The 57,671-nt window shown below is 53.5% G+C and carries 54 protein-coding genes and 4 tRNA genes (1 of these 58 running past the window's edge); 13 read left to right on the forward strand and 45 right to left on the reverse strand.

Annotated features, from left to right (window positions below; genetic code table 11):
- Positions 1 to 91 precede the first annotated feature (91 nt).
- From hemG to pepQ, 4 genes are read right to left on the reverse strand one after another with little or no spacing between them, the layout of a single operon-like run.
- The gene (gene hemG / locus OGX97_RS03230; protein WP_048237121.1) at positions 92 to 637 is read right to left on the reverse strand and encodes a menaquinone-dependent protoporphyrinogen IX dehydrogenase; all 546 of its coding nucleotides are present in this window, start codon (positions 635 to 637) and stop codon (positions 92 to 94) included.
- 11 nt (positions 638 to 648) lie between these two features.
- Entirely contained in the window at positions 649 to 2,100 is a 1,452-nt protein-coding gene (gene trkH, locus OGX97_RS03235; protein ID WP_003017848.1) for a Trk system potassium transporter TrkH, read from the reverse strand.
- 38 nt (positions 2,101 to 2,138) lie between these two features.
- Entirely contained in the window at positions 2,139 to 2,753 is a 615-nt protein-coding gene (locus OGX97_RS03240; RefSeq protein WP_003017851.1) for an IMPACT family protein, read from the reverse strand.
- Complete coding sequence (pepQ, locus tag OGX97_RS03245; RefSeq protein WP_008787103.1) at positions 2,753 to 4,084, reverse strand: Xaa-Pro dipeptidase; 1,332 nt, start codon at positions 4,082 to 4,084, stop codon at positions 2,753 to 2,755. The genes OGX97_RS03240 and pepQ overlap by 1 nt, the downstream gene beginning before the upstream one ends.
- 188 nt (positions 4,085 to 4,272) lie before the next feature.
- Between pepQ and fadB the strand changes: the two genes are divergently transcribed.
- Together fadB and fadA are read left to right on the forward strand one after the other, a co-directional pair.
- Positions 4,273 to 6,462 (forward strand): fatty acid oxidation complex subunit alpha FadB, encoded by a 2,190-nt coding sequence (gene fadB / locus OGX97_RS03250; protein WP_279851051.1) that lies wholly within the window; start codon positions 4,273 to 4,275, stop codon positions 6,460 to 6,462.
- 9 nt (positions 6,463 to 6,471) lie between these two features.
- Positions 6,472 to 7,635 (forward strand): acetyl-CoA C-acyltransferase FadA, encoded by a 1,164-nt coding sequence (gene fadA, locus OGX97_RS03255; RefSeq protein WP_003828895.1) that lies wholly within the window; start codon positions 6,472 to 6,474, stop codon positions 7,633 to 7,635.
- Between the two features lie 283 nt (positions 7,636 to 7,918).
- Here fadA and OGX97_RS03260 read toward each other — a convergent pair whose 3' ends face one another.
- The 4 genes from OGX97_RS03260 to ubiD all read right to left on the reverse strand — a co-directional run bounded on the left by OGX97_RS03260 (position 7,919) and on the right by ubiD (position 12,286).
- A complete protein-coding gene (locus OGX97_RS03260; RefSeq protein WP_020996097.1) occupies positions 7,919 to 8,899 on the reverse strand; it encodes a LacI family DNA-binding transcriptional regulator in 981 nt (326 codons plus the stop codon).
- Positions 8,896 to 9,822: an ROK family protein gene (locus tag OGX97_RS03265; protein ID WP_125363372.1), complete on the reverse strand. Its 927-nt coding sequence runs from the start codon at positions 9,820 to 9,822 to the stop codon at positions 8,896 to 8,898. Before OGX97_RS03265 ends, OGX97_RS03260 begins: the two co-directional genes overlap by 4 nt.
- 228 nt (positions 9,823 to 10,050) lie before the next feature.
- Complete coding sequence (gene fre, locus OGX97_RS03270) at positions 10,051 to 10,752, reverse strand: NAD(P)H-flavin reductase (RefSeq protein WP_003828903.1); 702 nt, start codon at positions 10,750 to 10,752, stop codon at positions 10,051 to 10,053.
- Between the two features lie 40 nt (positions 10,753 to 10,792).
- A complete protein-coding gene (gene ubiD, locus OGX97_RS03275) occupies positions 10,793 to 12,286 on the reverse strand; it encodes a 4-hydroxy-3-polyprenylbenzoate decarboxylase (protein WP_003828905.1) in 1,494 nt (497 codons plus the stop codon).
- 204 nt (positions 12,287 to 12,490) lie between these two features.
- Between ubiD and rfaH the strand changes: the two genes are divergently transcribed.
- Complete coding sequence (rfaH, locus tag OGX97_RS03280) at positions 12,491 to 12,979, forward strand: transcription/translation regulatory transformer protein RfaH (RefSeq protein WP_003017881.1); 489 nt, start codon at positions 12,491 to 12,493, stop codon at positions 12,977 to 12,979.
- Between the two features lie 5 nt (positions 12,980 to 12,984).
- Here rfaH and tatD read toward each other — a convergent pair whose 3' ends face one another.
- The 9 genes from tatD to udp all read right to left on the reverse strand — a co-directional run bounded on the left by tatD (position 12,985) and on the right by udp (position 20,926).
- Positions 12,985 to 13,767: a 3'-5' ssDNA/RNA exonuclease TatD gene (tatD, locus tag OGX97_RS03285; protein ID WP_032945714.1), complete on the reverse strand. Its 783-nt coding sequence runs from the start codon at positions 13,765 to 13,767 to the stop codon at positions 12,985 to 12,987.
- Between the two features lie 41 nt (positions 13,768 to 13,808).
- Positions 13,809 to 14,600 (reverse strand): Sec-independent protein translocase subunit TatC, encoded by a 792-nt coding sequence (gene tatC / locus OGX97_RS03290; RefSeq protein WP_003828911.1) that lies wholly within the window; start codon positions 14,598 to 14,600, stop codon positions 13,809 to 13,811.
- A 2-nt stretch (positions 14,601 to 14,602) separates the two neighbouring features.
- Positions 14,603 to 15,151, reverse strand: coding sequence for a Sec-independent protein translocase protein TatB (gene tatB, locus OGX97_RS03295; protein WP_008787098.1), 549 nt, complete (start codon positions 15,149 to 15,151; stop codon positions 14,603 to 14,605).
- A 3-nt stretch (positions 15,152 to 15,154) separates the two neighbouring features.
- Positions 15,155 to 15,409: a Sec-independent protein translocase subunit TatA gene (gene tatA / locus OGX97_RS03300; protein ID WP_003017888.1), complete on the reverse strand. Its 255-nt coding sequence runs from the start codon at positions 15,407 to 15,409 to the stop codon at positions 15,155 to 15,157.
- Between the two features lie 78 nt (positions 15,410 to 15,487).
- Positions 15,488 to 17,128: a ubiquinone biosynthesis regulatory protein kinase UbiB gene (gene ubiB, locus OGX97_RS03305; RefSeq protein ID WP_235125998.1), complete on the reverse strand. Its 1,641-nt coding sequence runs from the start codon at positions 17,126 to 17,128 to the stop codon at positions 15,488 to 15,490.
- Positions 17,125 to 17,730, reverse strand: coding sequence for a ubiquinone biosynthesis protein UbiJ (ubiJ, locus tag OGX97_RS03310; RefSeq protein WP_003828918.1), 606 nt, complete (start codon positions 17,728 to 17,730; stop codon positions 17,125 to 17,127). The genes ubiB and ubiJ overlap by 4 nt, the downstream gene beginning before the upstream one ends.
- 13 nt (positions 17,731 to 17,743) lie before the next feature.
- Positions 17,744 to 18,499, reverse strand: coding sequence for a bifunctional demethylmenaquinone methyltransferase/2-methoxy-6-polyprenyl-1,4-benzoquinol methylase UbiE (ubiE, locus tag OGX97_RS03315; RefSeq protein ID WP_003017897.1), 756 nt, complete (start codon positions 18,497 to 18,499; stop codon positions 17,744 to 17,746).
- A gap of 94 nt (positions 18,500 to 18,593) precedes the next feature.
- Positions 18,594 to 20,024, reverse strand: coding sequence for a DNA recombination protein RmuC (gene rmuC, locus OGX97_RS03320; protein WP_191215286.1), 1,431 nt, complete (start codon positions 20,022 to 20,024; stop codon positions 18,594 to 18,596).
- A gap of 140 nt (positions 20,025 to 20,164) precedes the next feature.
- Positions 20,165 to 20,926 (reverse strand): uridine phosphorylase, encoded by a 762-nt coding sequence (udp, locus tag OGX97_RS03325; protein ID WP_003828923.1) that lies wholly within the window; start codon positions 20,924 to 20,926, stop codon positions 20,165 to 20,167.
- A gap of 265 nt (positions 20,927 to 21,191) precedes the next feature.
- Between udp and OGX97_RS03330 the strand changes: the two genes are divergently transcribed.
- Positions 21,192 to 21,998 carry a dienelactone hydrolase family protein gene (locus tag OGX97_RS03330; protein WP_003828924.1) on the forward strand — a complete coding sequence of 269 codons (807 nt, stop codon included), beginning with the start codon at positions 21,192 to 21,194 and terminating at the stop codon, positions 21,996 to 21,998.
- Positions 21,999 to 22,094: 96 nt separating this feature from the next.
- Here the strand turns inward: OGX97_RS03330 and metE are convergent, their stop codons facing one another.
- A complete protein-coding gene (gene metE / locus OGX97_RS03335; protein ID WP_057067474.1) occupies positions 22,095 to 24,356 on the reverse strand; it encodes a 5-methyltetrahydropteroyltriglutamate--homocysteine S-methyltransferase in 2,262 nt (753 codons plus the stop codon).
- Between the two features lie 235 nt (positions 24,357 to 24,591).
- Between metE and metR the strand changes: the two genes are divergently transcribed.
- Complete coding sequence (gene metR / locus OGX97_RS03340) at positions 24,592 to 25,545, forward strand: HTH-type transcriptional regulator MetR (protein ID WP_003017908.1); 954 nt, start codon at positions 24,592 to 24,594, stop codon at positions 25,543 to 25,545.
- Here metR and OGX97_RS03345 read toward each other — a convergent pair.
- From OGX97_RS03345 to pldB, 3 genes are all read right to left on the reverse strand, one after another.
- Positions 25,433 to 26,332, reverse strand: coding sequence for a carboxylate/amino acid/amine transporter (locus OGX97_RS03345; protein WP_279851053.1), 900 nt, complete (start codon positions 26,330 to 26,332; stop codon positions 25,433 to 25,435). The two genes, metR and OGX97_RS03345, sit on opposite strands and share 113 nt — an antisense overlap.
- Positions 26,333 to 26,411: 79 nt before the next feature.
- Entirely contained in the window at positions 26,412 to 27,212 is an 801-nt protein-coding gene (gene yigL / locus OGX97_RS03350; protein ID WP_008787091.1) for a sugar/pyridoxal phosphate phosphatase YigL, read from the reverse strand.
- 15 nt (positions 27,213 to 27,227) lie between these two features.
- Positions 27,228 to 28,244: a lysophospholipase L2 gene (gene pldB / locus OGX97_RS03355; protein ID WP_003017911.1), complete on the reverse strand. Its 1,017-nt coding sequence runs from the start codon at positions 28,242 to 28,244 to the stop codon at positions 27,228 to 27,230.
- A 110-nt stretch (positions 28,245 to 28,354) separates the two neighbouring features.
- On the opposite strand from pldB, the gene rhtB reads away from it, so the two are divergent.
- Positions 28,355 to 28,975: a homoserine/homoserine lactone efflux protein gene (gene rhtB / locus OGX97_RS03360; protein ID WP_003828938.1), complete on the forward strand. Its 621-nt coding sequence runs from the start codon at positions 28,355 to 28,357 to the stop codon at positions 28,973 to 28,975.
- A 45-nt stretch (positions 28,976 to 29,020) separates the two neighbouring features.
- On the opposite strand, the gene rhtC is transcribed toward rhtB, so the two are convergent.
- The 3 genes from rhtC to pldA form a co-directional block, all read right to left on the reverse strand.
- Positions 29,021 to 29,641: a threonine export protein RhtC gene (gene rhtC / locus OGX97_RS03365; protein WP_003828942.1), complete on the reverse strand. Its 621-nt coding sequence runs from the start codon at positions 29,639 to 29,641 to the stop codon at positions 29,021 to 29,023.
- 63 nt (positions 29,642 to 29,704) lie between these two features.
- A complete protein-coding gene (recQ, locus tag OGX97_RS03370; protein WP_235126007.1) occupies positions 29,705 to 31,534 on the reverse strand; it encodes an ATP-dependent DNA helicase RecQ in 1,830 nt (609 codons plus the stop codon).
- 88 nt (positions 31,535 to 31,622) lie between these two features.
- Entirely contained in the window at positions 31,623 to 32,492 is an 870-nt protein-coding gene (gene pldA, locus OGX97_RS03375) for a phospholipase A (RefSeq protein WP_003828947.1), read from the reverse strand.
- Positions 32,493 to 32,657: 165 nt separating this feature from the next.
- Here pldA and yigI point away from each other — a divergent pair, with 165 nt between their 5' ends.
- A complete protein-coding gene (yigI, locus tag OGX97_RS03380; protein WP_003017917.1) occupies positions 32,658 to 33,125 on the forward strand; it encodes an acyl-CoA thioesterase YigI in 468 nt (155 codons plus the stop codon).
- A gap of 51 nt (positions 33,126 to 33,176) precedes the next feature.
- Complete coding sequence (gene rarD, locus OGX97_RS03385) at positions 33,177 to 34,070, forward strand: EamA family transporter RarD (protein WP_003828953.1); 894 nt, start codon at positions 33,177 to 33,179, stop codon at positions 34,068 to 34,070.
- Between the two features lie 72 nt (positions 34,071 to 34,142).
- On the opposite strand, the gene corA is transcribed toward rarD, so the two are convergent.
- From corA to lptM, 8 genes are all read right to left on the reverse strand, one after another.
- Entirely contained in the window at positions 34,143 to 35,093 is a 951-nt protein-coding gene (corA, locus tag OGX97_RS03390; RefSeq protein ID WP_003017920.1) for a magnesium/cobalt transporter CorA, read from the reverse strand.
- Between the two features lie 154 nt (positions 35,094 to 35,247).
- Positions 35,248 to 35,304 (reverse strand): YsgD/CorL family protein, encoded by a 57-nt coding sequence (ysgD, locus tag OGX97_RS03395; RefSeq protein WP_212723238.1) that lies wholly within the window; start codon positions 35,302 to 35,304, stop codon positions 35,248 to 35,250.
- A gap of 247 nt (positions 35,305 to 35,551) precedes the next feature.
- Positions 35,552 to 37,714 carry a DNA helicase II gene (uvrD, locus tag OGX97_RS03400; protein ID WP_003828957.1) on the reverse strand — a complete coding sequence of 721 codons (2,163 nt, stop codon included), beginning with the start codon at positions 37,712 to 37,714 and terminating at the stop codon, positions 35,552 to 35,554.
- 88 nt (positions 37,715 to 37,802) lie between these two features.
- Positions 37,803 to 38,519 carry a 5-amino-6-(5-phospho-D-ribitylamino)uracil phosphatase YigB gene (gene yigB / locus OGX97_RS03405; RefSeq protein ID WP_279851057.1) on the reverse strand — a complete coding sequence of 239 codons (717 nt, stop codon included), beginning with the start codon at positions 38,517 to 38,519 and terminating at the stop codon, positions 37,803 to 37,805.
- A complete protein-coding gene (xerC, locus tag OGX97_RS03410; protein ID WP_103015294.1) occupies positions 38,519 to 39,421 on the reverse strand; it encodes a tyrosine recombinase XerC in 903 nt (300 codons plus the stop codon). The genes yigB and xerC overlap by 1 nt, the downstream gene beginning before the upstream one ends.
- Positions 39,418 to 40,125 carry a DUF484 domain-containing protein gene (locus OGX97_RS03415; RefSeq protein ID WP_008787084.1) on the reverse strand — a complete coding sequence of 236 codons (708 nt, stop codon included), beginning with the start codon at positions 40,123 to 40,125 and terminating at the stop codon, positions 39,418 to 39,420. The genes xerC and OGX97_RS03415 overlap by 4 nt, the downstream gene beginning before the upstream one ends.
- Complete coding sequence (gene dapF / locus OGX97_RS03420) at positions 40,122 to 40,946, reverse strand: diaminopimelate epimerase (protein ID WP_003017933.1); 825 nt, start codon at positions 40,944 to 40,946, stop codon at positions 40,122 to 40,124. Before dapF ends, OGX97_RS03415 begins: the two co-directional genes overlap by 4 nt.
- 49 nt (positions 40,947 to 40,995) lie before the next feature.
- Complete coding sequence (gene lptM / locus OGX97_RS03425; protein ID WP_003017937.1) at positions 40,996 to 41,199, reverse strand: LPS translocon maturation chaperone LptM; 204 nt, start codon at positions 41,197 to 41,199, stop codon at positions 40,996 to 40,998.
- A gap of 138 nt (positions 41,200 to 41,337) precedes the next feature.
- On the opposite strand from lptM, the gene cyaY reads away from it, so the two are divergent.
- Entirely contained in the window at positions 41,338 to 41,658 is a 321-nt protein-coding gene (gene cyaY / locus OGX97_RS03430) for an iron donor protein CyaY (RefSeq protein WP_003828967.1), read from the forward strand.
- Between the two features lie 75 nt (positions 41,659 to 41,733).
- On the opposite strand, the gene cyaA is transcribed toward cyaY, so the two are convergent.
- Positions 41,734 to 44,280: a class I adenylate cyclase gene (gene cyaA, locus OGX97_RS03435; protein ID WP_032934207.1), complete on the reverse strand. Its 2,547-nt coding sequence runs from the start codon at positions 44,278 to 44,280 to the stop codon at positions 41,734 to 41,736.
- 394 nt (positions 44,281 to 44,674) lie between these two features.
- Here cyaA and hemC point away from each other — a divergent pair, with 394 nt between their 5' ends.
- Genes hemC through hemY form a run of 4 tightly spaced genes read left to right on the forward strand, consistent with a single transcriptional unit; the run spans position 44,675 to position 48,752 of the window.
- The gene (hemC, locus tag OGX97_RS03440) at positions 44,675 to 45,616 is read left to right on the forward strand and encodes a hydroxymethylbilane synthase (RefSeq protein ID WP_003828972.1); all 942 of its coding nucleotides are present in this window, start codon (positions 44,675 to 44,677) and stop codon (positions 45,614 to 45,616) included.
- Positions 45,613 to 46,353 (forward strand): uroporphyrinogen-III synthase, encoded by a 741-nt coding sequence (gene hemD / locus OGX97_RS03445; RefSeq protein ID WP_235126010.1) that lies wholly within the window; start codon positions 45,613 to 45,615, stop codon positions 46,351 to 46,353. Before hemC ends, hemD begins: the two co-directional genes overlap by 4 nt.
- Positions 46,354 to 46,374: 21 nt before the next feature.
- Positions 46,375 to 47,550 carry a uroporphyrinogen-III C-methyltransferase gene (gene hemX / locus OGX97_RS03450; RefSeq protein WP_235126012.1) on the forward strand — a complete coding sequence of 392 codons (1,176 nt, stop codon included), beginning with the start codon at positions 46,375 to 46,377 and terminating at the stop codon, positions 47,548 to 47,550.
- Positions 47,551 to 47,552: 2 nt separating this feature from the next.
- Positions 47,553 to 48,752 carry a protoheme IX biogenesis protein HemY gene (hemY, locus tag OGX97_RS03455; RefSeq protein ID WP_048215221.1) on the forward strand — a complete coding sequence of 400 codons (1,200 nt, stop codon included), beginning with the start codon at positions 47,553 to 47,555 and terminating at the stop codon, positions 48,750 to 48,752.
- 407 nt (positions 48,753 to 49,159) lie between these two features.
- Here hemY and OGX97_RS03460 read toward each other — a convergent pair.
- The 12 genes from OGX97_RS03460 to rfbA all read right to left on the reverse strand — a co-directional run.
- Positions 49,160 to 49,236, reverse strand: a tRNA-Pro gene (locus OGX97_RS03460).
- A 41-nt stretch (positions 49,237 to 49,277) separates the two neighbouring features.
- Positions 49,278 to 49,363: transfer RNA gene (locus tag OGX97_RS03465), tRNA-Leu, on the reverse strand.
- A gap of 20 nt (positions 49,364 to 49,383) precedes the next feature.
- Positions 49,384 to 49,459, reverse strand: a tRNA-His gene (locus OGX97_RS03470).
- Between the two features lie 56 nt (positions 49,460 to 49,515).
- A tRNA-Arg gene (locus OGX97_RS03475) sits at positions 49,516 to 49,592 on the reverse strand.
- A 102-nt stretch (positions 49,593 to 49,694) separates the two neighbouring features.
- The gene (gene thrP, locus OGX97_RS03480) at positions 49,695 to 51,080 is read right to left on the reverse strand and encodes a bifunctional threonine/serine APC transporter ThrP (RefSeq protein ID WP_003828980.1); all 1,386 of its coding nucleotides are present in this window, start codon (positions 51,078 to 51,080) and stop codon (positions 49,695 to 49,697) included.
- Positions 51,081 to 51,358: 278 nt separating this feature from the next.
- Positions 51,359 to 52,099, reverse strand: a complete 741-nt coding sequence (gene wecG, locus OGX97_RS03485) for a lipopolysaccharide N-acetylmannosaminouronosyltransferase (RefSeq protein ID WP_003017964.1) — start codon at positions 52,097 to 52,099, stop codon at positions 51,359 to 51,361.
- The gene (gene wzyE, locus OGX97_RS03490) at positions 52,099 to 53,454 is read right to left on the reverse strand and encodes an ECA oligosaccharide polymerase (protein WP_128612346.1); all 1,356 of its coding nucleotides are present in this window, start codon (positions 53,452 to 53,454) and stop codon (positions 52,099 to 52,101) included. Before wzyE ends, wecG begins: the two co-directional genes overlap by 1 nt.
- Complete coding sequence (locus OGX97_RS03495; RefSeq protein ID WP_057067468.1) at positions 53,451 to 54,530, reverse strand: TDP-N-acetylfucosamine:lipid II N-acetylfucosaminyltransferase; 1,080 nt, start codon at positions 54,528 to 54,530, stop codon at positions 53,451 to 53,453. Before OGX97_RS03495 ends, wzyE begins: the two co-directional genes overlap by 4 nt.
- On the reverse strand, positions 54,527 to 55,777 hold the full coding sequence (gene wzxE / locus OGX97_RS03500) for a lipid III flippase WzxE (RefSeq protein ID WP_235126014.1): 1,251 nt from the start codon (positions 55,775 to 55,777) through the stop codon (positions 54,527 to 54,529). Before wzxE ends, OGX97_RS03495 begins: the two co-directional genes overlap by 4 nt.
- Before the next feature lies 1 nt (position 55,778).
- Complete coding sequence (rffA, locus tag OGX97_RS03505; protein ID WP_218658813.1) at positions 55,779 to 56,909, reverse strand: dTDP-4-amino-4,6-dideoxygalactose transaminase; 1,131 nt, start codon at positions 56,907 to 56,909, stop codon at positions 55,779 to 55,781.
- 4 nt (positions 56,910 to 56,913) lie between these two features.
- Positions 56,914 to 57,591 (reverse strand): dTDP-4-amino-4,6-dideoxy-D-galactose acyltransferase, encoded by a 678-nt coding sequence (gene rffC / locus OGX97_RS03510; protein WP_235126016.1) that lies wholly within the window; start codon positions 57,589 to 57,591, stop codon positions 56,914 to 56,916.
- Positions 57,569 to 57,671, reverse strand: partial view of a glucose-1-phosphate thymidylyltransferase RfbA gene (rfbA, locus tag OGX97_RS03515; RefSeq protein ID WP_032945685.1) — the end only. It continues 779 nt past the right edge of the window; 103 of the gene's 882 nt are visible here — the last part of the coding sequence; its start codon lies off the right edge, out of view; its stop codon occupies positions 57,569 to 57,571. The genes rffC and rfbA overlap by 23 nt, the downstream gene beginning before the upstream one ends.

A 57,671-nucleotide genomic window follows, 5' to 3' on the forward strand; every position in this document is an offset into this window, starting at 1 on the left:
GTCAGTGGAGGCGCATTATAGGGAGTTATTTCAGGCTGACAAGGGGAAATTTAAAATAATCTTCCGAGTGCGTATTTTTTATTCTTTGCGCTTATTTTAACAACGCTTTGTTGGTTAATTGGGCTATTTCTCGCGCGAATCTCGCAACCTGTTCCCAATCGGTATACACCACTTCTTTATTCGTATCCGTTTCACCGCCCGACATCTTCATTATCAGTTGGATCATAACGCGGTCATACCAGCGATAGCGTGGATACCGCAAAGCACCCGCAATGACTGCGCTGTGGTCTGGTCGCCACGGCGAACTCATCAGGAACTTACGCGCATAGCTGTTGGTTTGCGGCGTACGTTTCTCCGGTTTACGGGCAACCAGGTTTACGGAGTAGAACGCGCTCGGCATCGAATTCAGCCGTGTGGCATGCTTTTTCACAAACTCCTGAAAAGCAGCATGGTAATGACCGTAGCGAATCGAGGCGCCAATTACCACGCTGTCATAATTTTGCCAGTCCGGCTCCGCGGTACGATGCAAATTAACAACATCTGCCCAAACGCCCAGCTCTTTGAGTTCAGAAGCCAGATATTCAGCGATTTCACGCGTTTGTCCGTCCCGGGAAGAAAAAAGAATCAGTGTTTTCACGTGTTACTCCATTATTCACGCCAGAAGGTAGGGGTAAAGAGCACCAGCAGAGTAAAGACCTCCAGACGACCAAACAGCATATTGGCAATCAGGATCCACTTCGCCACAGGGTTCATACTGGCAAAGTTGTCGGCGACAACCCCCAGTCCTGGCCCCAGGTTATTCAACGTTGCCACTACGGAGGCAAACGCGGAGAAGTCATCAACACCGGTCGCAATAATCGCCAGCATACTGATAATAAAGACCAGCGCATAGGCAGAGAAGAATCCCCATACGGCTTCAAGAATTCGCTCCGGCAACGCACGGTTACCCAGTTTGATACTGTAAACCGCATTCGGATGGACCAGTCGTTTCAATTCGCGGTTACCCTGCTTAAACAGCAGCAGGATACGAATCACCTTCAAGCCACCGCCCGTCGACCCGGCACAACCGCCGATAAAAGCAGAACACAGCAACAGCACTGGCAGGAACAGGGGCCAGCGGGCAATACTGTCCGTGGTAAATCCGGCGGTCGTCGCCATCGATACCACCTGGAAAAAGGCCTGGTTGATCGTTGTGAGCGCCGAGCCATAGGTATTGTGTATCCATAGCACCAGCGTACAGACTGCCACCAGCGTCAACTGCACGCCGATAAACATGCGGAATTCCGGATCCCGCCAGTAGACCTTCAGACTACGCCCACTTAATAAAGAGAAGTGCAGACCATAGTTACAACCGGAGATCAGCAAGAAGATAGCAATGATGGTGTTAATCGTGGGACTGTCGAAATACCCCACGCTGGCATCGTGTGTGGAAAAACCACCGATGGCGATTGTGGCAAAACTGTGCCCTATGGCGTCAAACGCGGGCATCCCGGCAAACCATAGCGCCAGCGCGCACGCCACCGTCAGTAATACATAGATTAGCCACAGCGTTTTCGCCGTTTCGGCAATACGCGGGCGCATTTTATTATCTTTCAGCGGCCCCGGCATTTCTGCACGATAGAGCTGCATCCCACCAACGCCAAGAATAGGCAGGATAGCCACCGCCAGCACGATGATCCCCATCCCGCCGAACCATTGCAGCATCTGGCGATAAAAGAGAATCGCGTGTGGCAATGAATCCAGCCCCACCAGCGTCGTCGCACCTGTAGTGGTTAATCCGGAAAAGGATTCAAAAAAAGCGTCGGTTATCGTTAGGTTAGGGCTTTCTGCAAAGATGAACGGTAGCGCACCCACACTGCCCAGAACGGTCCAGAACAAAACGACAATCAGAAATCCTTCGCGCGATTTCAGCTCGCCCTTCTCTTTACGGTTTGGCCACCACAGCATGGAGCCGATCGCCAGAGCAACGAAGAAAGTTTGGGTGAATGCACGCCCTGCCCCATCGCGGTAGATGAGCGCTACCAGTCCGGGGATAATCATTGTCCCCGAGAATAAGATGACCAGTAGTCCAACGATTCGGGTGATGGCGCGAAAATGCATCTCTGCCGCTTCCTTAGTTCTTTAAAATGAGGTGGGGATTATTCTTCAATCGCTAACAATTGCAATGAACCACGACTAAAATCCGCCAGTTTTGCCGAAAACTCATCCACTTTGGCAAAAGGAAGCGCCACCCTGAGCCGAACAAAAGCCTGGTAATCACTGGCAACGACTTTACCGTCAAACTGCCCCAGCAAGGCTTCAATGCCTGCCAGCTGACCGTACTCACACTGCAAAGTATATTCGGTTAATGGCGTCTTGCGCTGTGTCGTTAACTGGCGCAACGCCTGATTCACACCACCACCGTAGGCTTTTACCAACCCTCCAGTACCGAGAAGGATACCGCCGTAGTAGCGCACGACTACAGCGGTAATCTCGCCGACACCGCTCCCCATCAGCTGCGCGAGCATCGGTTTACCTGCCGTACCCGCCGGTTCGCCATCGTCTGAAAACCCTAGCTGCTGCGAGTCATTGGGCGCACCCGCCACCCACGCCACACAATGGTGACGGGCGTCCGGGTGTTCCGCTTTGACTGACTCAACAAACGCCTTTGCCGCTTCTACGCCGTCAGTATGGGCGAGCAGCGTAATGAAGCGGCTTTTTTTGATCTCTTCGACGACGCTAACCGGCGCCGCAGGGATTAACCAACTGTCCATTACGCCAGTTTCAAATCCCGCGTCATGTTTTCGATATTGTTTTCGTGGACCACCACGTTGTCTTCAATACGAATACCGCCGAACGGTTTCAGTGCTTCAATTTTCTGCCAGTTGAAGTGCTTGCTGAACTGTCCTTCACGCCACGGTGCCAACAGAGATTCAATGAAGTAAATGCCCGGTTCGATGGTCAGAACCATGCCTGGTTGCAGTACGCGGGTGCAACGCAGGTAAGGATACTTCGACGGCGCGGCCAGATGAGTACCGCTGTCATCCTGCATAAAGCCTGCGACATCATGTACCTGCAGGCCCAGCGGGTGACCAATACCGTGCGGCATAAACGGCCCGGTAAGATCGTTTTCCACCATCGCTTCTTCACTCATACCGGTGATGATTTGATGCTTACGCAGCAGCTTCGCGATACGCTGATGGAACTGAATGTGATAATCCACGTAGCTGGTGCCTGCTTTCATGGTGGCAATCAGCGCCAGCTCTTCGTCGTTAACGTCTTTCACCAGATGCGCATAGTCGTTGTCGTTTTTCGCCGACCAGGTACGCGTCAGGTCAGCCGCATAGCCGTTGTATTCCGCACCAGCGTCGAGCAGGAAACTGCGGATTTCAGACGGTGCCTGATGATCCAGCTTGGTGTAATGAAGAACCGAAGCATGCTCGTTAAGCGCCACGATGTTGCTGTATGGCACGTCGGTGTCGCGGTGACCGGTGGCAGTCAGGTAAGCGAGGTTGATGTCAAACTCGCTCATTCCGGAACGGAACGCTTCTTCTGCTGCACGGTGTCCATTTACCGCCATTTTCTGCGCTTCGCGCATACAGGCCAGTTCGTATTCCGTTTTATAGGCGCGGTAATAATGCAGGTAGTCGATCACCCCTTTCGGGTTGATGTTGCTGGCCGCGATGTCCAGTTGCAGCGCACGTTCCGGAACCGGGCCGATGTAACCGATATTGCCTCGAGCAGCAGGCAGTTGGCTACCGATACCATCCGCTTTCGGCAGCGCGATGATCTCGATTTCTTCCGTCCAGAAAGAGGTTGGTAGCGGCTCAACGTTGTGCCAGTAATCGACCGGCAGGTAGAACCACAGTTTCGGCTTGTTTACGCCATCCACCAGCAACCAGCAGTTAGGAACCTGTGTTACAGGCACCCAGGCTTTAAATTGTGGATTGACCTTAAACGGATATGGATGATCGTCGAGAAAGACGTTAACAAGTTCGCCAGAGTGAATAAGTAACGCATCCAGTTTGAAGCGATCCAGCGCGTCGCGCGTCCGTTCCTGTAAGGTAACGATATGATTTTTATAGAGTGCGGCCAGCGATTCCATTTTCTACCCTTCTGTTTTTTGACCTCAAGTCTCCGCATCTTAGCACATCGCTTTGTGAGTGCGTGATTTCTGCCGAGCGTGATCGAATCGTCATTTCTTTAATCATTCATTTGCATTTTATTAACATAAAACACACACTTCGATTCATCTGGTATGACCAGATCACCTTGCGGATTCAGGAGACTGACATGCTTTACAAAGGCGACACCCTGTACCTCGACTGGCTGGAAGATGGCATCGCCGAACTGGTGTTCGATGCCCCTGGTTCGGTCAATAAACTCGACACGGCCACCGTTGCCAGCCTGGGCCATGTGCTTGATGTGCTGGAAAAACAACCGAATTTAAAAGGGCTGCTACTGCGTTCTAACAAAGCAGCCTTTATTGTTGGTGCCGATATCACCGAATTCCTTTCACTGTTCCTCGTGCCTGAAGAACAACTGAGCCAGTGGCTGCATTTTGCCAACAGCGTCTTTAATCGCCTCGAAGATCTGCCTGTTCCGACCCTCTCAGCGGTAAACGGCTACGCGCTGGGTGGCGGCTGCGAGTGTGTTCTGGCAACCGATTATCGTCTGGCAACGCCGGACCTGCGCATTGGCCTGCCGGAAACCAAGCTGGGCATTATGCCGGGCTTTGGCGGTTCCGTGCGTATGCCACGTATGCTGGGTGCGGACAGCGCGCTGGAAATTATTGCGGCAGGTAAGGATGTTGGTGCTGAGCAGGCGCTAAAAATCGGCCTGGTCGATGGCGTAGTGAAGCAAGACAAACTGCTTGATGGCGCGATCGCGGTATTACGTCAGGCGATCAACGGCGACCTCGACTGGAAGGCCAAACGCCGGCCGAAGCTGGAGCCGTTGAAACTCAGCAAAATTGAAGCGGCTATGAGCTTTACCATCGCTAAAGGCATGGTGGCACAGACGGCAGGGAAGCATTATCCCGCGCCGATTACCGCGGTAAAAACCATTGAAGCAGCGGCCCGTTTTGGCCGTGAAGAAGCGCTGAATCTGGAAAATAAAAGCTTTGTTCCACTGGCGCACACCAGTGAAGCTCGCGCGCTGGTTGGGATCTTCCTTAACGATCAGTTCGTCAAAGCCAAAGCCAAAAAACTCACCAAAAATATTGAAGCACCGAAGCAAGCTGCGGTGCTGGGCGCGGGCATTATGGGCGGCGGCATCGCTTACCAGTCAGCCTGGAAAGGCGTGCCGGTTGTCATGAAAGATATCAACGACAAATCATTAACGCTGGGCATGACCGAAGCGGCCAAGCTGCTGAACAAACAGCTTGAGCGCGGCAAAATTGACGGTCTGAAAATGGCGGGCGTGATTTCCACTATTCATCCAACCCTCAACTATAGCGGTTTTGAGCGTGTGGACGTGGTGGTTGAAGCTGTCGTGGAAAACCCGAAAGTGAAAAAAGCGGTACTGGCAGAAACCGAAGATCAGGTACGCCCGGACACCGTACTGGCTTCAAATACCTCCACCATCCCAATCAACGAGCTGGCCAGCGCGCTCAAGCGCCCGGAAAACTTCTGTGGGATGCACTTCTTTAACCCAGTACACCGCATGCCACTGGTTGAGATTATTCGCGGCGAGAAAAGCTCGGATGAAACCATCGCCAAAGTTGTCGCCTGGGCAAGCCAGATGGGCAAAACCCCAATTGTGGTCAACGACTGCCCTGGTTTCTTTGTGAACCGCGTGCTGTTCCCGTATTTTGCCGGTTTCAGCCAGCTGCTGCGCGATGGGGCGGATTTCCGCAAAGTCGACAAAGTCATGGAAAAACAGTTTGGCTGGCCGATGGGCCCGGCTTATCTGCTGGACGTGGTGGGAATTGATACCGCACATCACGCGCAGGCAGTGATGTCCGCAGGCTTCCCACAGCGTATGCAGAAAGATTATCGCGACGCGATAGACGCCCTGTTTGATGCGAACCGTTTCGGACAGAAAAACGGTCTTGGATTCTGGCGTTATAAAGAAGACAACAAGGGCAAGCCGAAGAAAGAAGAGGATGCCACCGTTGACGATCTGCTGGCAGAAGTCAGCCAGCCGAAACGCGACTTCAGTGATGAAGAGATTATCGCTCGCATGATGATCCCAATGGTCAACGAAGTGGTGCGTTGTCTGGAAGAAGGCATTATCGCCAGCCCGGCAGAAGCCGACATGGCGCTGGTTTATGGCCTGGGCTTCCCTCCGTTCCATGGTGGCGCGTTCCGCTGGTTGGATACGCTCGGCAGCGCGAAGTATCTCGATATGGCCCAGCAGTATCAGCACCTCGGAGCGCTGTATGAAGTTCCGGCTGGTCTGCGTGATAAGGCGCGCCATAACGAACCGTATTATCCCCAAGTTGAGCCTGCCCGCCCGGTTGGCAGCCTGAAAACGGCTTAAGGAGTCACAATGGAACAGGTTGTAATTGTTGATGCGATCCGTACCCCGATGGGCCGTTCGAAAGGGGGCGCGTTTCGTAACGTGCGGGCAGAAGATCTCTCCGCACACTTAATGCGTAGCCTGCTGGCGCGAAATCCTGCGCTGGAGCCATCCGCGCTTGATGATATTTACTGGGGCTGTGTGCAGCAAACGCTGGAGCAGGGTTTCAACATCGCCCGTAACGCCGCGCTGCTGGCGGAAGTTCCGCACTCCGTTCCAGCCGTCACGGTCAACCGCCTGTGCGGTTCGTCCATGCAGGCGCTGCACGATGCGGCACGCATGATCATGACCGGCGATGCTCAGGCGTGCCTGATTGGCGGCGTGGAGCATATGGGCCATGTGCCAATGAGCCACGGCGTTGATTTCCATCCGGGCATGAGCCGCAACGTGGCAAAAGCCGCGGGAATGATGGGTCTGACTGCGGAAATGCTCTCTCGCATGCACGGCATCAGCCGTGAAATGCAGGATGCTTTCGCCGCACGTTCGCATGCTCGCGCCTGGGCTGCAACACAGTCTGGCGCATTTAAAAACGAAATCATCCCGACCGGCGGCCATGATGCCGACGGCGTGCTGAAGCAGTTTAACTACGATGAGGTTATCCGTCCGGAGACAACCGTTGAAGCGCTCTCCACCCTGCGCCCGGCGTTCGATCCGGTTAGCGGAACGGTCACTGCCGGTACCTCCTCCGCACTCTCCGACGGCGCTGCGGCGATGCTGGTCATGAGCGAAAGTCGCGCCCGTGAGCTGGGTCTGACGCCGCGTGCCCGTATTCGTTCGATGGCTGTTGTTGGTTGCGACCCTTCAATCATGGGTTACGGTCCGGTTCCGGCCTCAAAACTGGCGCTGAAAAAAGCGGGACTCTCCACCAGCGATATCGGTTTGTTTGAGATGAACGAAGCCTTTGCCGCTCAGATCCTGCCGTGCATTAAAGATCTGGGGCTGATGGAGCAGATCGATGAGAAGATCAACCTCAACGGCGGGGCGATCGCTTTGGGCCATCCGTTGGGTTGCTCTGGGGCGCGTATCAGCACCACCCTGCTCAATCTGATGGAACGCAAAGACGTACAGTTTGGCCTGGCGACGATGTGTATCGGGTTAGGCCAGGGCATCGCGACGGTATTTGAGCGAGTTTAATCAAAGCATGCCGGGGGCGCTTCGCTTGCCCGGCCTACGAAATGTTATCTCAAAGCCATTGGTGCCAGAACAAGGCGGCAAGTGAATGACAAATTCGTCAGGAACGAATTTGAACAGCCGAAGGCTGCTTTCAGTGAGGGACACGGATGTCCCTCATTCATCCCGATGAGCTTACGTATAGTAAGTGATTCGGGTGAATGAGCGCAGCCAACACAGTTATGGTGCCAATGGCGAAGAGAGAAAGTTTAGTTGCCGTTCTTCCCGCCTGTCAGGGGCGGGTTTTTTATTTCCCTGAACTACCACGTACCACTAACTGCACCGGCAACAGCAGATTCTCTTCCTGATTTTCTTCCAGCAATAAACGCAGCGCTTCACGCCCCAATTGTTGTTTATCAACCGCAATGGTGGTGAGTGGTGGATGTGACCAGGCCGCAGCATCGATATCATCAAACCCAACCAGCGCAAGATCTTCCGGGATACGTATACCCTGCTGCGCACACACCCGTTGAACAACCAGCGCTGCCGCATCGTTATAGGCAAAAATAGCGTCGGGCGGCTCTGGCAGACTGAGCAATTCATTCACCGCCTCCACCAAAGATTGCTCGGTATCCAGCAGCGGCGGCGCAATGGCTTCATACTCTGGCGGCATCAGCAAACGGGCCTCATACAATGCCTGACGGTAACCCTTCTCGCGCTGACGGATGCTGTAGTGCGCAAGCGTGCTGGCAAGAAAAGCAATACGGCTGCGACCTTGTGCAATCAAATGTTGTGTAGCCAGATAACCGCCCTGGGTGTTGTCCGGATTCACGCAAGGCAGGCCCGGCGCCCAGAGATCCACCAGCACCAACGGCAGCTTCATCTGTTGCAGCAAGCCAAGTAATTCAGGCTCAAAAAATCCGGCACAGATCAGCGCATCAGGCTGGTGCAGCAGCACCTGCTCACTCACTGCATCGCCTGGACCAATGGAGAGAAAGCTCAGCGCAATACCATGGTCACGACAGTTATCTTCTATGCCCAGCAGCAGTTGAGAGTAAAACGGCAATGCCCGGCTGATATTGTGCTGGCGGTGAAGCAAAAACAGGACGCGTTTGATCTTGTCAGTGCGCAGACGGGAAAAATCATAACCCTGCTGCTGCGCCACAGAAATAATACGCAGCCGGGTGTCTTCACGCAGCCCCGGCTGCCCTTTTAGGGCGCGGGAAACTGCACCAACTGAAACACCACAAGCTTCGGCAATATCTCTGATACGTACAGGTTTCGTCATTTCACTCTCATTGATTCTACTATGGCTTGTTGCGCCCCCAGCCAGGCCGCACCGCGTACGCCGCTGCTGTCGCCGTGACGGGCCCGAACGATCGGTGTGCGGCACTGCTTACCAAATACGTACTGCGCCACTCGCGCCTGCAAACCCGAATACAGTAAATCGATATTGGATACCCCACCCCCAAGCACGATAACATCGGGATCGAGCGTATTCACCACGCCCGCCAACGCACGCGCCAGTTGATCGCAATAACGTTCCCATACAAAGCAGGCATCCGCATCACCCGATTCTACCTGTTGCATAATTTGTGGCACACCCACATGCTGCGCGGTGTGATTCAGGTACTGGCGTTCCAGACCGCTGCCGGAAATAAAGCTCTCAATACAGTTCAACTGTCCGCAATAGCATCTCACTCCAGCCCCGTCCTGAGATTCGTGGTAGCGCGGCAATGCATTATGCCCCCACTCTCCTGCGCAGGCGTTAGGTCCAGAGATCAAGCGGTTATCGATGCATAGTCCACCGCCGCAACCGGTACCGAGGATCACGCCAAATACCACGCTATACCCGTGTCCGCTACCGTCCATCGCTTCCGACAAGGTAAAGCAGTTGGCATCATTAGTAACCGGCACTGGCATTCCTGATGCTCGCTCAAGGTCTTGCGCAAAGGCCTGTTGATTGAGCACCAGGATATTCGAATTCTTAATCAAACCTTCGCTATCCACCGCGCCAGGCACCCCAACGCCAACCGATAAAGGCTGATTAACGGCCAGTCTGGCCTTAGCAATCATCTCCGTCACGGCCTGGAAAAAATCACCGTAACTCTGCTTTGGTGTCGCGCATCGCTCGCGGTAAACAATTTCACCCGCGTTATCAATCACCACCGCTTCGATTTTAGTCCCGCCAATATCCAGTCCGAGTCTCATGGTCTTCCTCGTTTGCACCTTGCAATTTGATTGCGTCTAGTTTGCCAATTTTGTTTACTAAACAAAAATAGACCTGTCACAAAAGCTAAGTTTTGTCATTAATAGATAGGAAAAACATGTTTACTAAAAAACGTGGTGAAAAAAAGAAACAACGAGACCGGGCTTGCACCCTGTTAGAAGAAGTAAGGTTGGTGATGAATGCGCCGGAAGGACTCCGGCGCACAGCACTTAAATGAACGCGAAAGCGTCGCCAAACAGGCGATCTTCACGCGCACTGCGTTCATTACAGAACAGATCGCGCGCGATTTTGGCCATTTCGAAACGCCCGGCGATGTAGATATCATGCTCCGCCAGGGTACCGTAATCCTGCAATACTGCCGTTAACACGGTTCCCGTACGACCACGCCAGCCGTCTTCAGGCTGTTCCACCACCGGCTCAACGCGCAGATTCGGGTGGTTCACAGACAGCGCTTCCAGCTCGGAGAGATCGTAGAGATGCTTCTCCTCGCGACCACCCCAGTAAATGGTGATATCGCGATTTGGATTACGCGCCAGCGCGGTAAGCAGAATAGAACGCACGTATGAGAAACCTGTACCACCGGCAATCAGGATCAGCGGGCGCTCGTCTTCATCTCGCAGCCAGGCTTCGCCATGCGGAATGTCGACCTTGATTTCCCGGTCTTTCAGAATACGGTCCATCACAGCCATGGCGTAAAGATTTAGCTCAGAGGCGCCAACATGCAGCTCAATGAATCCTTGCTCGTCCGGCGTTGATGCCATGGAAAACGGACGCTTATCCCTTTCATCCATCACGACCATTAAATACTGGCCAGCACGAAAGGAAAACGCCGCGTCTGGCACTAAACGAACGCGATATACGGTGTCAGTGATAGCTTCTACCGAGGTCACTTTACAGCTTAAGGTTGTCATGCGCTCTCTCTGTCGGATCAATAGGCAAAACGATCGCGCCTCAGGCGCTTTTGCCGTCATTAAAGATGGCCAGTTCATCCCAAATTGCGTCAATGCGCGCAGTCACTTCAGGATCTTTTTTAATCGGACGTCCCCATTCACGTTGGGTTTCGCCCGGCCATTTATTTGTGGCATCCAGCCCCATTTTTGAACCAAGGCCGGAAACCGGCGAGGCAAAGTCCAGGTAATCAATTGGCGTATTCTCTACCAGTACCGTATCCCGGGCCGGGTCCATACGGGTAGTAATTGCCCAAATCACATCATTCCAGTCGCGTGCGTTGACGTCATCATCGCAAACAATAACAAATTTGGTGTACATAAACTGACGCAAAAACGACCAAACACCCATCATGACGCGTTTGGCATGGCCAGCGTACTGTTTTTTCATCGTCACGACGGCCAGGCGATAAGAACAGCCTTCCGGAGGTAGATAAAAATCGACGATTTCCGGGAACTGCTTTTGCAGAATAGGCACGAAGACTTCGTTCAGCGCCACGCCGAGCACCGCGGGTTCATCTGGCGGGCGTCCGGTATAGGTAGAGTGATAAATTGCATCTTCACGCTGGGTAATGTGCGTGACGGTAAAGACCGGGAAGCTATCTACTTCGTTGTAGTAGCCGGTATGATCGCCATACGGCCCTTCCGGAGCCAGCTCGCCCGGTTCAATGTACCCTTCCAGCACGATTTCTGCGCTGGCAGGCACTTCCAGATCGTTGGAAATACATTTAACCACTTCGGTCTTGGTTCCGCGCAACAGCCCGGCAAATGCGTACTCGGATAATGTATCAGGGACCGGCGTCACGGCCCCCAGAATGGTCGCAGGATCTGCTCCTAACGCCACAGAAACCGGGAAGCGTTCGCCCGGATGCGCTGCGCACCACTCCTGGTAATCAAGCGCGCCGCCGCGATGGGACAGCCAGCGCATAATGAGCTTGTTTTTGCCAATCAGCTGCTGACGATAGATGCCCAGATTCTGCCGCTCTTTATGCGGACCACGCGTCACGGTGAGCCCCCAGGTAATCAGCGGCGCGGCATCTTCCGGCCAGCAGGTCATAATCGGAATGCGGTTTAAATCAACGTCATCGCCCGAGTAGATTTTTTGCTGACAAGGTGCACCGCGCAACCGCTTAGTCGGCATGTTCAACACCTGCTTAAACTGCGGCAGCTTATCAAACAGATCGCGGAATCCTTTCGGTGGCTCTGGCTCTTTCAAAAACGCCAACAGTTTACCGACTTCTCGTAGCGCCGAGACATCTTCTTGTCCCATCCCCATCGCAACACGCTTTGGTGTGCCAAACAGGTTACACAGCACCGGCATTGAATAGCCTTTCGGATTCTCAAACAGTAACGCAGGCCCACCGGCACGCAGAGTGCGATCGGCAATTTCAGTAATTTCCAGGTGGGGATCCACCTCAAGCGAAATGCGTTTGAGCTCGCCCTGCTGTTCAAGCAGCGTCAGGAAGTCGCGTAAATCGTGATATTTCATGGCGTCCATTGTGGCCTCTTCGTAAGCGCTTCATTATACGGCGTTCATCATTGTGATGCTGTATTTTTGTTAAATTAGCGTGAACTCTGGCGATACATATAAGCCCCGGGCGTATATACCCATTGGGTTTCAGCCTGCGTTGAGGTGGGTATAATTAACTTAACGCATGGCTTTTGCTATGCTTGCGCTCAGAACAAGCGGATAAGAGTTATTATGCAATCCTGGTATTTACTGTACTGCAAACGTGGGCAACTTCAGAGAGCCCAGGAACACCTGGAAAGACAGGCGGTGAACTGCCTGACGCCTATGATCACCCTGGAAAAAATAGTGCGCGGTAAACGTACCACAGTCAGTGAACCACTATTCCCTAATTACATGTTTGTCGAGTTCGACCCGGAAGTGATCCACACCACCACTATCAATGCCACGCGTGGTGTCAGCCATTTCGTCCGTTTTGGCGCGACGCCTGCGACCGTCCCTTCTCCCGTTATTCACCAGCTTTCTATCTACAAGCCTGAAGGTATTGTGGACCCGCAAACTCCTCAGCCAGGGGACAGCGTGATTATTACTGAAGGGGCATTTGAGGGGCTAAAAGCGATCTTCACCGAACCGGATGGCGAAGCGCGTTCCATGCTACTGCTTAACCTGTTGAATAAAGAAGTTAAGCAGAGCGTGAAAAATACCGGTTTTCGAAAAATTTAAGCCGTTTAGAAGGTCACTTCGAACAACGTTCGGACGTTAGCATCAATGGTTGCTGACAGCCATTGAGGATCTTCTCCGCGCCAGTGGGCAATACGCTCAAGAATATGTGGCAGGTGCGCCGGTTCATTGCGCCGTGACGTCGGTTTAGGCGTTAAGTCGCGAGGAAGTAGGTAAGGCGCATCGGTTTCGATCAGTAGTCTTTCTACCGGAATAAACGGCAGCAGTTCCCGCAGTTCCATCCCACGGCGCTCATCACAGACCCAGCCGGTAATACCAATATAAAGCCCTCGGTCCACACAATCCTGCATCTCCTGCCGCGTTCCGGTAAAACAGTGCAGCACCGCGCCCGGGAGACTATCCAGCCACGGCTCCAGCAACGTCAGAAAACGCTCATGGGCATCCCGACAATGCATGAAAACCGGCATCTGCAGTTCAGCGGCAATGCGCAGTTGTGCCTCAAAAGCACGTTCCTGCTCCTGTGGCGTGGAGAAATTGCGATTGAAATCCAGACCGCACTCGCCAATAGCGACCACCTCAGACTGGTTTGCCAGCGCGATAATCTCGTCTTCCGTTGAGGATTGCCATTGGCTACTGTCATGCGGGTGCACGCCAGCCGTGGACCAGCAATGCGGATAATGTTGCGCCAACTTCAGCGCCTGCTGGCTTTCGTGCAGGTTTGTTCCGGTCAGAAGCATACCGTTTACGCCCGCAGCAAAGGCGCGCGCCACAACATCATCCCTGTCTTTCGCAAATTGTGAACTGGTTAAATTAACGCCAATATCAAACATGCTACCTCCCATATGACAACCGCCCTGACGGGCGGTTGAATTTACTCTTCTGTTTTCTCGGTGGCTTCGGCTTCTTTTGCTTCTTCAGCCTCGTTGTCCTCATCTCGCGTACGTCGCTTACCGACATAGAAACGAGAGAAGAAAACGCCCACTTCAAACAGGCAGTACATCGGTATCGCCAACAACGTTTGCGAGAAGACATCTGGCGGGGTCAGTAACATCCCGACGACGAATGCTCCCACCACAACGTAAGGTCGTTTCTTACGTAAATCTTCAGGTGTCGTAATGCCCATCCAGCATAGCAGCACAATGGCGACAGGGACCTCAAAAGAGACACCGAAAGCCATAAATAGCGCCATTACGAAGCTGAGATAGCTGGCAATGTCCGTCGATACCTGCACGCCTTGCGGAGCCGTGTTAGCCAGAAAACCAAACGCCAACGGGAAGACGACAAAATAGGCGAATGCCATGCCGATGTAGAACAACAACGAGCTGGAGACCAGCAGCGGCACAACCAGGCGACGTTCATGTTTGTACAAAGCAGGCGCAATGAATGCCCATACCTGGTAGAGGATCACTGGCGCTGACAGGATCAGCGACACCATGAAGGTTAACTTTATAGGGGTAAAGAACGGTGAGGCCACATCGGTGGCGATCATCGTTGCACCCTGCGGCATCTGTTTAATCAGCGGTGCCGCAACCATATGGTAAATGTCGTTGGCAAAGTAAACCAACGCCAGAAAGATCACGATAACCGCAATAATGCAGTTCAGGAGTCGCTTACGCAGCTCGATAAGATGCGTAATGAGCGGTTGGGTATCTTCTACAGCCATGTTTACGGTTTATCACTCGACGAGGGGGAGGATTCGACAACAGGTGCGGCAGCTTTCTTTTCTGCATCCATCAACGTGGCGGAAGTGTTTTCCGTCTGCTCTGGCGTTTTAGCACCCGCGGATTCCGGTTTTTGCTCCGGCGAACTGGCCTGGTTTTCAGCGGCGGCAGGGGTGACCCCTTCTCGCTGCGCTTCACCTTCTTTCACCACCGGATTATGGATAGTGTGCGCTTCATCGCTCGCTTTCTCAGGATCGTGCACGCTGTAAGAACGCTTCATCGATTCCGCCGCTTCACGCAGCTCATCCATTGACGCTTTCAGCTCCGGGGTCAGATTTGTCAGGCTCGCTTTCTCTACTTTCTTCAGGCTGTCCTGAAACTCCTGAAGCTTAAGCTCCTGGGTCAGTTCATTCTGAACAGTAGTTGCAAGGGAACGCAAAGCGCGAACCCAGCCAGCAACCGTTTTTACCGCTACAGGTAATCGTTGCGGCCCCAGAACAATGAGGCCGATCACGAACACCAATAACAGTTCGCTAAAACCGATATCAAACACGGATTATACCTGCTCTTTATCTTGGCTTTTGGCGTCTTCCTTTTTCACTTCACCCTGCTTATCGGTGATGGATTTAGCAGTAAAATCAGCGTCCTGGCTGGTCTTATCTTGCTTAGGCTCATCATCACCCATCGCTTTTTTGAAGCCTTTGATCGACGCGCCAAGATCGGAACCGATGGAGCCGAGTTTCTTGGTGCCAAATAGCAGTACAACGATGACGGCAATGATCAACAACTGCCAAATACTGATACCACCCATACATGTTCCTCTGTCATAGATGATGAATTAATAAGGCCGTAGTATACGTTACACGACCTGCCTTGGGCGATGAAAAATTCAGCGCATTTTGCGCCAGCCGATCAACCAGGCTATGACGCCTCCCGCCATTAACCAGCCCGGCATAAGCCCCCACTCAGGGCGGCTTACCAGCAGGAATGTTCCACTTAGCAACAATGTTGCGCCAATGCCCAATAAATAACGGGATTGTCCCTGGCGTACATGATTCGCGTGAAGCTCGCGGGCAATCTTATCAACACTGTGCTGTAAATATTTGCCCTGGCGCAAACTGTCATACACCAGTTCAGGTATTTCTGGCATTTTTTCGACCCAGAACGGTGCTTTTTCTTTAAATGCCCTAACGAGCGCTGGAATACCGACCTGATCTTTAATCCAGGATTCGAGGAATGGCTTAGCCGTTTTCCACAAATCTAACTGCGGGTAGAGTTGTCGTCCGACACCTTCAACGTACAGCAGCGTCTTCTGGAGCAATACCAGTTGAGGCTGAACTTCCATATTGAAGCGGCGCGCAGTGTTGAACAGATTCAACAGCACGTGACCAAAGGAAATCTCCGCCAGCGGCTTTTCAAAAATCGGCTCGCACACGGTACGAATGGCAAATTCAAACTCTTCTACGTTGGTATCCGGCGGAACCCAACCAGAATCTACGTGCAGTTCAGCAACTTTGCGGTAATCGCGGTTAAAGAACGCAATGAAGTTTTCAGCTAGGTAACGCTTATCTTCTTTGTTTAAAGAGCCCACAATCCCACAATCAATACCAATGTATTTCGGGTTTTCAGGGTGCTCATAACTGACAAAAATGTTCCCGGGGTGCATATCCGCATGGAAAAAGCTGTCGCGGAATACCTGAGTAAAGAAGACCTGAACACCACGCTCGGCCAACAGTTTCATATTGGTGCCGTTCTTCTCAAGCGTGGTGACATCTGAAACCGGGATGCCGTAAATACGCTCCATCACCATCATGTTCTGACTGCAGTAGTCGGAATACACTTCCGGGATGTACAGCATCGGACTATCTTCAAAATTACGTCGTAGCTGAATGGCGTTCGCCGATTCGCGCAGCAGATTCAGTTCATCGATCAACGTTTTTTCATATTCACGGACGACTTCTGTTGGTCGCAGGCGACGCCCATCTGGCAGCAGACGAGGAACCCAACGAGCCAGGCGGTAGATCAGTTTTAAATCCGCTTTGATGACCGGAAGTATGTCCGGGCGAATAACTTTGATCACCACCTCTTTGCCATTCGATTTCAACCGCGCAGTGTGGACCTGAGCAACAGACGCAGATGCCAGCGGCGTGATCTCAAAATCATCAAACCATTCCTCGACGGGCAGCCCGCCCATAGCCTCTTCGATTTGTTTTTTCGCTCTAAGCCCATCGAACGGGGCAACCCGATCCTGCAATAGCGCAAGCTGATCGGCGATGTGCGGAGGGAAAAGGTCACGACGGGTAGAGAGCATTTGCCCAAATTTGATCCACACTGGGCCGAGTTCCTGTAAAGCCAGTCTCAGCCTTTCTCCCAGCGGTTTGTCTTTATGTCGGCTGGGCATCCAGAACAACGAGTAACGCCACAACCGAAGCGGCAGCGTGATTCGCATTTTGGGGATGAGTTCATCAAGACCGTAGCTTAAAAAAGTGCGAATGATGAAATAAAGGCGCCGTACTTCACCTGGCGTCATTTGGCCTCCAGTTTTTCCAGCCGTTTGGCCAGAGATTCAACCGCGCGCTCAACGGCTGCCGTTTCTTCAGCAAACCATGCAACCTCTAGTGGACCAGGAGCCATGCGCCACTCTTCAGTGATCGCTTCGGCGACATAGCGCTGCTGGCGCTGAAAGTTATGGCACAGGAACTTCGCTCCACCACGCAAGACTTTGCTGACCCCTTCCGCGACGATATCGCCGGTATAGGGTGCTAACAGTTCTGCAGGATCCAACTCCGCCAGATCGGCCAGCGCAACAAAGTTCTGTACTACCTGGATATCGCCCTGGACTTCCAGCTCACCGCTGCGGATAAGCGTGGTGAGTTGCTGTCGGTCACGCAATTTCGGTAACACACTGGCATATGTGATTACGGTGCAATCGGCTTCGCCTTCCCATGCCCCCAGCACATCGACCTGGCGCTCGCTAAATACCAGGACTAACGGTGTTGAAAATCCTTTGAGATCAACACGTAGCACCTTACCCTGTAAACGCGTTCGGGCTGACTTCAGCGCAGGAGAACGGTACAGAAAGGTGTTGAGCAGATTTTCAACGCCTGCGGTTACTAAGGGTTTTAAAGGCATCCCCACTCTCCTGTCAGAACTTGTAACCACGGTGCAGCGCAACGACACCTGCTGTCAGGTTGTAGTAATCAACGCTTTCGAACCCGGCATCTTGCATCATTGCTTTTAAGGTGTCCTGATCGGGATGCATACGGATGGACTCCGCCAAATAACGGTAGCTGTCCGCATCGCTTGCTACCATTGAACCTATGCGCGGCAGAACATGGAAAGAGTATGCGTCGTAGGCTTTGCTCAACGGTTCGATTATGGGTTTGGAGAATTCCAGCACCAGTAGACGTCCGCCCGGCTTCAATACGCGGTACATGGAGCGTAATGCTTTGTCTTTATCCGTTACGTTGCGCAGACCGAAAGAGATGGTGATGCAGTCAAACGTGTTGTCAGGGAAAGGTAATGCTTCCGCATTCGCCTGAACGTACTCAACGTTACCTACCACGCCAATATTACGCAGCTTTTCGCGACCCATTTTGAGCATTGAGTCATTGATATCCGCCAGCACAACTTTGCCGGTTTCACCAACCATGCGAGAGAATTTCGCCGTCAGATCGCCGGTACCGCCTGCTAAATCGAGAACGGTTTGCCCGCGACGCACGCCACTGCAATCAATGGTGAAGCGCTTCCACAAACGATGAATGCCAAATGACATTAAGTCATTCATAACGTCATATTTAGACGCCACAGAATGAAAAACGTGGGCCACCATGTCAGCTTTCTGCTCTTTAGCGACGGTCTGAAAGCCAAAGTGCGTCGTTTCTTGTGAATTATCCACCATCTCAGTGCCTGCTCATCCAAAAAATGTTCGAGAAGTGTAACAGATTGGGCCAATTTGCCCTACCCTTCTACCGGGTTCAACTACCCCAAATGGACTAGTTTGATTGCTGATTTACCGCTTCATCCTCGGGGTAAGACGCATCTTGTTGCGTCTCAGGGACCGAGCGCAAGCGGTATTCCTCATCCTGTGTAGTAGCTTGTTCAGCCAGCTCAGGATTTATCTCGCGCTTAATTTCCACGCCTAAACTACGAAAAGCTTCTGCCTGCGACAGGACGTTTCCACGACCGGAAGAGAGTTTTTTCATCGCCTGTCGGTAGTTGTCCTGGGCTTTGTCCAGGCTTTGACCTATTGCCGACATATCATCCACAAACAACCGCATCTTGTCATAAAGTTTGCTGGCCCGATCGGCAATTTGTTGCGCATTACGACTCTGATGCTCGTAGCGCCACAGGTTGGCGATCGTGCGCAATGCCACCAACAGCGTGGTAGGGCTCACCAGCATAATGTTATTTCTAAGCGCTTCGGTAATCAGTTCGGGCTGTCTGTCGAGCGCCAGCAAAAAAGCGGGCTCAACGGGGATAAACATCAGCACATAGTCAAGCGTACGCAGCCCAGGAAGCTGCTGATAATCTTTGCGACCCAGCAGTCGAATATGGTTGCGCACCGAGGCGATGTGCTCCTGCAATGCACTTTCGCGGGTGTATTCATCTTCTGCGTTAAAATAGCGCTCATAGGCGACCAGCGTCATTTTCGCATCGATCACCACATCTTTACCCTGCGGTAGCCGAACGATGACATCAGGCTGCATTCGCGAACGGGCGTCGTTTTCGATGCTGACCTGGGTTTCATATTCATAACCTTCACGCAGACCAGAGGCTTCGAGTACCCGCGTGAGTACGACCTCTCCCCAGTTACCCTGCATTTTGTTATCGCCTTTTAATGCCCGCGTCAGGTTTACCGCTTCCTGCGCCATCTGCGCATTCAGTTGCTGGAGATTACGAATTTCGTGTGCCAGGGTATGGCGTTCTTGCGCCTCTTTACCAAAGCTATCCTGAACCTGGCGACGAAAACCGTCCAGTTGTTCACGAAGCGGCGCAAGCAGGCTGTTCAGACTTTGGCGATTTTGCTCATCAACACGGCGGTTGCTGTGCTCAAAAATACGATTCGCCAGATTTTCAAACTGTTCACTCAGACGCTGTTCGCTGTTGATCATCTGGCGGATTTTATCTTCTGCATGCTGTTGCGTTGCTTCCAGCCGGGTAGTGACTTCACGGAGATCGGCTTCCAGAGAGGTGTTGATACTGTGCAGACTGCGTAATTCGTTATTGAGGAGTTCGCACTCATCACGCCAGTGAGCTTCCTGCGAGAGCTGCTGGCGAGCGGCGCTTAGCGCAATATCCAGTTCACGTCGCTCTTCGATGAGGTCGGCGCGGATTTGATCGGCGCGTGCTTTTGTCGCCAGCCACCCTACCAGTAGCCCTGCGGCTAACGCCAACACGGCACTCATCATAATTGAAATATCCACAACGCCCCCTTACAGCAACGACTTACCCGCACAAAATAGAATTGTGCTGTATAAACGTCCAGTTTAAAAGGAATTTCCTGCGAGGCACTACGCAAAATAAAAAGGCCGAACGCGTCGGCCTTTTTGAATAGACGGGAGAATTACAGTAAACGACGCGCGGCTTCCACCACGATTTTCACCGCGTGGCTTTCCGTTTGTTTCATCGTTTCCGCATTAGGGATCTCTTGCTGAGTACGGTTCACGATAACACCCGCGACCATACCGGCACGCAGACCCTGGCTTGCGCACATGGTCAGCAGCGTAGCAGATTCCATTTCGTAGTTCATGACGCCCATAGACTGCCACTCTTCCATTGAGCCTTTGAAACGGCTCACGACGCGACCAGAGAAGGTGTCATAACGCTCCTGGCCCGGGTAGAAGGTGTCAGAAGACGCAGTAACACCCACGTGAGTGGTGGCGCCGATAGATTTCGCCGCTTCCACCAGCGCGGTGGTGCACTCGAAGTCCGCAACGGCCGGGAATTCCATTGGTGCGAAGTGCAGGCTTGCACCGTCCAGACGAACAGATGCAGTGGTAACCAGTACATCACCCACGTTGATATGCGGCTGGATAGCGCCAGTCGTACCGATACGCAGGAAGGTACGAATGCCCAGCTGTGCCAGTTCTTCTACGGCAATAGAGGTGGACGGGCCGCCGATACCGGTAGAGCAAACGATCACGGCTTTACCATCCAGCTCAGCACGCCAGGTGGTGAACTCGCGATGAGATGCCAGCTTAACCGGCTTATCCATCAGCGCGGCGATCTTTTCCACACGCTCCGGGTCGCCAGGGACGATAGCAAGCGTAGCCCCTTGTAAATCGTTCTTAGTGAGGCCGAGATGAAAAACATCAGACTTAGACATAAAAACTCCTCTGTGAATCGGTTTTGTCAGAAGAAGCAAAAACACACTTTACCGAAGGCATAAACATATTTTCGTGACAGTCATCACTATGATGTAAATCAATTGCATTCGATTACCATCAAATAGTGATCTTTATCACATAAATGATGCGATATAAGTAAGCCCTGCACAAAAGATAGCCCGTTTAAGGCAATGTGGTTCGTTGCATGTGTCTATAGTTAACAATGCGCTTTTTTGCTGAATATTTAAGGGTACGGAGAATACCATGACAACACGACAATCTGGCTTTGCACCTGCTGTATCTCCACCGACGTCTACCACGGTTCACACCCCGGATAATGCAATTATCGCCGGTGTAACGTCCATACCTTCACAAGGCGATGATATGCCAGCGTATCACGCACGACCAAAACAGACTGATGGCCTGCTGCCCGTAGTTATTGTCGTGCAGGAGATTTTTGGTATTCATGAGCACATTCGTGACGTTTGCCGTCGTCTGGCTCTGGAAGGGTATCTGGCTATCGCACCAGAACTCTATTTTCGCGAAGGCGATCCCAATGACTTTGCCGATATCCCTACGCTGCTTAGTGGCCTTGTCGCCAAAGTGCCTGACTCTCAGGTACTGGCCGATCTGGACCACGTCGCCAGCTGGGCCTCCCGCAACGGAGGAGATGCGCACCAGTTGATGATCACCGGATTTTGCTGGGGTGGACGCATCACCTGGCTGTATGCCGCACATAATCCGCAGTTAAAAGCGGCCGTGGCGTGGTATGGCAAATTGGTGGGTGACAAAACCCTCAACTCGCCAAAACATCCCGTTGATATCGCAACCGATCTTAACGCCCCCGTTTTGGGGCTTTATGGCGGCCAGGACACCAGCATTCCGCAAGATACCGTTGAAACAATGCGCCAGGCGCTACGCGCCGCCAATGCTAAAGCGGAAATCGTGGTCTATCCCGATGCCGGACATGCGTTCAACGCCGATTATCGCCCGAGCTATCACGAAGAGTCCGCGAAAGACGGTTGGCAGAGAATGCTGGAGTGGTTCGTGCAATACGGTGGGAAGAAATAAACGTTAATTGCCCGGTGGTGGCGACGCCTTACCGGGCCTACAACTATTGCGATTTCCTGTACCCCGGGTAAGCGCAAGCGCTTCCCGGGCAATGAATTACGCCTGACGCAGATTCTGCGCCGCTTTGACCATGTTCGCCAGCGCGGCACGGGTTTCCGGCCAGCCGCGGGTTTTCAGGCCGCAGTCCGGGTTCACCCACAGACGTTCTGCTGGAATGCGCTGCTCGGCTTTCTTCAACAGGGCTTCAATCCACTCCACGCTCGGAACGTTCGGCGAGTGAATATCGTATACACCCGGCCCGATTTCGTTCGGATAGTCGAACTCTTCAAACGATTCCAGCAACTCCATATCAGAGCGCGAGGTTTCGATGGTGATCACGTCCGCATCCAGCGCCGCAATGGAGTCCATGATGTCGTTGAACTCGCAATAACACATGTGGGTGTGGATCTGGGTTTCATCCTTCGCTACCGCCGCGTTAATGCGGAAGGCTTCCACACCCCACTCCAGATACGCCGCCCAGTCGCTGCGACGTAGTGGTAAACCTTCGCGCAGTGCCGGTTCATCAATCTGGATGATGCCGATACCCGCCGCTTCCAGATCCGCCACTTCATCACGCAGCGCCAGCGCGATCTGCTTCGCGATGGTTTCACGCGTCACGTCTTCACGCGGGAATGACCAGCAGAGAATGGTCACCGGACCGGTCAGCATGCCTTTTACCGGTTTGTCGGTCAGCGACTGGGCATATTTCGCCCACTCCACGGTGATCGCTTCCGGGCGGCTGACGTCGCCAATCACCACCGGCGGCTTCACGCAGCGAGAGCCGTAGCTCTGCACCCAACCGTTCTGGGTAAAGACGAAACCGTCCAGATGCTCGCCAAAGTATTCAACCATGTCATTACGCTCGGCTTCACCGTGTACCAGCACGTCGAGACCCAGACGTTCCTGTTCAACAATCGCCTGTTTAATATGTTCCGCAATTCCGGTGCGATAGTTACCAGCATCCAGGTTGCCCTTTTTGAAGTCCAGGCGCAGGCCGCGAATTTCTGTTGTTTGCGGGAAGGAACCGATAGTCGTAGTCGGCCATGCCGGCAGATTAAAGCGGGCACGTTGCGCCTCGGCACGAACCGGGTAAGCGTTAGCGCGCTGGCTGTCCTGGGCGGTGATTGCCGCCAGACGTTTTTCCACTGCGGCGTTGTGTACGCGGGTAGAGTGACGACGAGCCTGAATCGGTGCACTCCACTCGACAATTGCCGCCGTATCACCGCTATTCAATGCATCGCGCAGCAGCGCCAGCTCGCCGCATTTTTGCAGGGCGAAGGCAAACCAGCTCTTCACTTCTGCATCAAGGCGGGTTTCCACACTGAGATCGATTGGGCTATGCAGCAGGGAGCAGGAAGAAGCCACCCACAGGTTACGTTTCCCGACGATATCTTTGATTTGTGCGTATTTTTCGCTGAGATCGGCACGCCATACGTTGCGGCCGTTCACCAGCCCCGCTGACAGCAGCCAGTCGGCTGGCAGACGCGTGTGCAGCTCGGCTGCATCATCTTTGCCGTGCACGAAGTCAACGTGCAGTCCCTGCACCGGCAGGGCGGTAATGGTATCCAGGTTTGGTGTTACGCCTTCGAAGTAAGTGGTCAGTAGCAGCTTCACCTGACCCGTCAGCGCGTCATAAGCAGGTTTGAAGGCGTCCAGCCACGCTTGCGGCAGCTCCAGTACCAGCGCGGGTTCGTCAATCTGCACCCACTCAATACCGCGTTTCGCCAGCTCGCCCAGCACCTGCTGGTAAACCGGCAGAATGTCGTTCAACAGGCTCAGGCGGTCAAACTGTTCGCCTTTCACTTTACCCAACCAAAGGTAGGTTACCGGCCCCAGCAGCACAGGCTTCACCTTGTGACCGAGCGCCAGCGCTTCGTCCACTTCATCCAGCAGTTGGGTCCAGGTCAGTTTGAACTGCTGACCTTTAGTGAACTCTGGCACCATGTAGTGATAGTTGGTGTTAAACCATTTGGTCATTTCTGCCGCCGCCGCGGGTTCACCCGTTGGTGCGCGGCCACGGCCAATGCGGAATAAGGTATCGATATCGACCGAGCCGTCTTTATTTTGATGGCGAGCCGGAACGTTGCCGAGCAGCAGGCTGGTAGTCAGCACGTGATCGTACCAGGCAAAATCACCCACCGGCAGCAGGTCAACGCCCGCCTGCTTCTGCTGATCCCAGTGGCGGGCACGCAGCTCGCGGCCAACGGTCAGCAAATCTTCACGGGAAGAATTTCCCGCCCAGTAGCTTTCTTGCGCTTTCTTCAACTCGCGACGCAGGCCAACGCGAGGGAAACCGAGGGTGTGATTCAATATTGTCATTTTTCTTCCTCTAATTATATGTAAATCCTATGGATTTTGAATTTAGGGAAGGCGGCAAGTTTACTCATCCCCAGGAGCTTACTGAAGTAAGTGACTGGGGTGGGGAAACGAAGCCAACGCACCATAAATTTAAAAGACGAAGGATTTTAGCCGTCCAGATGTTTACACATCCATAATTGGCGGTTACTGTATATTCCTCAAGCGCAATTTGTTCATGCCGAAGTGAAGGACTTTCATGATCGAGATTAAACACCTGAAAACGCTCCAGGCGTTGCGGAATAGTGGTTCTCTGGCAGCCGCAGCGGCGACGTTGCATCAGACCCAATCCGCCCTTTCTCACCAGTTCAGCGATCTGGAGCAGCGCCTTGGCTTTCGACTTTTTATCCGTAAAAGCCAGCCTCTGCGCTTTACGCCGCAGGGAGAAATCCTGCTGCAGTTAGCCAATCAGGTGTTGCCGCAAATTGGTCGTGCGCTGCAGGCCTGCAACGAACCGCAGCAAACCCGGCTGCGAATCGCGATTGAATGTCACAGTTGTATTCAATGGCTGACGCCCGCGCTGGAGAATTTTCGTGCCAACTGGCCGCAGGTGGAGATGGACTTTAAATCCGGCGTGACGTTCGATCCGCAACCAGCGCTACAGCAGGATGAGCTGGATCTGGTGTTAACCTCCGACATCCTGCCGCGCAGCGGATTGCACTACTCACCGATGTTTGATTTTGAAGTCCGCCTGGTACTGGCGCCTGACCATCCGTTGGCCAGCAAAACACAAATCACACCGGAAGATTTGGCCAGCGAGACGCTGCTGATTTACCCGGTACAGCGGAGTCGACTGGATGTATGGCGGCATTTTCTGCAGCCTGCAGGCGTTAGTCCTTCGCTGAAAAGCGTGGATAACACCTTACTGCTGATTCAGATGGTTGCAGCCAGAATGGGTATCGCGGCATTACCGCACTGGGTGGTGGAGAGTTTTGAACGCCAGGGCCTGGTAGTGACCAAAACCCTGGGTGATGGATTGTGGAGCCGACTGTACGCCGCCGTGCGTGATGGCGAGCAGCGACAGCCGGTCACAGAAGCGTTTATTCGCTCAGCGCGGAATCACGCCTGCGATCACCTACCGTTTGTACGGAGTGCGGAACGACCCACTTTCGATGTACCCACAGTGAAGCCACTATCACAGCCGCACCAATGATGAAGCTTGGCCAGTGAGGTTGTTGATGCCAGATAGCCAGGTTAACCAGCAGTCCGGCAGGGACATGCATATTGTTCATGATGCCCAGCGTGCCCGCATCCACCTGGGTCGCGCCGTAGTTCCACATAAAGTAACCAATGCCGGACGCCGCCACGCCAAGAAAGACCAGAATTCCCCACTGTAGCGTGGTTGCAGGCATTTTCTGCGCATTGCCCAGCATGAACCAGGCCACGACAGCCACCATAAAGGCGCCCATATAAAACCAGGCAAAGGCGTTGTGCTGCGGCATTGGCCGCGTCTCCATCAGACGTTTATAGCCCACCATACCAATGGCAAAGCTGATATTGGACAACTGCACCAGCAGCAGACCGGTCCAGAAGTGGCTGGTCACCTGATCGTAACGAATGATCCCCGCGCCAATCACCGCCAGTAACGCACTAAAGGCGTAACTCCAGCGCAGACGACGTCCGCTCATCAGATCATAAATCAGCGTAATGTAGAGCGGCGTCAGCACGGTAAAGAGCAGCAGTTCTGAAACCGTCAGGTACAGATAGGCGTGAAAACTCAGCATGTACATAATGCCAAGCTGCATGGCCCCCACCAGCATATACAGCCCGATCGTTTTTACGCTGTGCCCACGAATACGTAAAAACGGCAGGAACACCAACGCCGCCAGCCCAACGCGCACCAGCACCGCAAAATAGCTATCGACATGACCGGCAAGGTACTCGCCAAACAGGCTAAAGGAAAAGGCCCACAGAATTGTGGTAATGATGAGTAACGCCACAATGGATGTCTCTTAACAAAAGGTACACCCATTGTAGCGGAGTTTTTAGTTGACAACTGGTCAGCTAACGAACAGAAGGTTACTGCAAAAACAGTTCACGCAGATAGTGTGGCACGGCATCGTCGGCATTAAGACCAATGACTTCCAGTTCCGGGTGCAGATCCTTCAGGCGCTGGTGGGCGTTGCCCATGATGCAGCCTTTACCTGCCATGGAGAGCATTTCCGCATCGTTCATCCCATCGCCAAAGGCGATGCAGTCTTTCAGGCTGTAGCCCATCGCTTTTGCTACCGCTTCCAGCGCATGACCTTTTGATACGCCGCCAGCCATGACTTCCAGACAGGTAAGCGTAGAGAAGCTGACGTTGACGCGATCGCCCCAGCGGGCGTTAATCGCCTGCTCCAGCGGCAGTAGCCTTTCGTGAGAGTCGGTGGTGAAGAACACTTTGCTGACGCCCTCAGGCTCCAGTAATGCAGGTTCAAACAGTGAATAGTTAAACACCGCTTCTTTGAAGAAACGCATTTCGTCCGGACGATGGCGATTCATAAACCACTCATCATCACGATATACGTTGGTCACGATGTCCGGGTTTGCATTCACTACGCCAAACAGGTCGCTGGCAATATCGCGATCCAGGTTATGGGAAAACACCAAATTCCCGTCAGAATCATGCACGCGCGCGCCATTGGACGTGATCATGTAGGTTTTAATGCCGAGGTTATCGCGAATTTGCCCCACATCAACATGATGACGGCCAGTCGCAAACACGAAGTTAACGCCGCGAGCGGTCAATAACTTCAGCGTCTCTTTGGCATAAGGGGACAGAGTATGGTCGGGAGAAAGCAGCGTACCGTCTAAATCAGACGCAACAACCTGATACATAAGAAAATTCAACCTCTAGGCAAAGCGGGTTCCGCTGGATGAGTTATGCTTGTCGAAAAATTCGACAATAGCGTTAAGCGCGACTGAGCGCATGGCGTCCTTTTCAAAAAGGATCTCATGGTACGCGCCTTTGATGACAAGCGGCTGCCCCCCTTCGACAGGATGGCCCGCTGCAGCGCGGAGTTCACAAAAACGATCGTGCATGCGGTTATCTACCACACGCTCTTCTTCAGCCTGAATCAGCAGCGTCGGCGTCGCATCATCTCCGGCGCCAGCCAAAACCTGTTCGCCAGCCAGAATCCCTTCACGTACCCAGTGATAGGTGGGGCCGCCAACGCGCAACCGCGGCTCATCAGCATAAAAGCGTAGATTGCGCCGATAGCGCTGTCGACTATGGGTTAACGCATTCATACCGAACGGCAGCGCCCGCCAGCGCCCGGTTCCCATCGCATAGCCTTCGCGGATCCGCGGATGCCCTTCGGCCCAGTCCAGTATATGGCGCACCATCCAGTCGGGAAAGCGCATCACAATACCAAACATCGGTGCGCAAAGCGCGATGGCATCACACTGATTCGGGTGGCGCTGCAGGAATAACGTGGCAATCGCCCCGCCCATTGAATGCGCCAGGATATAGCGTTTTCTCCACGGGCCGGGTAGCACTTCCTGCTGCCAGAAGGCGGTTAGATCGTCGACATAATCATTAAAGTTATCGACATGACCGCGATGCGGATCCGAAAGCATACGCCCGGAACGCCCCTGGCCACGGTGATCGATAATGAGAACGTCAAAACCAGAATGAAACAGGTCATACGCCAGTTCAGCGTATTTCACGTAACTTTCAATGCGTCCAGGACAGACGACGATGACGCGATCGTTTTTTTCTGCATGAAAACGAACAAAATGTACGGGAATATCATCCACGCCCGTAAATTCCGCTTCTTCCCGCTGACGCCAGAAATCTGTCAGTGGCCCCATGGAAAAAGCAGCAAACGCGTTTTCTCTTGTTTCCCAGTCTTTTTGCTGCTGAAACATCGGGTATCCAGCCTCGCTGACCAAGTAAAATCGTTTTTTTCGCCGTCACTGACACAACCTAACGGCAGTAGCGTATTGTGGCATAAAAATAGACAATCCGGGAGTTTCTCATGACCTTTGAATGGTGGTTCGCCTACCTGCTGACCTCTATTATTTTGAGCTTGTCCCCAGGCTCTGGCGCAATCAATACCATGACCACCGCCATCAGCCACGGATATCGCGGTGCCAGCGCGTCGATTGCGGGTTTGCAGACCGGGTTGGGTATTCATATCGTTCTGGTTGGCGTAGGACTGGGAACGCTATTTTCACGTTCGGTGATCGCATTTGAGGTGCTGAAGTGGGCGGGAGCGGCCTATCTGATTTGGCTGGGTATTCAACAATGGCGGGCGGCGGGTGCTATCGATCTGAATACCATGGCGAATACGCAATCGCGCAGCCGGCTGTTCAAACGCGCGGTCTTTGTTAATCTGACCAATCCTAAGAGCATAGTTTTCCTTGCCGCTCTGTTCCCGCAGTTTATCCTGCCGCAAGAACCGCAGTTGATGCAGTACGTGGTGCTTGGCGTCACGACCATCGTGGTCGATATCATTGTGATGATCGGTTACGCGACGTTGGCCACGCGCATTGCTGGCTGGATTAAAGGACCAAAGCAAATGAAGGCGCTCAACAAAGTGTTTGGCTCGCTATTTATGCTGATAGGCGCCCTGCTGGCATCGGCAAGGCATGCGTGATGTGAGTGCCGGATGGCGCTAGCGCTTATCCGGCCTGCTGGTAAATTAGCGCGAAATAATCAGATGGATACCAAAGCCTGCGAACAGCGCACCGGCAAAACCATCAATCCACTTCGCCAGACGCTGATAGCCACGACGCATTTTCGGCAGAGCAAACAGGCTGGCGACCACGGTAAACCACGCCAGCGTTTCCACGATAATCAGAGCAAAGATCCCCCAACGCGCGCCCGTTCCCACGTTGTCGCCAACGAACAATGAGAAGACGGAGCCAAAATAGATAATGGCTTTAGGGTTCGCCAGGTTGGTCAGCAGACCTTTCAAAAAGCTGCGTCCGCTCTGCGCCAGCTCCACCTGCGGAGTGGGCGCTGCAACATCCTGTTTTTTAAACGCGCCGCGCAGCATCTGATAACCCATCCAGCACAGATACAGCCCCCCGCCGACCATAATAATGGTATGCAGCCAGGCCATTTTTTCGATAATCAGATGCAGGCCGAGCAGTGCCACGCCAGCCCAGACCATGACGCCGCAGGTAATGCCCAGCACGCCCATCATAGCTTCTTTGCGCGAACGGCTAACCGCAGTTTGAGAAACAAAAAAGAAATCGGGACCGGGGCTCATCAGCGCAACGATATGCACCAACGCAACGGTGAAAAATAGCGTTAACATAAAAATGACTCGCGGGGGAATAGTTCAGTGAGTCACCATCCTGGCACTTTTTTGCCCGGCTGACTACTCTTCGTCGTCACCATCAACGTGTGTGCGAATAAGCGCCATAAACTCTTTACCGAAACGCTCCAGTTTACGCATCCCCACACCGTTGACGCTTAGCATTTCACTCGGTGAAACCGGCATCTGCTCTGCCATTTCAATCAGCGTGGCGTCGTTGAACACCACGTACGGCGGAATGTTCTCTTCGTCGGCAATGGCTTTACGCAGCTTACGCAATTTGGCGAACAGTTTGCGGTCGTAGTTACCACCTAAGGATTTCTGCATCGCACGCGGTTTCAGCGCTACAATACGTGGTACAGCAAGCTGTAACGCAACGTCACCGCGCAACACCGGACGCGCGGCTTCGGTTAGCTGTAACGCGGAGTGATGAGCAATATTCTGCGTCACCAGGCCCAGGTGAATAAGCTGGCGAATAACGCTCACCCAGTGTTCGTGGCTTTGCTCGCGACCAATGCCATAGACCGGCAGCTTGTCATGGGCCAGTTCGCGAATACGCTGGTTATTTGCTCCGCGCAGCACTTCCACGACGTACCCCATGCCGAAGCGTTGGTTAACACGATAAATCGTCGACAGCGCTTTGCGCGCATCCATGAGCCCGTCGTACTGCTTTGGCGGGTCAAGACAGATATCGCAGTTACCACACGGCTCCTGGCGCCCTTCGCCAAAATAGTTCAGCAACACCAGACGACGACAGGTCTGCGCCTCGGCAAACGCCCCCATCGCATTGAGCTTATGACGTTCGATATCCAGCAGTTGCCCGGCGGGTTTCTCTTCGAGGCAACGGCGTAGCCATGCCATATCAGCCGGATCGTAAAACAGCATCGCTTCCGCCGGCAGGCCATCACGCCCGGCGCGGCCGGTTTCCTGGTAATAGGATTCGATATTACGCGGAATATCGAAATGCACCACGAAGCGTACGTTAGGTTTGTTGATCCCCATACCGAACGCCACGGTCGCCACTACGATTTGTAGGTCATCACGCTGGAATTTCTCCTGCACCTCGGCGCGTACGGCATTTTCCAGCCCGGCATGATAAGCCCCGGCGCTGATGCCACGGCTTTGCAGACGCGCGGCGGTGTCTTCGACTTTGGCGCGACTGTTACAATAGATAATGCCAGACTTACCGCGCTGCTCTTGCACGTAGCGCATCAGCTGATCGAGCGGCTTAAACTTCTCCATCAGCATGTAGCGAATGTTCGGGCGGTCAAAGCTGCTGATCTGAATTAACGGATCGTTGAGTCCCAGCAGACGCACAATGTCCAGCCTGGTTGTCTCATCCGCGGTCGCGGTCAGCGCCACAAACGGCAGCGTCGGGAAACGCTGGCGCAGCTGGCCCAGCGCAGCGTACTCGGGGCGGAAATCATGCCCCCACTGCGAAATACAGTGCGCTTCATCAACCGCCAGCAGCACCGGATTCCAGTGCGCCAGATGTTCAAGGAAGTTATCCAGCATCAGGCGTTCGGGCGCAATGTACAGTAAGCGAATCTGCCCGCTGCGACAGCCCGCCATCACCTCAAGCTGTTGTTCACGACTTTGAGTAGAATTCAGGCACGCCGCCGCCACGCCGTTGGCTAGCAGTTGATCGACCTGATCTTTCATCAGGGAAATCAGCGGGGAAACAACAACGGTGAGCCCGTTTAGCAATAATGCGGGAATTTGATAGCACAGGGATTTACCGCCGCCGGTCGGCATAACGACCAGGCAGTCGCGACCAGAGAGCACGGTATCAATGATTTCTTCCTGACCGGGGCGAAACTGTTGGTAGCCAAAGGTTTCCTGCAAAACCTGTTTAGCGCCCATTTCCAGATTCAACACTTCCGCCTGCGCCACATTAACCCCATTCGCCCGAAATAAAAACAGGCGCTATTTTCAGCGCCTGAGAGAGAAACTGCAATGATTAAAATACTCTCAATACTTATCAGAAGATATCGTTGAGCATCACGCCCACACCAACACGCGTCTGATTGAAGTTGTAGTCAATCAGCGATTCGCCGTAACCACTGTAGACCTGAGTGTATAGACGCACATGCTTCGTGATGGGATAACTGGCCCCCAGCTCTGCGCCGCCGTAGCCGGTATTCCAGTTGTACTGGCCTTTCACGCTGATAACCGCGTCACCCAAGTGATACCCCATTTTCAGCTGATAGTAGCCCATGTATTTAGTGATATCAGGGTTATCGTCGGTGCTACCAATCACGTACCACGGCTTAACTTCCACCAGCCAGTTACCATTTTCAGCCATCAGACGGGTATAAAGACGGTTCCAGCTACGTGACGTGGGATCGGATCGGCCGTTGGAGTCATGGTTATAACCCATTTCGACATCACGAAGAGTCCAACCGGCAAAGCGATAGTCGGTGGCGAAACCGAGGAACAATTGCGGTTCATAGTTGGTTTCGCGAAACGGTGAAGACTCTTCACTGTTCGAAAGCTGCCACCAGGACTTCTGGGTATAGGAACCACCAAGTACCGAGTTTGGGCCTAATATCCCGCGCCAGAGCGGAAACGCCAGGCTTAGCTGAAACTTAACCTCATCTTTGCGCGCATTTTCGGACCAGCTATAACTGCTGATCGCCTCTTTGTTCATGTCGCTGGTATTGGTGTAAATAAGATAGTTGGTGTCATAAGGATAAAGCGTGAAAGGGTTGTCATGTTCCTGCAGCATATTGGCGATAATACTGCCACGAACCGCCGGTGCATCATGAATCTCTTTCACTGTCGCTTCCTGCGCATACGCGGTCAACGGCAGCATAATTGCTGGTAGTAACCATCCCAGAATAGCCCGCATCGGTAATGTTCTCCTGAACCAAAATATTGATGAATTGTATAATTATCTGGCAAGTATTCTACATACTTAGCTAGTTCCTCGTTAGTTATCCCGTCCTAAAGTAGAAAACAACAAATAATAAGCATAATATCAACATTTCATTAACCATAGAGATGTAGGGATCGTATGTCTGCCGTACTTACTGCTGAGGAAGCGCTGAAGTTAGTGGGTGAAATGTTTGTCTATCATATGCCGTTTAACCGGGCGCTGGGACTGGAGCTCGAACGCTATGAGAAAGAATTTGCTCAATTAGCCTTTAATAACCAACCGATGATGGTCGGCAACTGGGCGCAAAGCATTCTGCATGGCGGCGTGATCGCCTCGGCGCTGGACGTCGCCGCCGGGCTGGTATGCGTTGGGAGTACGCTGACCCGCCATGAAACGATCAGCGAGGACGAACTGCGTCAGCGGATGTCACGCATGGGTACAATCGATTTGCGTGTTGATTATCTGCGCCCCGGAAGAGGGAATCGCTTTACCGCCACCAGTAGCCTGCTGCGGGCGGGTAATAAAGTCGCTGTTGCGCGAGTGGAATTGCATAACGAAGAACAGCTTTATATTGCCAGCGCAACCGCCACTTATATGGTGGGGTAAGTGCCTAAAAAAAGGTAAACTGCTGTTACATTTCTGCAATGAGTTTTCCCGATGGATGCTAAACAAACGCGGCAGGGCGTGCTACTCGCTCTTGCTGCTTATTTTATTTGGGGTATCGCTCCTGCCTACTTCAAGCTGATTTACTATGTCCCGGCGGATGAGATCCTGACGCACCGCGTCATCTGGTCATTTTTCTTTATGGTGGTACTGATGAGCATCAGCCGCCAGTGGTCAGGCGTTAAAACGCTGCTACAAACGCCAAAGAAGATCTTCCTGCTGGCGCTCTCTGCAGTGCTCATCGGCGGAAACTGGCTGCTGTTCATTTGGGCGGTCAATAATCACCATATGCTGGAAGCCAGCCTCGGCTATTTTATTAACCCACTGGTGAATATTGTGCTGGGAATGCTATTCCTCGGTGAGCGCTTTCGTCGCATGCAGTGGCTGGCAGTACTGTTAGCCGCCTGCGGCGTGCTGGTACAGCTGTGGACCTTCGGATCGCTGCCAATAATCGCGCTGGGACTGGCGTTCAGCTTTGCGTTCTATGGGCTGGTGCGCAAGAAGATTGCCGTCGAAGCACAAACCGGCATGCTGATCGAAACCCTGTGGCTTTTACCTGTCGCCGCCATCTATCTGTTTGGCATTGCGGACAGCTCAACTAGCCATATGGGGCAAAACCCCATGTCGCTCAACCTGCTGCTGATTGCCGCGGGTGTCGTGACCACCATTCCGCTGCTGTGCTTTACCGGCGCGGCAACCCGCCTGCGTCTGTCCACGCTGGGATTCTTCCAGTATATCGGGCCTACGCTGATGTTCCTGCTGGCCGTCACCTTCTACGGTGAAGTCCCGGGAACGGATAAAATGGTCACGTTTGCGTTTATCTGGGTGGCACTGGCGATTTTCGTGATGGATGCGATTTATACGCAACGACGGGTTCGTCGGAGCTAGGGGAGTGCCGGATGGCGCTTCGCTTATCCGGCCTACAAAAGCACATCGCCGTAGGCCGGATAAGTACAGTTATTACAGCCAGTTCTTGCGCTTAAAGTACAGATACGGCGCCAGTCCCGCGAGCATCATAAAGACAATCGCGCCCGGGTAACCGAAGCTCCAGTGCAATTCCGGCATAAACTCAAAGTTCATCCCGTAGCTGGAAGCCACCAGCGTCGGCGGCAGGAATACCACAGAAACCACCGAGAAGATCTTGATGATGCGGTTCTGCTCGATGTTGATAAAGCCCATCGCCGCCTGCATCAGGAAGTTAACCTTCTGGAACAGCGATTCATTGTGCGGCAGCAGTGACTCGATATCGCGCAGGATCTCACGCGCCTGCTCCAGCTGACTGCCCGGCAAACGCGCTTTACGCACCAGGAAGTTCAGCGCGCGCTGGGTATCCATCAGACACAGACGTACTTTCCAGCCGATATCTTCCAGTTCCGCCAACGTCGACAGCGCTTCGTCATACTCATCGCCCTGACGCCCTTCCATGATCACACGGCTGAGTTTTTCCAGGTCGCTGTAAATATTTTCGATCTCATCCGCCAGCTGTTCAATTTTAGTTTCGAACAGGTCGAGCAACAGCTCGTAGGCGTTGCCATCCACCATCGCCTGGTTACGCGCACGCATGCGGTACAGGCGGAAGGCCGGCAGTTCGCGCTCGCGCAGAGTAAACAGGCGGCCTTCGCGAATGGTAAATGCGACGGTTGAGTTACCCGCGTGATCGTCGGCGTCTTCGTAAAAGAAGAAGGAGTGGATGTGCAGACCGTCTTCGTCTTCAAAAAAACGTGCGGATGCTTCGATGTCTTCCAGTTCAGGGCGCGTAGCCAGATTCTGGCCCAAGTCCTTTTGCACACGGTTTCGTTCTTCGTCATCGGGCTCGACTAAATCGACCCAAACCGAACTGGCCAGGTGCTCGATCTCGTCTGCCTCAAGGCGAGTTAAACGATTGTTTTCCAGTTGAAATGCGCTCAGCATGACCGGGACTCCCAATGCAAAAAATTATCGGACAGTTCGGAGGGCACACAGAAACAAATTGGGTTTCAGACCATTAAACAGCCTGACTCAGCGCGACGGGAAAAAACAGAAGGTCGCTGACAACCGCGAAGGCTATCAGCAAAAAGGGATAGCCTTAGGAGTTGATCCTGGATGACAGGATAATGAGCCAGTATCTACTGGGTGTGTCCAAGGCGAATGTCCTCTTAGCGTAATCGTGCGCGCATGTTACGCCAGCAAAATTTTGACGTCAACACGCAACGGATGGCGAAAAAGTAATAATTTCCCCTTATACAGAAAGGTTAGCAGAGGGGAATTATTTATCTATGATTTCAGAATATTAACCGACAGATAGCCGGATGGCGCCTTTGCCTTATCCGGCCTACAAATCAAAATATTACGTTCCGCGTAGGCCTGATAAGCGCAGCGACATCAGGCGATCATACCGTTTCCAGTCTGGCGTAGGCGGCAACCAGCCATTTGATCCCCTGCCCCTGGAATGCGACCTGCAAACGACTGTGTTCGCCGCTTCCTTCCAGGTTGACGATGGTGCCTTCGCCAAATTTAGCGTGGCGCACGCGCTGGCCAAGCTTATAGCCGGTATCATTTTCCGCCATTGGCGTGCCCATCCGCTGATGGCTCACCGGGCGGCTGACAGTGGCGCGCAGGCGAACCTCTTCAACGCATGCTTCCGGCAGTTCGCCGATAAAACGCGACGGACGATGGTAAACCTCTTTGCCGTACAGACGACGCGTTTCGGCGTAGGTCAGCGTCAGCTTTTGCATTGCGCGGGTCACGCCTACGTAAGCCAGGCGGCGCTCTTCTTCGAGGCGACCACCTTCGTCCAGCGACATCTGGCTGGGGAACATGCCTTCTTCCATCCCCACGATAAACACCTGCGGGAACTCCAGACCTTTCGCCGAGTGCAGCGTCATCAGCTGTACCGCGTCCTGCCAGGTATCCGCCTGCCCTTCGCCCGCTTCCAGCGCAGCGTGAGACAGGAACGCCTGCAGCGGCATTAAGTCTTCGTCTTCTTCGTTGTAGCTGAACTGGCGCGTTGCCGTCACCAGTTCGTCTAAGTTTTCGATACGCGTCTGGCCTTTCTCGCCTTTTTCCTGCTCGTACATCATGCGCAGGCCGGAGTCTTTAATCACCCGGTCAGTCTGCACGTGCAGCGGCATATCGGCGGTCTCCTGCGCCAGTGCGTCAATCAGCTCCATAAAGCGCTGTAAGGCGCTGGCGGCGCGACCAGCGAGGGCTTTTTCCTGCAACAGCTCACGACAGGCCTGCCACAACGTTAGCTGGCGGTCACGGGAGGTCTGACGCACCACATCCAAAGTACGATCGCCAATCCCGCGGGTGGGCGTATTCACCACGCGCTCAAATGCGGCGTCGTCATTGCGGTTGGCGATCAGACGCAGGTAGGAAAGCGCATCTTTGATTTCCTGGCGTTCGAAGAAGCGCATCCCGCCATAAATCCGATACGGCATGCTGGCCTGTAACAACGCCTCTTCCAGTACGCGCGACTGGGCGTTGCTGCGATAAAGAATAGCGCATTGCTCCAGCGCACCACCGTTGTCCTGCCAGGTCTTGATACGATTGACCACAAAGCGCGCTTCATCGAGTTCGTTGAACGCGCAGTACAGCGAGATCGGTTCGCCGTCGACTCCATCGGTCCACAGCTTTTTACCCAGACGCCCGTTGTTGTTTTCAATCAGGGCGTTGGCCGCGCTGAGGATATTGTTAGTCGAGCGGTAGTTCTGCTCCAGGCGAATAGTTTCTGCGCCGGGGAAATCCGTGAGGAAGCGCTGGATGTTCTCCACCTGCGCTCCGCGCCAGCCGTAGATTGACTGATCGTCATCACCGACGATCATTACCTTGCCGGTATCGCCCGCCAGCAGGCGGATCCACGCGTACTGAATGTTGTTGGTATCCTGAAATTCGTCCACCAGGATATTGGTAAAACGTTCGCGGTAGTGCTGCAGGATATGCGGTTTGTTGAGCCACAGCTCGTGGGCGCGCAGCAGCAGCTCGGCGAAATCCACCAGCCCCGCGCGGTCACACGCTTCCTGGTAAGCCTGATACACCTTCTGCCAGGTTTGCTCAACCGGGTTGCCGTAGCTTTGCAGATGATGCGGACGCAGCCCTTCGTCTTTCTGGCTGTTGATGAACCACATCGCCTGACGCGGCGGCCACTGCTTCTCATCAAGGTTCATCGCCTTGATCAGACGCTTGAGCAAACGCAGTTGGTCTTCACTGTCGAGGATCTGAAAATCCTGCGGCAGGTTCGCATCCATATGGTGCGCGCGCAGCAGACGGTGGGCCAGACCGTGGAATGTACCTACCCACATACCGCCCTGGCTGGTTCCCATTATCTGGCCGATACGGTGGCGCATTTCCGCCGCCGCTTTGTTGGTAAAGGTCACCGCCATAATGGAGTACGGCGAGTTGTTCTCAACCGTCAGTAACCAGGCGATACGGTGCACCAGCACGCGCGTTTTACCACTCCCCGCGCCTGCCAGAACCAGCATGTTGCTGCGTGGCGCGGCCACCGCTTCACGCTGTTTATCATTAAGGCTGTCGAGCAGGTAAGAAACGTCCATTGGCACCGCCGCGTAAAAGTAGGTATGGCGGATAAGCGTAGCGCCATCCGCCAAAAAGCTGGGTATATATACAGAGTTCTGCTGGTGATTATATCAGCGAGGTCAGAGATGCCAACTGTGAAATTTCGATATGCGGAAGCAAACGACTGTCTGCGGTTTGCATCAGGTTGGCATTTTCCGGTTTGATCCAGCAGGCCTGCATACCACAACGGATGGCGCCCGCGACGTCCGTCGTCAGGTCATCACCCACGTGCAGAATCTCACCCACAGGCATTTTCAGTTTTTCCGCCGCCAACGTGTACATGTCGCTAAACGGTTTTGATCGCCCGTCGGGACCGGCGCGCAGCACAAACTCAAAGTAATCACCCAGGCCAAACAGTTCCGGCTGCGCGTTACCGTTGGTGATCGCCACCAGCGGCCATTTGCGGGCCAGCGCCTTCAGCGTGTCATGCGTCGTCTGCGGGACTTCAATGCGGCTACGCCATTTGGCAAAATTCATCATCGCCGCATTCGCCCCCATTCTGGCTTCTGCCGCTGACAACCCCGCCTCCAGCATAGCGCGCTCTACGGCACGGTGACGCCATTGGGTAACATCGTGGTAGATTTCCGGCTCGGCGTCACGAACGGCCTGACGTAAGCGCTGTAGGTCGCTATTTTGCAGCGAATTCAACGCCGGATGGTAATTCTGTACAAACGCGAGCGCTTCCTGCTCGGTGCGTGTGATAACGGGACGGTTATCGTAAAGGGTGTCATCAAGGTCAAAGGTGAGCGCAGAAATGCGCCCCAAAGGCCGGTAAAAACGCATTATTTCCCCCGTTTGGCGCGCGGATGCGCCGCATCGTACACTGAAGCCAGGTGTTGAAAATCAAGATGGGTATAGATTTGAGTCGTGGAGAGATTGGCATGACCCAATAACTCCTGCACTCCGCGCAGATCGCCGCTCGACTCCAGCATATGCGTCGCAAAGGAGTGACGCAATTTGTGGGGATGTACGTGGCTGTTCAGCCCCTGCTTGATACCCCATTCAGCAAAGCGTTTCTGCACATTACGCGCCGAGATGCGTTTGCCCAGTTTGGACAGAAATAGCGCATCGTCATCGCTGCCAAATAGCCCGCGTAGATCCAGCCAGTGCTCAATCCACGCCACCGCGTTGCGGCCAATCGGCAGGCGACGCTCTTTACTGCCCTTACCCATCACCCACACTTCGCCGGTGTCGAGGTCAAGATGTTTAATATCCAGCCCAACCAACTCAGATAAACGCAGACCCGCGCCGTACATCACTTCCAGCATTGCTCTATCGCGCACGGCAAGGGGATCGTTGAGATCGATATCCAGCAGACGATTAACATCGTCGACATCGATATTTTTAGGGAGATGACGCGGTGCTTTCGGCGCGGAAACGCTTTTTGCCGGATTAGCTTTCAGCTCGCCCTGATTAACCAGCCAGTCGAAGAAACTGCGTAACGCAGAGAGACGCAGCGCCAGACTCGCCGGCCCCAGTCCTTTACGACGGCTGCGAACAGCAAAACTACGTACCATCGCAGCATCACATTGTTGCCAGCTTTGCAGACCGGTCTCTCCGGCTAACGCAATGATGGCATCAAGCTGACGCTGATAATTAAGCAATGTGACCGGGCTAAGCTGACGCTCAACGCCCAGATAGCGCAAAAAGCGCGCCACATCCTGAGAAAGGGGTGAATCGGTCATACGCGTTCAATCCAGCGCTCCAGCAGTTCCGGCAACATCAGCGAGATTTCCTGCAGCAATTGCGTGCCTTGCCCCTGCTGGTAATGATTAACGTCACGGCTGCTAAACAGCATCACGCCCAGAGAGCCATCTTGCCCGAGCATCGACATCGCCACCGAGCCTATGGCTTTCGCCTCCGGCATCATGACCAGCAATTCCGGACCATTGAGCGGCCCAAGATAGTGCTGTGACTGACCCAGACGCTGGATACGCAGCGGTTCAAAAGCCTGACGGCTTAATGCCAGATGGGTGAATTTTGATGGCGCGCCAAGTCGCCAGCGATCCGGGAACAGACGAACCGTCGCTCCGGCCAGCCCTAACTCACGCGCCCAGCGATGAAATCGCATCAGCATGTCGTCAAGACTGCTGGCCGACACCAGCCGTCCTTGCAGATTTAACAGACGATAGAACAGGCTTTCATTGGCGTTGGCTTGTTCCATCAACAACGCCATGTTCTCTTCCAGCACGTTAATATGATTACGTGCCCGCGCCATATGCCATTCCACTAAAGAGACCGTGCCCCGCACTGGGTGCGGAACTCGCATCGCTTCAACGGCCTGGGCATTACGGATAAAAAACTCAGGATTACGTTGCAGGTAATCGACGACCGCCCGGTCGTCCAGCTCCATGAGCGTTTCCTGTAGTTCTTCCCCTGGTTGCTTCATAAGTGAATAAATCCGTCGTAGACATGTGCCGCCGGGCCAGTCATATACAGCGGATGACCCGGACCTTTCCAGGCGATATCAAGTCGACCGCCCGGTAATTCCACCCTCACTTCTTCTGCCAGCAGCCCCTGCTGGATACCGACCGCAACGGCAGCGCACGCACCGCTGCCGCAGGCCTGCGTTTCACCCGCGCCGCGCTCATAGACGCGCAGTCGGATATGCTCGCGTTTTACCACCTGCATAAATCCGATATTGGCGCGTTCAGGGAAGCGTTCGTGGCTTTCCAGAACCGGTCCCAGTGTTTCTACCGTGGCCGTATCAACATCATCAACCTGAATCACGCAGTGCGGGTTCCCCATTGAAACCACGCCGCACAATACTGTCTGTTCGGCTGCGCGCATAATATAGGTCTTCTCTGCTTTGTTAGCGCGAAAAGGAACCTGCGAGGGTTCAAAATTGGGTTCGCCCATATTCACCCGCACCAGCTCGTCGTCGGTGACGGTTAATACCATACGACCATTCGCGGTACTGACGCGAATATCACGTTTATTAGTCAGCCCTTTCAGGCGAACAAAACGGGCAAAACAGCGGGCGCCATTGCCACACTGTGACACTTCACTGCCGTCGGCATTAAAAATACGGTAGTGGAAATCCAGCTCCGGATCATACGGAGGCTCAACCACCAGCAGTTGATCAAATCCAACGCCGAGATGTCTGTCGGCCAGGCGGCGGATCAGCTCTGGTGAGAAAAAGACATTCTGCGTTACCGCGTCGACGACCATAAAATCGTTGCCAAGGCCATGCATTTTAGAGAATTGCATCATTCACTCCGTTCACGCGGGTACAGAAATGTAAAATCTATTCCTGCCGTTAGTAATTCACCTGAGAAGGCCCATCACTAATCCCACGATCGTTTTTCTCAGGCGTGGTGGATTGCGATTGCGGCTGAACGCTCTTGGTCGGAGGCGGCGCGGTTTTATCAGCTGGCGGGAAATAGAGCGGGCCTTTTAACCCACAGCCCGTCAGGCTGAACAGAGTAAAAATGACAGCGAGTGGCTTTAACACGTTTTTCATTATGGATTGCCTGTAAAGTTCATGCTTTCTGTTTTCTATCATCGCAGGAGAAGGCGTAAAAGCAAGAGTTTGGCTAAAAACTGCATCGCGATTTATTCCACGTTATACTGCGGGCATCACGAAAAATAGGATAAGAAAATGAACGACAGTGAATTTCATCGCCTTGCTGACACCCTTTGGATGACCATTGAAGAACGTCTGGATGACTGGGATGGCGACAGCGATATCGATTGTGAGATCAACGGCGGCGTGCTGACCATCAGCTTCGAAAACGGCAGCAAAATTATCATTAACCGTCAGGAGCCGCTCCACCAGGTGTGGCTGGCGACCAAACAGGGCGGCTACCACTTTGACCTGAAAGGCGACGAATGGATCTGCGACCGAAGCGGCGAAACGTTCTGGGATCTGTTGGAACAAGCGGCAACGCAGCAGGCGGGTGAAGAGGTGAGCTTCCGCTAAGCTTTAGTGCCGGATGCGCTTTGCTTATCCGGCCTACTTTAGCCCGGTAAGCGTCGCGCCACCGGGCAAGTTAACTCACGAGAAATACTGCTGTAACAGCGGCGTGTCGTTGTCCTGACTGGCTGGCGGAACGGCGCTAATCGGCTGGGTGCGGAACGGAATCACCTGCGCGCGCCCGTCGGTTTTCACAATCTGATAGAACTGCGGCAGGTTAAAGTTGATGAAGCTGGAGCCGTAGGTAAAACGATCGTGCGACGATGAGTAGAAACGGCTGACGTCGCGTACCAACTCCTCTTTACTACCTTCGCAGTGGTGATACACCTCAGCCCGATTGCTTTCGTCCAGAATGTAGATATTAAAGCCCTGCTCATCACCCGTTTCTTCGAAAAAGAACTGAATAATCCCTTCGCTGGCAAAACCGTCGACCACCGACGGAAGTTTCACATGGTTGGTCTCAACCTGGACGGAAAGCCCGTGCAGTTTGTTATGTGAAATCGCGCCATAGAATTCAATTGCGTTTTCCAGCTTCTGTACCGAAACGTTCAGGCGCTCGAAGAACAATCCCCACGTCTGGCCGGAAACGCGCAGCGCTTTGAAACGTCCGGTTTCCTGACGGGTGCTGGAGAGACGTAATTCGATGCACTCAGACACCAGTTGCTGGACGCGGGTGCGAATTAAACCGCGCAGATGCTGGCTATAGCAGAACACCTCGACGCTATCTGGCGGCGCGGCATCCTGGTGCATTTTGCCCAGAATCGTTTTTAACGCTTCAATCATCGCCTGCTCGCCGTTGAAGTGCAGCGTACGCACTTCATTCCACGAGTTGCGGTACAGCAGGTCGACGCTACCCACCAGGCAATTTTGCTCTTCGCCAAAGCTGAAGACGTCCAGCTTACGGAAATCAAAATGTACCACCTGATTGCGAAACGCTGCCGTTGGGTCATATTCGAGGTTAACGATAATCGCCAGATGGCGAATTTCGCATGGGCTATAGAGCGCTTTCGGCGTTGGTGCAGGCAGCCGCAGCGGGAAGTGGTGCGACACGTCGGCGACCATTTCCTGCAGCTTCGGCAAATCAACAATGCCGTTGCCCTTAATAAACAAATGCGTACGCGAGGTCAGCAGGCCGTTGAACCAGGCCCACGCCACCAGCTTGTTGAGATAGCGGTTATATTCCAGCGGCTGATGGCTGATGATCGAGTCCATGTTCGGCGCGCGGTTGTAGAGATACCAACCTGAACGGTTGGCACGACCCGGCGGTACATGGATAAAGGTCAGATTCGGTTCCGAGAGATCCGGAGATATCTGTGGGTTCACCAGCGTGACTTTACCCGGCAACGCTTCAAACGCGGCATACAGCTTACGGGTCAGCACGCCGATATCCTGCGGGCTGGCGCTGACGCTGAGGTTATTGCGCCGCGCAAAGCGGATCAGATTACGATAGCTCTGCATCATCGCATCGAGCAGTTCGTTATGTGCTTCGCGTACCTGGTCAATCTTCCAGTTAGCGCGGTTATCCAGCATGGTCAGACGGGCGTCATCCCAGCCCCACTCTTTCACTAACTGACTTAATACTTCACGACGCCAGCCCACGCAGGCGCGCTCACGGCTCAGTTTCTCACACACTTTTAAGTAGAAACATCGACGCACTAAATCCAGGCGCGTCGGATCTTCGATCGCCGTGAGGTACTCGGTAACGCGCTCCAGCATCATGCAGTAAGGATCGAGACCAAAAGAGACGATCTCGCCGTCATGCAGGCGCTGTTTAATATCTTTCGCCAACAGGCGTGGATTTGGGTATTCCCAGGAATAGGCTTCCAGCAGCAGCGTTTTCAGCACCGCTTTGTACGGGGAGTCGATACTCTTGTACAACTGCCAGAGGCTGGCGCCAAAGTACTCTTCGGCGGAAAGCGAACTGAGTCCGCCGAGATCCAGCCATTCGTTTGGCGTTAACACCCCCTGTGCGTAGAGCGTCATGACGTAATCGTCGTAATGCTCTTCTTCGTCGCCCGGCACCATATTCCACAGAATACGTTTACCCGCGAGGCGCACAGCGGTGCGATAGAATTCATCAAGCAACAGGATATGCTGCGTCGAGCCACAGTCTTCACCACCCAGACTGCCGCTTTCATTGTGACGGAAACGGTTTTCATCAATCAGGAAGAAACTGACTTCTACGCCCAGCGAAGCGGCCCAGCTTTCCAGCAGGCTACATTTTCGCTGCAGCAGCTGGCGCTCTTCGCTATCCAGCCAGGATTGATGGCAGACCCAGATATCAAGGTCAGAGGAACAGCTTTGCCCTACCGAAGAGGTGCTGCCCATTGAGTAAACGCCGGTGATCGGCAGTTCGCCCTTGGGAGGATCCTGCGGCGACATACCGCGGTACAGTTCCAGTTCGTTCAGGTAGTGGCGTTGGGTTTCATCAGGCGTGTAAAAGCATATGCCTTTGGGAACGTTACCATCGAGGTAACCCGGCATCAGCGGATGGTGGTAGTGCAATAATGTCGGCAGCAGACTGTATACCTGCTGGAAGGCAGGTCCCATGGCAGCAAGCGCGCGATCCACACGCAGTTGATTTATGGCATCCAGTCTCTGTTTCAGAGTCTCAATATAGAGGTACAAGACGTATCGCCTGATGTTGCTATCCGTCATGTTGTCGATTGCCGCGGCGCAAGCGCTCACAATAATCGCCATCAATTCGGATAAACCGTATGTCAAAAATAACCGTTACCTGTTTTTCGCCCATATTTTTTTATGCTGTTCAGCCGAAAAAATGGTCTAAAACGTGATCAATTTAACACCTTGCTCATTGACCGTAAAGAAAGATGCGCTACATACAAGTGTAGCACCGTTCGTTACGTGTAAATTCCTTCATACGGTCGGGAGGTTTCTCGTCATTATTCACTGCCAGTGATGATGCAGCGCCTTTTCCTCTCACTTACGTTTGAGCGTAACGCTGACATCCCTTTGATAAGGATGTTAGGATGGTCAATGATTGATAATGACGGTAACAAGCATGTTAGACAATGTTTTGAGAATTGCCACACGCCAAAGCCCCCTTGCGCTCTGGCAGGCACATTATGTCAAAGACGCCTTAATGGCAAACCACCCCGGTCTGATCGTGGAACTGGTTCCTATGGTAACCCGTGGCGATGTGATCCTTGATACCCCGCTGGCGAAGGTTGGGGGGAAAGGGTTGTTTGTTAAAGAACTGGAAGTCGCGCTGCTGGAAAAACGCGCCGATATCGCTGTGCATTCCATGAAGGATGTGCCGGTTGAATTCCCTGACGGTCTTGGACTGGTCACCATTTGTGAGCGAGAGGATCCGCGTGATGCTTTCGTCTCAAATAAGTACAACTCGCTGGATGAACTCCCCGCAGGCAGCATCGTCGGGACATCCAGTTTGCGCCGCCAGTGCCAGTTGGCGAAGCGTCGCCCGGATCTCGTCATCCGTTCGCTGCGCGGCAACGTAGGCACGCGCCTCAGCAAACTGGATAACGGCGATTATGACGCCATTATTCTGGCGGTCGCCGGATTAAAACGTTTAGGTCTTGAGTCGCGAGTCCGCACCGCTCTGCCGCCGGAAGTCTCCCTGCCCGCTGTCGGGCAAGGCGCAGTAGGCATAGAATGTCGACTGGATGATATGCGCACTCAGGCACTGTTAGCGCCTCTCAACCATGAAGAGACCGCGCTACGCGTCAAAGCAGAACGCGCCATGAACACCCGCCTGGAAGGGGGATGTCAGGTACCTATTGGTAGCTATGCCGAAATCATCGACGGTGAGATTTGGCTACGTGCGTTGGTCGGCGCGCCTGACGGTTCACAGATGGTATGCGGAGAACGTCGCGGCGCCACACAGGATGCCGAACAGATGGGTATCTCTCTGGCAGAAGAACTGCTGGAGAACGGTGCGCGCGCCATTCTGGCGGAAGTTTATAACGGAGAAGCCCCCGCATGAGTATTCTGGTCACCCGCCCGTCTCCCGCAGGGGAAGAGTTAGTGAGCCGACTGCGCACACTGGGGCAGGTGGCCTGGAGTTTTCCGCTCATCGAGTTTTCACCTGGTCGGGAACTGGCAACGGTTGCTTCCCGACTGTCGGCGCTGACGGAGAACGATCTGGTCTTCGCCCTCTCGCAGCACGCCGTTACCTTTGCAGATGCCGAACTCCGCCAGCAAGAGAAAAACTGGCCATCCCTTCCACGTTATTTTGCCATTGGCCGTACAACGGCGCTGGCGCTGCATACTGTTAGCGGCTTCAATATTCACTACCCTCTGGATCGGGAAATTAGCGAAGTCTTGCTACAATTACCTGAATTACAAAATATTGCGGGAAAACGCGCGCTTATATTACGCGGCAACGGTGGCCGGGAGCTGATAGGTGAAACCCTGACGGCACGCGGAGCCGATGTCGATTTTTGTGAATGTTATCAACGCAGTGCAAAACATTACGATGGTGCGGAAGAAGCGATGCGCTGGCAATCCCGTGGCGTAACCACGGTGGTTGTCACCAGCGGAGAGATGCTACAACAGCTCTGGTCGCTCATTCCGCAGTGGTATCGTGAGCACTGGTTACTACGCTGTCGGCTGTTGGTCGTCAGTGAGCGTCTGGCGCACCTCGCCCGGGAACTGGGCTGGCAAGATATTAAGGTCGCTGATAACGCCGACAACGATGCGCTACTACGCGCATTACAATAACTCTCATAATGGGATGCCATAATGACGGAACAAGAAAAATCCTCCGCCGTGGTTGAAGAGACCAGGGAGGCCGTGGAAACCACGTCACAGCCAGTCAATACTGAAAAAAAGAGTAAGAACAGCACGGCGCTGATTCTGAGCGCTGTGGCGATTGCTATTGCGCTGGCTGCAGGCGTTGGGCTGTACGGCTGGGGGAAACAACAGGCAACAACACAAACGGCAACCAGCGATGCGCTGGCGAACCAACTGACGGCGCTGCAAAAAGCGCAGGAAAGCCAAAAAGCTGAGCTGGAAGGCATTATTAAACATCAGGCAACGCAGCTGGATGAAGCCTCACGTCAGCAGGCCGCGCTGGTCAAACAGCTTGATGAAGTCCAGCAAAAAGTAGCCACCATCTCCGGCAGCGATGCTGGCACATGGCTGCTGGCGCAGGCTGATTTTCTGGTGAAACTGGCCGGTCGTAAATTATGGAGCGATCAGGACGTCACCACCGCCGCTGCGCTGTTGAAAAGCGCCGACGCCAGTCTGGCGGATATGAACGACCCGAGCTTAATTACCGCGCGACGTGCGATTACTGACGACATCGCGAGCCTCTCCGCGGTGGCTCAGGTCGACTATGACGGCATTATCCTGAAAGTGAATCAGCTCTCTAATCAGATTGATAATCTGCGTCTGGCCGACAACGACACCGACGATTCTCCAATGGACTCCGACAGCAGCGAGCTTTCCAGCTCGATTAGCGAATGGCGCGTCAATCTGCAAAAAAGCTGGCAGAACTTTATGGACAGCTTCATCACTATTCGTCGTCGTGATGAAACCGCCGTCCCGCTGCTGGCACCGAACCAGGACGTTTACTTACGTGAGAACATCCGTTCTCGTCTGTTAGTGGCCGCACAGGCCGTGCCGCGTCATCAGGAAGAAACATATCGCCAGGCGCTGGAAAATGTCTCCACATGGGTGCGTGCTTACTACGACACCGACGATGCAGCGACCAAAGCGTTCCTTGAAGAAGTAGACCAACTGAGCCAGCAAAGCATCAGTATGGATGTTCCGGAAACGCTGCAGAGCCAGGCTATTCTCGACAAGTTAATGCAGACCCGCGTACGTAATTTACTGGCGCAGCCTGCCACAGCACCGGTAGCAGCAGCGCCAGCGCCTTCGACAGACGCTCCGGCAACCGCGCCGCAAGGAGAATAATGATGCTAAAAGTATTGTTGCTCTTTGTGCTGTTGATCGCCGGGATCGTTGTCGGTCCGATGATTGCCGGTCATCAGGGCTACGTGCTGATCCAGACGGATAATTACAATATCGAAACCAGCGTGACGGGCCTGGTGATCATCCTGATCGTCGCCATGGTCGTCCTGTTCGCGATTGAATGGCTACTGCGCCGAATTTTCCGCACAGGCGCGCATACCCGCGGATGGTTTGTCGGTCGGAAGCGTCGTCGCGCCCGTAAGCAAACCGAGCAGGCGCTGCTCAAGCTGGCAGAAGGCGATTATCAGCAGGTTGAAAAGCTGATGTCGAAAAATGCCGATCATGCAGAACAGCCGGTAGTGAATTACCTGCTGGCGGCAGAAGCGGCTCAGCAGCGCGGTGACGAAGCGCGCGCCAACCAACACCTTGAGCGTGCTGCCGAACTGGCCGGAAATGATACGATCCCGGTAGAAATCGCTCGCGTTCGCCTGCAACTGGCGCGTAATGAAAATCACGCCGCACGCCACAGCGTAGACAAACTGCTGGAAGTGACGCCGCGCCATCCGGAAGTGCTGCGTCTGGCTGAGCAGGCCTACATACGCACCGGCGCATGGAGTTCCTTGCTGGATATCATCCCATCCATGGCAAAAGCGCATGTGGGTGATGACGAGCACCGCGCCATGCTGGAACAACAGGCATGGGTTGGCTTGATGGATCAAGTCCGCGCCGATCAGGGCAGCGAGGGGCTGCGTGCATGGTGGAAAAACCAGAGCCGTAAAACCCGTCATCAGGTTGCCCTGCAGGTGGCGATGGCTGAACATCTGATTGAGTGTGACGATCACGATACGGCGCAGCAGGTCATCATTGATGGTTTGAAACGTCAGTACGATGACCGCCTGGTGCTGCCGATCCCGCGTCTGAAAACCAATAATCCGGAACAGATAGAAAAAGTGCTGCGCCAGCAGATTAAAGCCGTGGGCGATCGCCCGTTGCTGTGGAGTACGCTGGGTCAGTCGTTAATGAAGCATGGGGAATGGCAGGAAGCTACGCTCGCCTTCCGTGCCGCTCTTAAACAGCGCCCGGATGCCTATGACTACGCCTGGCTTGCTGACGCGCTGGACAGACTGCACCAGCCGGAAGAAGCCGCCACCATGCGCCGTGATGGCCTGATGTTGACGCTGCAGAACAACAATCCCCCGCAGTAATTCCCTCTTGCCCGGTGGCGCCTCGCTTACCGGGCCTACATATTTTTCAATCGCATAAAAAAACGCCCGCTCGGTAAGGAGCAGGCGTTAAACAGGTCTGTATGACAACATAAATGGGTGCTTCACTCAACGTTATGTCCATGGTGTTTGATGAGGCCTGAGCGACATCTGTCTGTGGACGATAAGCACCGTAAACGGCTCTGCATCATTCCTGAGTTTATGAGGCCAGATGGCGAACATAAGAGATGGAATGAGCATCTACCCGCATATTATTGCACAACGCATGCCACGATTGCACTGCAAAAACCAAGTATTCGGACTTTTTAAGACTTCAGGAAATTCGCAGATGCGCAAGCTAAGAAGGGAAATCAGAAAACAAAAAACCCCGCCGAAGCGGGGTTCAAAATTGGTCGGCGAGAGAGGATTCGAACCTCCGACCCACTGGTCCCAAACCAGTTGCGCTACCAAGCTGCGCTACTCGCCGTTTTACTGCTTTTTGAATTTTTAGTTCAATTCTTTAAGTCGTGGTGCGAGGGGGGGGACTCGAACCCCCACATCCTAAGGACACTAACACCTGAAGCTAGCGCGTCTACCAATTCCGCCACCTTCGCATTTCACAACTTTAAATTAATGGGGTGGCTAATGGGATTCGAACCCACGACAACTGGAATCACAATCCAGGGCTCTACCAACTGAGCTATAGCCACCACTGCAAATCTTTTACGCGGTATTAAAACCACCGCAGCTCTGGCACCCTACTTAATGGTGCGCCCGACAGGATTCGAACCTGAGACCTCTGCCTCCGGAGGGCAGCGCTCTATCCAGCTGAGCTACGGGCGCTTAGCGCCGTTGCGGGGCTGGATATTACGGAGGTCTCGGTCTTCTGTCTAGTGCTTTTTTAAAATAAATTATCGTTTGGTCATGGTTTGTGCGTTTTGTCGCTTATTCCCGCAATTTATGGGCTGTGCCATGACGATTCAGACCAAAAACCTTATAAATGAGCGTCACGGCCAGTAAGAAACCCATGCCAACAAAAAGCGACATTCGGGTATCTTCATTAAAGTACATGCCAATTAATACGCAAATCAGGAACGCCATCGTCAAATAATTCGCCCACGGGAACAGAATGGAGCGGAATGGATGACTGGCAATCGCCGCTTTATGCGCCTGACGGAAACGCAGCTGGCTTATCAGGATCACAAACCACGGCACCATCCCCGGCAACACGCTGGCACTATAGACATAAACAAACACGCGCTGCGGGTTAGGAATGATGTAGTTCAGGCATGAGCCAATCAGCAGGATCGCGATAGAAATAGCCACTCCGGCAACCGGCACGCCATGGCGTGATACTTTTCCAACAACGGCAGGAAGCTGGCGATTCTTTGCCAGCGCGTAGAGCATACGCCCACAGCTGTACATGCCGCTGTTACAGCCAGACAGCGCCGCCGTCAGCACCACAAAGTTAATAATCCCTGCCGCAGCAGTAATACCAATCTTGGCAAAGGTGAGAACAAACGGGCTACCGTTGCTGCCAATCTCATTCCACGGGAAAATAGTGACGATGACAAAAATCGCACCAACGTAGAAAATCAGAATGCGCCACAGCACCTTACCCACCGCGCTACGCAGCGTGACCTGTGGATTCTTCGCTTCCCCTGCAGTGATGCCGATCAGCTCCACGCCCTGGTAAGACGCCACAACAATACACAATGCCGTCAGGAAGCCCTTCCAGCCCCCAGCAAAGAAGCCACCGTGCTCGGTCAGGTTGCCAAAACCAATCGCCTGGCCGCCATTGCCGAAGCCGAAGAAAATCACCCCAACCCCAATGACAATCATCACAATGATGGTGGTCACTTTGATCATGGCAAACCAGAACTCAATTTCACCATACAGGCGAACCGCAGCGAGGTTTGCCAACGCAACCAGTCCGACCGCGATCAGTGCGGGTATCCATTGCGCCATTTCCGGAAACCAGAACTGCACATACACCCCGATGGCGGTAATCTCTGAGATCCCCACCGCCATCCACATAAACCAGTATGACCAGGCGGTGAGATAGCCAAAGAAGGGGCTCATATAACGGTGAGCGTAAACAGCGAATGAACCTGCAACCGGCTCGAGGAATAACATCTCCCCCATAGAACGCATAATGAAAAACACGAACAGCCCGGCGACGATATACGCCAGCAGAACCGAAGGTCCCGCCCATTTAAGGGTACTGGCGGCCCCCATAAATAGCCCAACGCCAATAGTGCCCCCAAGGGCAATTAATTCGATGTGACGAGCCTCCAGCCCACGCTGTAGCTCAGGTTTGTTCTCAGCCATAAATCCTCTTGATGTGTTTGCATGCTGTCCGGTATTACCGGTTCTCGTTATGGGTACATCTTGTTATGCCATAACAGGCCATGCGGCACCGACCGCTTTACGGTTGGCGCCAAAAACACCACGGCACTGCAATGATTGTTGCGAATGGTTTCCTAAAATCGCTTAAATGGCAATTAAAGCATTCAAAAAATGAATAGATTGTGCGAGAAAGCAGCGATTATGTTGTGAATAAGTAGCGTAATTAGCAGATCACGCTACTTATCAGAGGAGAGAGGGCGTCAGAGATTGCCGGTATAGTGCCAGCGGAGATAGCGTAATAAGCGAAGTTGCCGAGTAATACGGCTCGGCTGCGACAATAAGCGATACAGCCACTCCAGCCCCAGATTTTGCCAGATTTTAGGCGCACGCTTAACGTGACCGGTAAAGACGTCGTAGGTGCCCCCTACGCCCATATACAGCGCGTCAGGGTGAGTCTTGCGGCAATCACGCATAAAGATCTCTTGTTTTGGCGAGCCCATCGCCACCGTCACAATTTGCGCACCGCTGGCGTGAATACGCTCAAACAACGCCTGACGCTGCTCTGGGGTAAAATAACCGTCCTGACTACCCACAATGTTCACGCGCCACTGCGCACGTAGTTTTGCTTCTGTTTGTGCCAGAACTTCAGGCTTGCCACCAACCAGGAAAACAGGCGTTCCGTTTTGCCCAGCTCGCGCCATCAGTGCTTCCCAAAGGTCAGCTCCGGCCACGCGTGAAACCTGCGCCTGTGGGAATTTTTTGCGCACCGAACGCACCACGCTAATCCCATCCGCATACTTGAACTCCGCGGCATTGATCAGCTCCCTCACTTCAGGATTATCTTCTGCTGTCAGCATCTTCTCAGCGTTAATAGCCACCAGCGTTCCTGACCTGAGGTGTCCTTCGGCAAACAGGTAATTCAGCGCATGTTGCATATCGCGCCAGCCAATCAGTTGTAATCCGCGCAGCGAATACAGCGGCGCAGTTGTGTTATCTGTCATTACGATCCTTCAATCTGTGCCTGGGGCAGCGATTTGATTCGTTTATGAATGAGTCCCGCGCTATCAAACAGCCAGAACAACAATTTTGCCACCAGTAGGCAAACGCCGAAAATCACGAGGAAAAAGACCACTCGTGAGACAAACGAATCCAGCCCTTCACGTGCCAAAACGATCATATTGAAAATGGCGCCAAAACAGAAACTGTGCAAAATCGCCGCCTTATAGCGATTGGTTTCGCGATTGCCAAGCTCATACAGCCAGTCGAACCACTTGATGATGAGCCCAACAACAATCGCGCCTAATGGTATAAACAGCGCCCCGCCCATCACCACCAGTGAACCAATTAACGTCGGCGAAATCGCCAGTCCTGAGTGGTTGTTCAACACTTCCCAGGTAAAGTAGTTCGCTGAGTTGAGTACAATACTCGGCCGCCCAGGCCACAGCCAGGAGGGAATAAAGACGTAGAAGTCACGGACGATCGGCGCCAGCCCCTGGAACTCAATATTGTGGTAATTCTGCAGCAATAGCGCCAGGTTCTCCCACGGTGAGAAGGTGTCGCGCGTAAGGTACAGGAACGTATAGAACGCCTCATCGCCGCTAACGCTCATTCCGTAGCGCTTCAACGCCAGCCAGAACATCCCGACAATGCCCAACACGCCTGCAGCGGCCAACATCCACAGCGAAATCCAGCCGCGAATAATGCCGATAAATAAGAAGATGGCAAACGCGATAATGATATTGGCGCGCGTCCCACCCACAATCATATAGGTCAGCAAACCAAATGCGACGGTACTCACGAGGAAGAACACCCACGCTTTGCTGTCCTGACGCAGGAAATAAACCACCAGCATTGCCGGAATGAAGAAGTAGAAGAAACGCTTCAGAGCGACGCCAGAGACTTCACTGGAAAAAATCTGGCTATAGGATTGCAGTCTGAACAGCAGGAATCCGTTGTGCATAAAGAAGATGCCCACGCTCACCAGCGCAATCGCCATCAGGATAACCCAGGTCAAATGGGCTTCAACGCGATTGATGGTAAACAGCGGCCTGCGCGGCTTATCATCTACTCGTTTGCGTAAGCGCGTTTTATACGTCACGTAGTAGACGGCATAGAAACAGGCGGCTGACAGCAAGGCCTGCAGTAGGATCTCCGGCGGAGCCACTGCCACATCAAAGCGGAATACCAGGATGCTGGTTAACGGGAATCCGAAGAAGAACGTCAGCAAGAACAACAATGAGAAGAAAACATTGAAGTTAAAACGCACGCGGCGGAACTCAAACCAGGTCAGCGTGGCGATAAACAAGGTGGAGAGCAGCCAGACCACCAGAAGACCGCTGAATTGCATCAGGCTCATACGGTTTCTCCTGAAGCAATGCGAAGCGCGTTGTGCCACGGCTGCAGATAATTCGGGCTAAAGAAGGTAATAGTATTTTTATCTACCGATGCCAACTGGCGCTGCGCTTCACGTACGACGCCTTCATTGAGATCATCAGTGGTAAATAACACCGGAAGATTTTGTTCCACCATATCCTGCCAGAAGGGATTTTCACGGTTGAGCACGCATGGGATACCCGCCTGGATCAGTAAACACAGTGTACCGATTCCCTGTTGACGGGCAAAAATAAAGTAACCCAAATCGCATTGACGCAATAACGCGAGATAAGCGTCAAATTCCAGCTTTTCACTCAAAATTTGCAGATTATCAGCGCTAAATAACGCCAGGCCAGCCTGGCGAACCTCGTCGATATAGGCCGCATTATTGGCGGGATAACCCATCGGCACAATCACATTCACCGTGTCGCCAAACTGCTGATGGACGGCGCGAAGCGCGGCAACATGCTCATTGCTGCGATCGCCAGAGTTGCCAACCAGCACCGTCATCTTGCCGCTGCGCTGGCAATCATTGCTCATGTTATTGAGTGAAGGATCCATTCGCGTTGGGAAATAGAGCAACTCACCCCGCACACGGGGATGTTGCTCGGCGAAATAACGTAAATCGCCCCGTGTGGCAAACACGCAGCCCACACGATTCTGCGCCATGCGGCGAATCGGGTAAAACAGGCGGAATTTCAGTCCACTGGAGACTTCGTATAAATCAGCGCCCCAGATATGCCAGTAAAACTGCGCCGGTTTAATCCCGCCACTCAGCAGCGCCAGCCACAGGCTGGTGTTGAACTGACCGTGGAAGAAGAAACGCTGTTGGCGATCCGCTTTTGCTTTCGCGATCACAGCGTCAGCAAGCGCCTTTTTCCCGCTGTAGAAGCTTAGCGATAACGCCGGGCAGCTCTCACTGAGTCCCGCATCCTGACCGGCAACCATAAACGTGCGCGCATGCTCGCTCGTCGCGGCCAGCGAGTCGTTGAAAAACCGCAACACGGTTTGGTTATGATGAGGGATATCCGATCCCAGAACGTGAATCAGTACAGTCATGCCCGCCTACGCCAGAGTAAAAACACGCCACAACAAAGAGAAAAATAGACGATGTACGTTGCCATATAAGCCTGTGCCGCTCCCAGCGCACCGTGTGCAGGGATCAGCCAGTGAGCAAACACCGTCAATAACATGAACTGGCTAATTTCAGCCAAAATATAAAACCGCAGCGATGCTTTCGCGATCACCAGATACCCAAAGACATACGCCCCAACTTTCAGTACATCGCCGACCAGTTGCCAGGCAAACAGATCGCGCATGGCGGTGAATTTTGCGGAGAAAAGCAGCCAGATCGCAAAATCACGCAGCAACCAAACAGTAAAGCTCGCTGCGGCAACCGCCGGTAACACGAACTTCAGCGACTTAACCACCTCGCGCTTAATGTCGCGCTTTTCGGTCAGTCGAGACAACGTCGGAAGCAAGTAAACGCTGAATGAGGCGGTAATGAATTGCAGATAAGCATCAGAGATACTGCTTACTCCCTGCCAAATCCCCACATCATCCCAACTGTACTGCGCCGCCAGCAGGTTTCGCATCATCACGTATGCCACAGGCAGCGTTACGGAGGTAATCAGCGCCATCAGGGTAAACTTGCTTAGCTGTCCAGCCAGACCGTTATCCCACGAGGGTTTCAGGTAATGCAGGGGAATTGCCCCACGCTTAATCAGCATAATAGCGGCGGGGATAACGACCAACGCGGGCACTAACGCCAGTCCCAGCAAAGCGCCTTCATACCCTCCCAGGCGATAACAGCCATAATAGGCCACCACACCCACCAGGCTACCCACAATCAGCGACAGCGCGTTACCCGCCGCATCGCGAAAGCCCTTCATCAACGCCAGCAGCAGGTTCGCCCAGGCAATACCCATCTGCACCAGCGCAACCAGTCTTACCAGCCCCTGATAATGAGTATGGCCAAACAATCCCTGACTGATTGGCGCGGCCGCCAGCAGAAAAATCACCGCCATCAGCGTAGAGAATCCCAGCACCATCGCGGAAGATGTACCGACTACCTTACGGAGCCAGGTCGGATCGTCATGGTGCTGCGCAACATATTTCGTGACGCCGTTGAAAATGCCAGCCCCCGCCAGGACACCAAGCACGGTGACCATCTGGCGGAAGTTACCCGCCTGCCCCACGCCTGCCGGGCCAAACGACACCGCCAGCAGCTTCACGACCAGCAAACCTGCACCAATTTTTACCAGCGTACTGGCTGCCGTCCATAAGGACGCTTTAGCAAGCGACATATCAGGCGAAGTAGTTGAGTAAGGTCGAAATGACCGTTCGCTGGTTTACTGGCGACAGGTTGTAAAACAACGGCAAGCGCAGCAAACGCTCGCTCTCTTTAGTGGTGAAACGATCAACACCGGCAAATACGCCGAATTTATCGCCAGCCGGACAATCATGTAGCGGGATATAGTGGAACACCGCCATAATTTCAGCTTCTTTCAAGAAGTTAATCAACGCCGTGCGATCGTCGATATCGCGCAGCTTGATATAAAACATATGGGCATTCTGCACGCAGTTTTCCGGGACAGAAGGCAGATCAATGCGTCCGGTACGCGCCAGCGGTTCGAGAGCATCATAGTAGTTCTGCCACAGCGCCAGACGCTGCTGGTTAATACGGTCAGCCGCTTCCAGTTGTGCCCACAGATAGGCAGCCTGCAGATCGGACATCAGATAGCTGGAGCCAATATCACGCCAGGTATACTTATCCACCTGACCGCGGAAAAACTGGCTGCGGTTAGTTCCTTTTTCACGGATGATCTCTGCACGTTCGACTAATTTTTTATCATTAATCAGCGTCGCACCACCTTCACCGCCTGCGGTATAGTTTTTGGTCTCATGGAAGCTAAAGCAACCGATGTGACCAATCGTCCCCAGCGCCCGACCTTTGTAAGTCGACATGACGCCCTGGGCCGCATCTTCCACGACAAACAGGTTATGTTTGGTCGCCAGCGCCATGATGGTATCCATTTCACAGGCTACGCCCGCGTAATGCACCGGAACGATAGCGCGGGTCTTGTCGGTGATCGCCGCTTCAATCAGCGTTTCGTCAATGTTCATGGTATCCGGCCGGATATCAACAAAGACAATTTTCGCGCCGCGCAGCACGAAAGCATTGGCCGTGGAGACAAACGTATAGCTCGGCATAATGACTTCATCGCCAGGCTGGATATCCAGCAGCAATGCCGCCATCTCAAGCGATGCGGTGCAGGAAGGCGTCAGCAATACTTTCTCGCTGCCAAAATGCTGTTCCAGCCACTGTTGGCAGCGACGGGTAAAACCACCGTCGCCACACAGTTTGCCGCTGTTCATCGCAGACTGCATGTAATCGAGTTCAGTGCCCACCACCGGCGGTGCGTTAAATGGAATCATCGTGTCACCTGTATAACCAATACGCGGTGCTTTCCACATTCGCACCACTGTGTATATAACGTTTAAGCGCGGCGGTATTGCCCATTTGGGTCGCCACGCGCAATGTTGTTTTACCGCGAGCCTGCGCCCAGCAAAGGGCAGCCTGCATCAGTTCTGCTCCCACCCCACGCCCGGCCAGCAGGCCAATTCGCGCATCGGTCGCATTCAGTTCACGCAGCGAGACATAGCCACGAATATCACCTGTTGGTGTACGAAAAACGAGGCATTGATGATCGAATGTCCCCAGCACCGCGTTTTCAATCCACTGCGCGTAAAAACGCGCGCTGGCATCTGCTGCATACCATGGGGCGCGAAAACGACTTTGCGCGAACGCCTGTCCTGCCAGTTGGCGTAATGCAGGGATATCCGTAGTTTGTGCGGTCTGCGCACCGGGGTCGCCATGCGCACACATCACCGGCAGCACAAAATCCACTTCACCTTCAACCAGTGAGAAGCCCAACTGTTGCAGGGCGTCTAATTCATGGGTATTGGCGGCAGGAATTTTTGCCTGTACCCGCGACCAGGGCTGCAACATATCCGCAGTCAGAACCGGCGCGTGTTGGTCAAAACGCACAATGGCGCTATTCACGCCAAAGAACGTATTTTCCCAGCTAAGCGGCTCAATACTGGCGTGGACGAGCACGGAGCAGCTCCAGCAGGTATTGACCATAACCCGTTTTGGCCAGTGAACTGGCAGCACGCTTCACGCCTTCGTCATCCAGC

The organism is Citrobacter sp. Cpo061 (assembly GCF_030332845.1).
GTDB classification, from domain to species: domain Bacteria; phylum Pseudomonadota; class Gammaproteobacteria; order Enterobacterales; family Enterobacteriaceae; genus Citrobacter; species Citrobacter portucalensis.

Bases quoted from the DNA above. Each gene is read 5' to 3' on its own strand.
- rhtC (WP_003828942.1), bottom strand. From the start codon at position 29,641: ATGTTAACGCTATTTTTCACCGTTGCGTTGGTGCATATCGTTGCGCTG.
- dapF (WP_003017933.1), bottom strand. From the start codon at position 40,946: ATGCAATTCTCTAAAATGCATGGCCTTGGCAACGATTTTATGGTCGTC.
- fre (WP_003828903.1), bottom strand. From the start codon at position 10,752: ATGACAACCTTAAGCTGTAAAGTGACCTCGGTAGAAGCTATCACTGAC.
- wzyE (WP_128612346.1), bottom strand. From the start codon at position 53,454: ATGAGCCTGATGCAATTCAGCGGTCTTCTGGTGGTCTGGCTGCTCTCC.
- wzxE (WP_235126014.1), bottom strand. From the start codon at position 55,777: ATGTCGCTTGCTAAAGCGTCCTTATGGACGGCAGCCAGTACGCTGGTA.
- ubiE (WP_003017897.1), bottom strand. From the start codon at position 18,499: ATGGTGGATAATTCACAAGAAACGACGCACTTTGGCTTTCAGACCGTC.
- metE (WP_057067474.1), bottom strand. From the start codon at position 24,356: ATGACAATATTGAATCACACCCTCGGTTTCCCTCGCGTTGGCCTGCGT.
- fadA (WP_003828895.1), top strand. From the start codon at position 6,472: ATGGAACAGGTTGTAATTGTTGATGCGATCCGTACCCCGATGGGCCGT.
- OGX97_RS03495 (WP_057067468.1), bottom strand. From the start codon at position 54,530: ATGACTGTACTGATTCACGTTCTGGGATCGGATATCCCTCATCATAAC.
- OGX97_RS03240 (WP_003017851.1), bottom strand. From the start codon at position 2,753: ATGGACAGTTGGTTAATCCCTGCGGCGCCGGTTAGCGTCGTCGAAGAG.
- corA (WP_003017920.1), bottom strand. From the start codon at position 35,093: ATGCTGAGCGCATTTCAACTGGAAAACAATCGTTTAACTCGCCTTGAG.
- tatC (WP_003828911.1), bottom strand. From the start codon at position 14,600: ATGGCTGTAGAAGATACCCAACCGCTCATTACGCATCTTATCGAGCTG.
- cyaY (WP_003828967.1), top strand. From the start codon at position 41,338: ATGAACGACAGTGAATTTCATCGCCTTGCTGACACCCTTTGGATGACC.
- uvrD (WP_003828957.1), bottom strand. From the start codon at position 37,714: ATGGACGTTTCTTACCTGCTCGACAGCCTTAATGATAAACAGCGTGAA.
- OGX97_RS03330 (WP_003828924.1), top strand. From the start codon at position 21,192: ATGACAACACGACAATCTGGCTTTGCACCTGCTGTATCTCCACCGACG.
- rffA (WP_218658813.1), bottom strand. From the start codon at position 56,909: ATGATTCCATTTAACGCACCGCCGGTGGTGGGCACTGAACTCGATTAC.
- trkH (WP_003017848.1), bottom strand. From the start codon at position 2,100: ATGCATTTTCGCGCCATCACCCGAATCGTTGGACTACTGGTCATCTTA.
- rfaH (WP_003017881.1), top strand. From the start codon at position 12,491: ATGCAATCCTGGTATTTACTGTACTGCAAACGTGGGCAACTTCAGAGA.
- ubiB (WP_235125998.1), bottom strand. From the start codon at position 17,128: ATGACGCCAGGTGAAGTACGGCGCCTTTATTTCATCATTCGCACTTTT.
- OGX97_RS03260 (WP_020996097.1), bottom strand. From the start codon at position 8,899: ATGACGAAACCTGTACGTATCAGAGATATTGCCGAAGCTTGTGGTGTT.
- hemC (WP_003828972.1), top strand. From the start codon at position 44,675: ATGTTAGACAATGTTTTGAGAATTGCCACACGCCAAAGCCCCCTTGCG.
- rhtB (WP_003828938.1), top strand. From the start codon at position 28,355: ATGACCTTTGAATGGTGGTTCGCCTACCTGCTGACCTCTATTATTTTG.
- tatA (WP_003017888.1), bottom strand. From the start codon at position 15,409: ATGGGTGGTATCAGTATTTGGCAGTTGTTGATCATTGCCGTCATCGTT.
- ubiJ (WP_003828918.1), bottom strand. From the start codon at position 17,730: ATGCCTTTAAAACCCTTAGTAACCGCAGGCGTTGAAAATCTGCTCAAC.
- wecG (WP_003017964.1), bottom strand. From the start codon at position 52,099: ATGACAGATAACACAACTGCGCCGCTGTATTCGCTGCGCGGATTACAA.
- pepQ (WP_008787103.1), bottom strand. From the start codon at position 4,084: ATGGAATCGCTGGCCGCACTCTATAAAAATCATATCGTTACCTTACAG.
- yigI (WP_003017917.1), top strand. From the start codon at position 32,658: ATGTCTGCCGTACTTACTGCTGAGGAAGCGCTGAAGTTAGTGGGTGAA.
- fadB (WP_279851051.1), top strand. From the start codon at position 4,273: ATGCTTTACAAAGGCGACACCCTGTACCTCGACTGGCTGGAAGATGGC.
- rarD (WP_003828953.1), top strand. From the start codon at position 33,177: ATGGATGCTAAACAAACGCGGCAGGGCGTGCTACTCGCTCTTGCTGCT.
- lptM (WP_003017937.1), bottom strand. From the start codon at position 41,199: ATGAAAAACGTGTTAAAGCCACTCGCTGTCATTTTTACTCTGTTCAGC.
- yigB (WP_279851057.1), bottom strand. From the start codon at position 38,519: ATGCGTTTTTACCGGCCTTTGGGGCGCATTTCTGCGCTCACCTTTGAC.
- udp (WP_003828923.1), bottom strand. From the start codon at position 20,926: ATGTCTAAGTCTGATGTTTTTCATCTCGGCCTCACTAAGAACGATTTA.
- pldA (WP_003828947.1), bottom strand. From the start codon at position 32,492: ATGCGGGCTATTCTGGGATGGTTACTACCAGCAATTATGCTGCCGTTG.
- OGX97_RS03415 (WP_008787084.1), bottom strand. From the start codon at position 40,125: ATGAAGCAACCAGGGGAAGAACTACAGGAAACGCTCATGGAGCTGGAC.
- hemY (WP_048215221.1), top strand. From the start codon at position 47,553: ATGCTAAAAGTATTGTTGCTCTTTGTGCTGTTGATCGCCGGGATCGTT.
- thrP (WP_003828980.1), bottom strand. From the start codon at position 51,080: ATGGCTGAGAACAAACCTGAGCTACAGCGTGGGCTGGAGGCTCGTCAC.
- hemX (WP_235126012.1), top strand. From the start codon at position 46,375: ATGACGGAACAAGAAAAATCCTCCGCCGTGGTTGAAGAGACCAGGGAG.
- xerC (WP_103015294.1), bottom strand. From the start codon at position 39,421: ATGACCGATTCACCCCTTTCTCAGGATGTGGCGCGCTTTTTGCGCTAT.
- tatD (WP_032945714.1), bottom strand. From the start codon at position 13,767: ATGTTTGATATTGGCGTTAATTTAACCAGTTCACAATTTGCGAAAGAC.
- metR (WP_003017908.1), top strand. From the start codon at position 24,592: ATGATCGAGATTAAACACCTGAAAACGCTCCAGGCGTTGCGGAATAGT.
- yigL (WP_008787091.1), bottom strand. From the start codon at position 27,212: ATGTATCAGGTTGTTGCGTCTGATTTAGACGGTACGCTGCTTTCTCCC.
- OGX97_RS03265 (WP_125363372.1), bottom strand. From the start codon at position 9,822: ATGAGACTCGGACTGGATATTGGCGGGACTAAAATCGAAGCGGTGGTG.
- pldB (WP_003017911.1), bottom strand. From the start codon at position 28,244: ATGTTTCAGCAGCAAAAAGACTGGGAAACAAGAGAAAACGCGTTTGCT.
- hemD (WP_235126010.1), top strand. From the start codon at position 45,613: ATGAGTATTCTGGTCACCCGCCCGTCTCCCGCAGGGGAAGAGTTAGTG.
- ubiD (WP_003828905.1), bottom strand. From the start codon at position 12,286: ATGGACGCCATGAAATATCACGATTTACGCGACTTCCTGACGCTGCTT.